Origin of the sequence: Siphonobacter sp. SORGH_AS_0500, assembly GCF_031453245.1 — a bacterium.
Taxonomy (GTDB): Bacteria; Bacteroidota; Bacteroidia; order Cytophagales; family Spirosomataceae; genus Siphonobacter.
Genome location: NZ_JAVIYT010000001.1, coordinates 2454362 through 2512032, shown reverse-complemented (window position 1 = coordinate 2512032; position 57671 = coordinate 2454362). Strand labels below are relative to the sequence as shown.

44 protein-coding genes (2 of these 44 running past the window's edge) are annotated in these 57671 nt (G+C 44.5%); 26 read left to right on the top strand and 18 right to left on the bottom strand.

Annotation, left to right across the window (positions count from 1 at the left end; all coding sequences use genetic code 11):
- Together QE357_RS10580 and QE357_RS10575 are read right to left on the bottom strand one after the other, a co-directional pair.
- On the bottom strand, nucleotides 1–2179 hold the 5' portion of the coding sequence (locus QE357_RS10580) for a DUF5686 and carboxypeptidase regulatory-like domain-containing protein (RefSeq protein WP_309707281.1). Its footprint begins 392 nt before the window's first position; 2179 of the gene's 2571 nt are visible here — the first part of the coding sequence; it begins with the start codon at nucleotides 2177–2179; the stop codon falls past the left edge of the window.
- A gap of 76 nt (nucleotides 2180–2255) precedes the next feature.
- Complete coding sequence (locus QE357_RS10575; protein ID WP_309707279.1) at nucleotides 2256–3053, bottom strand: alpha/beta hydrolase-fold protein; 798 nt, start codon at nucleotides 3051–3053, stop codon at nucleotides 2256–2258.
- 230 nt (nucleotides 3054–3283) lie between these two features.
- On the opposite strand from QE357_RS10575, the gene QE357_RS10570 reads away from it, so the two are divergent.
- The 6 genes from QE357_RS10570 (at nucleotide 3284) to QE357_RS10545 (ending at nucleotide 9568) form a co-directional block, all read left to right on the top strand.
- Entirely contained in the window at nucleotides 3284–3988 is a 705-nt protein-coding gene (locus QE357_RS10570) for an esterase family protein (protein ID WP_232793525.1), read from the top strand.
- Between the two features lie 23 nt (nucleotides 3989–4011).
- Complete coding sequence (locus QE357_RS10565; protein ID WP_106634817.1) at nucleotides 4012–5016, top strand: RimK family alpha-L-glutamate ligase; 1005 nt, start codon at nucleotides 4012–4014, stop codon at nucleotides 5014–5016.
- 15 nt (nucleotides 5017–5031) lie between these two features.
- A complete protein-coding gene (locus tag QE357_RS10560) occupies nucleotides 5032–6132 on the top strand; it encodes a carboxylate-amine ligase (RefSeq protein ID WP_106634818.1) in 1101 nt (366 codons plus the stop codon).
- Between the two features lie 94 nt (nucleotides 6133–6226).
- Nucleotides 6227–7039 carry a glutamine amidotransferase-related protein gene (locus tag QE357_RS10555; RefSeq protein WP_309707274.1) on the top strand — a complete coding sequence of 271 codons (813 nt, stop codon included), beginning with the start codon at nucleotides 6227–6229 and terminating at the stop codon, nucleotides 7037–7039.
- A 15-nt stretch (nucleotides 7040–7054) separates the two neighbouring features.
- Nucleotides 7055–8248: a hypothetical protein gene (locus QE357_RS10550; RefSeq protein WP_106634820.1), complete on the top strand. Its 1194-nt coding sequence runs from the start codon at nucleotides 7055–7057 to the stop codon at nucleotides 8246–8248.
- Nucleotides 8249–8359: 111 nt separating this feature from the next.
- Nucleotides 8360–9568 carry an aminotransferase class III-fold pyridoxal phosphate-dependent enzyme gene (locus QE357_RS10545; protein WP_309707271.1) on the top strand — a complete coding sequence of 403 codons (1209 nt, stop codon included), beginning with the start codon at nucleotides 8360–8362 and terminating at the stop codon, nucleotides 9566–9568.
- Between the two features lie 171 nt (nucleotides 9569–9739).
- Here QE357_RS10545 and trxA read toward each other — a convergent pair whose 3' ends face one another.
- Both trxA and QE357_RS10535 read right to left on the bottom strand, forming a co-directional pair.
- Nucleotides 9740–10063, bottom strand: coding sequence for a thioredoxin (gene trxA, locus QE357_RS10540; protein ID WP_106634822.1), 324 nt, complete (start codon nucleotides 10061–10063; stop codon nucleotides 9740–9742).
- Nucleotides 10064–10205: 142 nt separating this feature from the next.
- Nucleotides 10206–10886 (bottom strand): DUF2461 domain-containing protein, encoded by a 681-nt coding sequence (locus QE357_RS10535; RefSeq protein ID WP_307143001.1) that lies wholly within the window; start codon nucleotides 10884–10886, stop codon nucleotides 10206–10208.
- A gap of 107 nt (nucleotides 10887–10993) precedes the next feature.
- Between QE357_RS10535 and trpS the strand changes: the two genes are divergently transcribed.
- The 8 genes from trpS to QE357_RS10495 all read left to right on the top strand — a co-directional run bounded on the left by trpS (nucleotide 10994) and on the right by QE357_RS10495 (nucleotide 20049).
- Complete coding sequence (gene trpS / locus QE357_RS10530) at nucleotides 10994–11965, top strand: tryptophan--tRNA ligase (protein WP_307143000.1); 972 nt, start codon at nucleotides 10994–10996, stop codon at nucleotides 11963–11965.
- A gap of 57 nt (nucleotides 11966–12022) precedes the next feature.
- Nucleotides 12023–12577, top strand: a complete 555-nt coding sequence (locus QE357_RS10525) for a phosphatase PAP2 family protein (RefSeq protein WP_309707268.1) — start codon at nucleotides 12023–12025, stop codon at nucleotides 12575–12577.
- Nucleotides 12574–12993 (top strand): DUF2147 domain-containing protein, encoded by a 420-nt coding sequence (locus tag QE357_RS10520; protein WP_309707266.1) that lies wholly within the window; start codon nucleotides 12574–12576, stop codon nucleotides 12991–12993. The genes QE357_RS10525 and QE357_RS10520 overlap by 4 nt, the downstream gene beginning before the upstream one ends.
- 113 nt (nucleotides 12994–13106) lie before the next feature.
- Nucleotides 13107–14048, top strand: coding sequence for a ribose-phosphate pyrophosphokinase (locus QE357_RS10515; RefSeq protein WP_106634826.1), 942 nt, complete (start codon nucleotides 13107–13109; stop codon nucleotides 14046–14048).
- Nucleotides 14049–14092: 44 nt separating this feature from the next.
- Nucleotides 14093–14647, top strand: coding sequence for a 50S ribosomal protein L25/general stress protein Ctc (locus tag QE357_RS10510; RefSeq protein WP_106634827.1), 555 nt, complete (start codon nucleotides 14093–14095; stop codon nucleotides 14645–14647).
- Nucleotides 14648–14769: 122 nt separating this feature from the next.
- A complete protein-coding gene (locus QE357_RS10505; RefSeq protein ID WP_309707264.1) occupies nucleotides 14770–16641 on the top strand; it encodes a CocE/NonD family hydrolase in 1872 nt (623 codons plus the stop codon).
- A 469-nt stretch (nucleotides 16642–17110) separates the two neighbouring features.
- On the top strand, nucleotides 17111–18247 hold the full coding sequence (locus QE357_RS10500; protein WP_309707262.1) for an AraC family transcriptional regulator: 1137 nt from the start codon (nucleotides 17111–17113) through the stop codon (nucleotides 18245–18247).
- Between the two features lie 404 nt (nucleotides 18248–18651).
- Entirely contained in the window at nucleotides 18652–20049 is a 1398-nt protein-coding gene (locus tag QE357_RS10495) for a serine hydrolase (protein WP_309707260.1), read from the top strand.
- Between the two features lie 404 nt (nucleotides 20050–20453).
- On the opposite strand, the gene QE357_RS10490 is transcribed toward QE357_RS10495, so the two are convergent.
- Together QE357_RS10490 and QE357_RS10485 are read right to left on the bottom strand one after the other, a co-directional pair.
- On the bottom strand, nucleotides 20454–21110 hold the full coding sequence (locus tag QE357_RS10490; RefSeq protein WP_309707258.1) for a YceI family protein: 657 nt from the start codon (nucleotides 21108–21110) through the stop codon (nucleotides 20454–20456).
- Between the two features lie 54 nt (nucleotides 21111–21164).
- Nucleotides 21165–22205, bottom strand: a complete 1041-nt coding sequence (locus QE357_RS10485) for a two-component regulator propeller domain-containing protein (RefSeq protein WP_309707256.1) — start codon at nucleotides 22203–22205, stop codon at nucleotides 21165–21167.
- A gap of 150 nt (nucleotides 22206–22355) precedes the next feature.
- Between QE357_RS10485 and QE357_RS10480 the strand changes: the two genes are divergently transcribed.
- On the top strand, nucleotides 22356–23216 hold the full coding sequence (locus QE357_RS10480) for a winged helix-turn-helix domain-containing protein (protein WP_309707253.1): 861 nt from the start codon (nucleotides 22356–22358) through the stop codon (nucleotides 23214–23216).
- A 192-nt stretch (nucleotides 23217–23408) separates the two neighbouring features.
- Here the strand turns inward: QE357_RS10480 and QE357_RS10475 are convergent, their stop codons facing one another.
- Nucleotides 23409–23837, bottom strand: a complete 429-nt coding sequence (locus QE357_RS10475; RefSeq protein ID WP_309707251.1) for a helix-turn-helix domain-containing protein — start codon at nucleotides 23835–23837, stop codon at nucleotides 23409–23411.
- Between the two features lie 91 nt (nucleotides 23838–23928).
- On the opposite strand from QE357_RS10475, the gene QE357_RS10470 reads away from it, so the two are divergent.
- Nucleotides 23929–24672, top strand: coding sequence for an SDR family oxidoreductase (locus QE357_RS10470; protein ID WP_309707250.1), 744 nt, complete (start codon nucleotides 23929–23931; stop codon nucleotides 24670–24672).
- Between the two features lie 201 nt (nucleotides 24673–24873).
- On the opposite strand, the gene QE357_RS10465 is transcribed toward QE357_RS10470, so the two are convergent.
- The 3 genes from QE357_RS10465 to QE357_RS10455 form a co-directional block, all read right to left on the bottom strand.
- Entirely contained in the window at nucleotides 24874–26454 is a 1581-nt protein-coding gene (locus QE357_RS10465) for a RagB/SusD family nutrient uptake outer membrane protein (protein ID WP_307142988.1), read from the bottom strand.
- Between the two features lie 11 nt (nucleotides 26455–26465).
- Nucleotides 26466–29984 (bottom strand): SusC/RagA family TonB-linked outer membrane protein, encoded by a 3519-nt coding sequence (locus tag QE357_RS10460; RefSeq protein ID WP_309707248.1) that lies wholly within the window; start codon nucleotides 29982–29984, stop codon nucleotides 26466–26468.
- Between the two features lie 661 nt (nucleotides 29985–30645).
- Nucleotides 30646–30891 (bottom strand): hypothetical protein, encoded by a 246-nt coding sequence (locus tag QE357_RS10455; protein ID WP_106634835.1) that lies wholly within the window; start codon nucleotides 30889–30891, stop codon nucleotides 30646–30648.
- Nucleotides 30892–31098: 207 nt separating this feature from the next.
- Between QE357_RS10455 and QE357_RS10450 the strand changes: the two genes are divergently transcribed.
- Complete coding sequence (locus tag QE357_RS10450; protein ID WP_309707246.1) at nucleotides 31099–33582, top strand: PIG-L family deacetylase; 2484 nt, start codon at nucleotides 31099–31101, stop codon at nucleotides 33580–33582.
- Nucleotides 33583–33662: 80 nt separating this feature from the next.
- Here QE357_RS10450 and QE357_RS10445 read toward each other — a convergent pair whose 3' ends face one another.
- Nucleotides 33663–34490 (bottom strand): universal stress protein, encoded by an 828-nt coding sequence (locus tag QE357_RS10445; RefSeq protein ID WP_309707244.1) that lies wholly within the window; start codon nucleotides 34488–34490, stop codon nucleotides 33663–33665.
- Between the two features lie 338 nt (nucleotides 34491–34828).
- Nucleotides 34829–37096 carry an aconitate hydratase gene (locus QE357_RS10440; RefSeq protein WP_309707242.1) on the bottom strand — a complete coding sequence of 756 codons (2268 nt, stop codon included), beginning with the start codon at nucleotides 37094–37096 and terminating at the stop codon, nucleotides 34829–34831.
- A gap of 285 nt (nucleotides 37097–37381) precedes the next feature.
- On the opposite strand from QE357_RS10440, the gene topA reads away from it, so the two are divergent.
- From topA to QE357_RS10425, 3 genes are all read left to right on the top strand, one after another.
- The gene (gene topA / locus QE357_RS10435) at nucleotides 37382–39892 is read left to right on the top strand and encodes a type I DNA topoisomerase (RefSeq protein ID WP_309707240.1); all 2511 of its coding nucleotides are present in this window, start codon (nucleotides 37382–37384) and stop codon (nucleotides 39890–39892) included.
- A gap of 75 nt (nucleotides 39893–39967) precedes the next feature.
- On the top strand, nucleotides 39968–40651 hold the full coding sequence (locus tag QE357_RS10430; protein WP_309707238.1) for an NAD-dependent deacylase: 684 nt from the start codon (nucleotides 39968–39970) through the stop codon (nucleotides 40649–40651).
- A gap of 101 nt (nucleotides 40652–40752) precedes the next feature.
- A complete protein-coding gene (locus QE357_RS10425; RefSeq protein ID WP_309707236.1) occupies nucleotides 40753–42372 on the top strand; it encodes a S8 family peptidase in 1620 nt (539 codons plus the stop codon).
- A 257-nt stretch (nucleotides 42373–42629) separates the two neighbouring features.
- On the opposite strand, the gene QE357_RS10420 is transcribed toward QE357_RS10425, so the two are convergent.
- From QE357_RS10420 to QE357_RS10405, 4 genes are all read right to left on the bottom strand, one after another.
- The gene (locus QE357_RS10420) at nucleotides 42630–43214 is read right to left on the bottom strand and encodes a TetR/AcrR family transcriptional regulator (protein ID WP_106634842.1); all 585 of its coding nucleotides are present in this window, start codon (nucleotides 43212–43214) and stop codon (nucleotides 42630–42632) included.
- A 46-nt stretch (nucleotides 43215–43260) separates the two neighbouring features.
- Nucleotides 43261–44079, bottom strand: coding sequence for an N-acetylmuramoyl-L-alanine amidase-like domain-containing protein (locus tag QE357_RS10415; RefSeq protein ID WP_309707234.1), 819 nt, complete (start codon nucleotides 44077–44079; stop codon nucleotides 43261–43263).
- Nucleotides 44080–44147: 68 nt separating this feature from the next.
- The gene (locus QE357_RS10410) at nucleotides 44148–45482 is read right to left on the bottom strand and encodes an MFS transporter (RefSeq protein WP_309707232.1); all 1335 of its coding nucleotides are present in this window, start codon (nucleotides 45480–45482) and stop codon (nucleotides 44148–44150) included.
- Nucleotides 45483–45493: 11 nt separating this feature from the next.
- Nucleotides 45494–47218: an alpha-amylase family protein gene (locus tag QE357_RS10405; protein WP_309707230.1), complete on the bottom strand. Its 1725-nt coding sequence runs from the start codon at nucleotides 47216–47218 to the stop codon at nucleotides 45494–45496.
- Nucleotides 47219–47528: 310 nt separating this feature from the next.
- Between QE357_RS10405 and QE357_RS10400 the strand changes: the two genes are divergently transcribed.
- The 6 genes from QE357_RS10400 (at nucleotide 47529) to QE357_RS10375 (ending at nucleotide 55459) form a co-directional block, all read left to right on the top strand.
- A complete protein-coding gene (locus QE357_RS10400) occupies nucleotides 47529–49436 on the top strand; it encodes an alpha-amylase family glycosyl hydrolase (RefSeq protein WP_309707228.1) in 1908 nt (635 codons plus the stop codon).
- Nucleotides 49437–49452: 16 nt separating this feature from the next.
- Entirely contained in the window at nucleotides 49453–50118 is a 666-nt protein-coding gene (gene pgmB, locus QE357_RS10395; RefSeq protein ID WP_307142974.1) for a beta-phosphoglucomutase, read from the top strand.
- An 83-nt stretch (nucleotides 50119–50201) separates the two neighbouring features.
- Nucleotides 50202–52517 (top strand): family 65 glycosyl hydrolase domain-containing protein, encoded by a 2316-nt coding sequence (locus QE357_RS10390; protein ID WP_309707225.1) that lies wholly within the window; start codon nucleotides 50202–50204, stop codon nucleotides 52515–52517.
- 88 nt (nucleotides 52518–52605) lie between these two features.
- Nucleotides 52606–53178 (top strand): GNAT family N-acetyltransferase, encoded by a 573-nt coding sequence (locus tag QE357_RS10385; RefSeq protein ID WP_309707222.1) that lies wholly within the window; start codon nucleotides 52606–52608, stop codon nucleotides 53176–53178.
- Nucleotides 53175–54230 (top strand): AMP-binding protein, encoded by a 1056-nt coding sequence (locus tag QE357_RS10380; RefSeq protein WP_309707220.1) that lies wholly within the window; start codon nucleotides 53175–53177, stop codon nucleotides 54228–54230. Before QE357_RS10385 ends, QE357_RS10380 begins: the two co-directional genes overlap by 4 nt.
- Nucleotides 54231–54673: 443 nt before the next feature.
- A complete protein-coding gene (locus QE357_RS10375) occupies nucleotides 54674–55459 on the top strand; it encodes a hypothetical protein (protein WP_106634847.1) in 786 nt (261 codons plus the stop codon).
- A 567-nt stretch (nucleotides 55460–56026) separates the two neighbouring features.
- On the opposite strand, the gene QE357_RS10370 is transcribed toward QE357_RS10375, so the two are convergent.
- Nucleotides 56027–56833 (bottom strand): hypothetical protein, encoded by an 807-nt coding sequence (locus QE357_RS10370; RefSeq protein ID WP_309707217.1) that lies wholly within the window; start codon nucleotides 56831–56833, stop codon nucleotides 56027–56029.
- Nucleotides 56834–57234: 401 nt separating this feature from the next.
- Nucleotides 57235–57671: the final stretch of a helix-turn-helix transcriptional regulator gene (locus QE357_RS10365; protein WP_309707215.1), read on the bottom strand. It continues 529 nt past the right edge of the window; only the last 437 of its 966 coding nucleotides appear in the window; the start codon falls outside the window, past its right edge; the stop codon is at nucleotides 57235–57237.

Sequence of the window (57671 nt, the reverse complement as noted above, 5' to 3'; positions counted from 1 at the left end):
TGAAGGAATTCCGAAAGAGCGTTACTTCATCCCGAACCCCTAATTCTACCGAACTAAAAACCCGGCTGCCCGCAACTCCTAAGGTATAATTTCCGGTAAATTCCGGCGAACGATTATTGATTACATACCGGCGGCCATTCACTATGGCAGCTTTGGCAAAAGGCCGATACGATAGCCCAGCCCTAACAATAGCGGCACGGTTTGAGCCGAAATTGGCCTGATTAGGGAATTTAACATCATCAGGATTGTTGGGGGTAAACTCAACCTCCGGGCGGTTAATCCAGCCTTTGCTCACCCTATTTTGCAGCAAATAGCGATCCTCTAACGTCATACTAAACGATGCTCGCAGACGGTTTCCCAGTTGCTGCGTCACATTCCCTTCAACGTATGCTTTTTCGTATAATTTAATCAGGTTTCGTTCTCTAAATAGGGTATAATAGGTATTCAAGTTTTCAGGGATCGGATTGGCAGGATTGAACTGAAAAACATTCCGTCCAGCCTGAAGGGTCACGCTGGTTCGTTCCTTGGAAAATCCGGTAGTTAACCCACCATTCAGGCGGTTGCGGGCAAACGAATAACGTCCATCCAGAGCTATGTGCCAGCGAGCTGTTCTCGATAATCGCTCAGTGTAAGCCAATCGGGTTTTTAATACATAACCTTCCACGGAATTAAAGAAATCAAACTTGGTAAGGTTCATAATCGGTGATTCAAACGTCAACGATTGACGATACCACTCCCCTTCCTTCCGTTGGCCGTAATTATAAGTATGTCCGGCAATCAGATGCCCAAGTTTAAACGTCGGTAAGTTTCGGATCGAGTCTTTCCGAATTTTGGCCTCATTGGCTTTATACAAGCTATCGGCTCGCTGGTAACCCTGCGTTTCCAGGGCGGTTAAAGGCACCTGACGCTCGCCTTCCCAGAAAGTACTAGGCTGTTTTCGAGCCAGCGAATCCACCTGAAAGCTCCAATTGCGAGTAATGGTCACATCTTCTCCCTGTTTTTTACGTTCTTTCCGTTCCTCTTTCTCCATTTGATCCACCATTTTCCGCAATTGCTTCCGGGTGGCCTGAGCGGGAACGGTTTTGATGTCCGCAGGTTTACGGAGGGATGCCGCCAGTTCCTTATCTATTTTTTCATCCACTACTTCCGGCACCTGATGATATTTCGGATTCACCTTAAGCTGGTAATTGCGAACGGAGGTCACGTACCGGGTTTCGCCTTTGGCTCCGAAGATGCTGATTTTAGCATTCGTCTCCAGTTGTACGGGCATCCAGATATTCTCGAAAGGTGAAAACAACTGGCGTATACTGTATTGTATTCCGTTTTCATCCTGAAATGTAAAGGACAAGCTGTGGATGCTCCAGCTTCCTTCAATAAGGTTGATGGTACCATCCAGAACGTTAATACCCTTACTGCGAGGGGTTACCTTGATGCGATTCACCGTCAGACCGCGATCCGTGAAAAATCCGAGGTATTCGAATTTGTAGTAACCAAAAGATCGGGGCGATAAAGGCGAGACGATATCCCCGAGGTTGGGATTGTAAAAACTTAGCCGGGCGAAGTTGATAGAAGGATTAGCCCCCGGCGGCAGATTCGAACGAATCGATCTTACCTTCTCAGTTACCTGGTTGGGCTGTCGAAATTCGATGTCATTAATGGATTCCAGTACGTACATCGTACCGACCTGTAGGTTTGACTTTTTCAGAGCGTCTTCGAAAAGAAACGGGACTTTTTCAATTCTGAAATTTCCCTTTACATAAGTCCGGGCCGACCAGGTATCTACTTCCAACTGATGATAACGAGCCGTGGCGATGGCCTTTCGCATGATGGTATAAGCAGGGTCTTCCTTACTTTTGCCAACCCGAATTTCAGCGAGTCGAACGGCTACCTGCTCCAGAGCCACGTCCAGCGTCAGAAAGCCTTCCTTTACTTCAACCTGGCGAACTTCGGTCTGGTGATTCAGGTATTGAAACTGAAGCTCGTATGTTCCGGGTTGTAATTTAATTTCATAACGCCCCTCTTCATTGGTTATCGTTCCGGTCTGCGTTCCTTTTACCTGAATGGAGGCAAAGGGCAACACCTCGCCGCTTTTATTTTTGACGATTCCTTTTACGCCCTGAGCGAAAGAGAAAACCGGTTGAGTTAGTAGGAAAAGAAGGAAAAGAAAACGTGCGTTCACAGATACAGCGATTAGTTTCCCTAGTATATGCAGAAAAGTCCGGCGAAGTTGCACCGGACTTTGTTTTTAACCTTTTTTAAAAGGATGAGGCAAAAGCCCATTTCAAAAATACGGGCATGATGGCTCCCCAGGTTTCGGGATTATGTTGCCCCCCGGCTACTTCCTCATAGGTAAAATCAACATCGGGTTGATACCCTTTGGCTTTGAGTTCTTTCATTAAGTCGAGGGTATCGTCAATAGCGTCGATAATTCCGTTGTGATTACGGTCATCTTTTTCATCATCCGTACCCGCCTGTAACCAGAATTTCAGCTCCGGTCTATGAGCCGATTTACGGATTTGAACGTGCATAATCCGGTCATTTTCATCATCATATCCCTCTTCATACGCCCGACTTCGCCACCAGAGCGATCCCGAAAAGACTCCCACTTTCGAAAACACCTCCGAATGATTCCAGGCAATGTCCAAAGCAGATAAGCCCCCCAGCGAGAAGCCCGCTATGGCTCTTGCTTTCGCATCAGTTACTAAGCGAAAACGTTCTTCCAGATAAGGTATTAACTCCTGTAAAATGAATTTCGTATGGACCTCTGCCCGATTCCCCCGGCCTTTATAATCCGGTTGATGGGCGGTACCGTATTCGGATAAACGTAACTCGTTGGCGTGAACACCCACGATCATCAGCGATGGAATGGCTTCCTGCTGATACAATGCTTCGACTCTTTCGGAGAGGCGGAGGCGTTCAAAGTCCTGTCCATCATTCAAAATCAACAGCGGATAAGCCTCGGTTGATTCGTCGTAATTCGGTGGTAACAAAAAAGTTAACGAAACCTGACGTTCCAGAAACCGCGAATGAAGGGACACCGTCCGGTTCTGCATAATGTATTCAATTAGGTGATCACCACAATAACCCTAATCAGAAGGGTAAAATAAACCTGCAAAGTAAGCATGATATTTTCAGCAAATGGCACATCCCCATAAAACCAAATTAAATTTTTCTTAAAGTTAATAAATGGATGATAAATATTTATTTTCAATAAAAAATCAATAATTTATTTTGGATAATTTAAAAATGAAATGAATCTTGGGTAAAGAAATCCCTTCATCACGTGAACGAACAGTACCTAACTTATTACTCCCATCACCTGAACCGTAATGTCGAAATGTTAATTTTCGGTCATTGGGGTTACCCTGTTCTGGTTTTCCCAACCACTCTGGGACGCTATTATCAGGCTAAAGATCACCAGCTTGTAGCGGCTGCCCGACCTTTGATTGAACAGGGAAAAATCAAACTCTATTGTGTTGATTCCATTGATGCAGACTCCTGGTACGGCAAACACCTACACCCTTCAGCCCGCGTGCACAATGCCAATCAATATTACCTCTTTCTGCACGATGAATTAGTCCCCTGGGTGCAGCGACAGTGTAATGCCCCCCGGGTAGCTGTTTCAGGCTGTAGTTTCGGGGGATATCACGCGGCTAATTTTGCGTTTAGGTATCCCTATAAAGTGTCGCATTTATTTACGATGGGGGCCGCCTTTGACATTCGCATGTTCATGGATGGCTATTACGACAACAACGTGTATTTCAATAACCCACCCGATTATCTACCCCAATCCAACGATTCGAATTTGTGGAATATGGATATTGTATTAGGCACGTGTCAGGCTGATTTCTGCCGACCTGCCAATGAGCGGTTATCCAGTATCCTGTCTCATAAAAACATTCGTCACTGGCTCGATATTCGCGGGTACGGCACGCACGACTGGCCCGTTTGGCGAGACATGTTTCCACAGTATTTATCCAGAATCTAATCATCTGCAACTACTTCTATACGATGAAAAAAATTGGCATTCTTCACGGCATGGAAAACACCTTCCCAGCCGCTTTTGTCGAACGTATCAATCAAAAAGCCCCCGAGGGAATCATTGCCGAACCGGTAAGCATCAGCAAAGTAGTACAGGGCGAAGCAACCGATTACGCCGTTATCATTGACCGCATTTCTCAGGACGTTCCTTTTTACCGGGCTTATCTGAAGAACGCCGCTATCAACGGGACAATCGTCATTAATAACCCCTTCTGGTGGAGTGCGGATGAGAAATTTTTTAACAATGCCGTAGCCACAAAAGTAGGCGTTCCGGTTCCTAATACGGTTCTGTTACCTTCTAAAGCTCGTCCCGACGATACACAGGAAACGTCTTTCCGTAACCTGGCCATGATGCCCTGGGATGAAATCTATGAGTACATCGGCTTTCCCGCGTTCATGAAACCACATTCAGGAGGGGGCTGGAAGAGTGTCTACAAAGTGGATACCAAAGAAGAGCTTTTCAAAGCCTACGATGAAACGGGCCAATTGGTCATGTTACTTCAGGAAGCCGTTGATTTTCAATCGTATTACCGTTGTTACTGCATCGGTGGCAAGCACGTTCGGGTGATGCCTTATGAACCTCGGAATCCGCATCATTTACGTTACGTAGCAAGTTTTAACGATAGCCCTGAGTTAATCAAGCTCATGGAAGATTACGTACTGCGGCTTAATAAAGCTCTGGGTTATGACTTTAATACGGTAGAGTTCGCCGTTCGGGATGGTATTCCTCTCGCCATCGACTTTGGTAACCCCGCTCCTGACGCTGATTATAACTCCGTTGGTGCTGAAAATTTCGAATGGGTTGTAGAAACGGCGGCGAATTTCGCCATTGAAAAGGCCCGCGAATTTGAACCCGGCAAACTCAACCTGACCTGGGGCGATTTCGCTAAAACGGCCACTGCAAACGGTAACATCAGCGAATTGTTAGAGCAGTACGCTCCGGCCAAGCCAGTTAAAAAATCCCGGAAGAAATAACTGAACGTACGATCTATGCCCGTATTCACCCTTGGAATCGAAGAAGAATTTCAGACGATAGATCCCGAAACCCGGGAACTCCGCTCCCACATGAGTAAAATCGTGGATGGCGGTAAAATCATTTTACAGGAACGTGTAAAAGCCGAAATGCACCAGGCCGTGGTGGAAGTCGGCACTAACATTTGCACGAATATTCATGAAGCTCGCGAGGAGGTTACCTTCCTCCGCCGCGAAATCATGGAGCTGGCCGATAAGCAAAACCTGCGAATTGCCGCTGCCGGAACTCACCCCATTTCCGATTGGGTAGATCAGCTCATTACGCCCAACCCCCGCTATGATCAGCTCATTAGCGAAATGCGGGACGTGGCTCGTTCCAATCTCATCTTTGGTTTGCACGTACACGTGGGCATTCCAAGTCGGAACGAAGGGCTGGAGATCATGAACGCCGTGCGTTATTTTCTGCCCCATATTTATGCTCTAAGCACCAATTCGCCCTTCTGGTGCGGTCGGGATACGGGTTTCAAGAGTTATCGTTCGAAGGTTTTCGATAAATTCCCCCGAACCGGCATTCCTGAGTATTTCAATACGGCTAATGAATATGACGAGTACATAAAGCTGCTCGTTAAAACCAACTGTATTGACGACGGCAAGAAAATCTGGTGGGACATTCGGCTACATCCGCATTTTGATACCGTCGAATTTCGCATTTGTGACATTCCCATGCGGGTAGATGAAACCATCGCTCTGGCGGCCTTAATGCAGGCTTTGGTGGTGAAGATTTACAAGCTGATGAAGCAGAATCTCAACTTCCGCCTGTACCGCAAAGCCCTCATTAGTGAAAACAAATGGCGGGCGGCTCGTTACGGAATCTCGGGCAAATTGATTGACTTTGGTCGTCAGGAAGAAGTGGAATACAACGTTTTAGCTCAGGAGTTACTCGACTTTGTAGATGATGTTCTGGATGAATTAGGGAGCCGGAAAGAAGTAGAGTATATCCACCAAATTCTACAAATGGGAACCGGAGCAGATCGGCAATTAGCGGTATGGGAAGAAACGCAGGATCTGAAGAAAGTAGTAGATTATATCGTCGCAGAAACTAGCTACGGCATCCGATAATACCGATTTTATCAATAAAGATACCGATCTTTACTATTTATATTGGTGCGAAGGATTGCCCCGCCAAGACATTTACTTAATTAAATTGAGCAGAATGAATAGAATTCGGATTGCCATTCTTGATTTATATAATGGAGTGCCCAACGAAGGAATGCGTTGCATTAACCAGTTGATCCGCGAGTTTTCGGACGAAATTGGAGGTTGTGAAGTGAGTCATTTTGATGTTCGTCAGAAATTTGAATTTCCGAAGATTGCCGATTTTGATATTTTCATCTCAACGGGTGGTCCCGGTAACCCACTCGAAGCCGATGGCTGGGGGGCTGATTACTTTGCCCTCATCGATGAAATTTTTGAACATAATAAAACGCAGTCACCTAAGAAATACCTCTTACTGATTTGCCATTCCTTCCAGATGGTTTGTCATCATTTGGGCCTTGCCACAGTGAATCGCCGGAAGTCTACCAGCTTTGGAACCTTCCCCATTCATAAAACGGCCAATGGCTACGACGAACCTTATTTCGAGTTATTACCAGATCCTTTCTGGGCGGTTGATTCGCGGGATTATCAGATTATTAATGCCAATCTGGCTCAGATTGATGCGATGGGTGCAAAGGTATTGAGCCGCGAAAAGATTCGTCCGCATGTACCGCTGGAGCGGGCCATCATGGCCATCCGTTTTTCGAAGGAAGTATTTGGAACGCAATTTCACCCCGAAGCCGATGCCGAAGGGATGCTGCGTTACTTTGAGCAGCCCGAAAAGCAGAAGCAGATCATTGACGAGCATGGCTTCGACAAGTATCAGAGCATGGTTAGTCATTTGAATGATCCCGACAAAATACTCTTGACGGAATCGGTTATTATTCCGACCTTCCTGCGGGATGCTTATCACAAATTGTCTTCCAACTAAAGTAAAGAGGAACGTATGATTCCGTCAGTCCGAGCGAGTTATAACGCAGCTTTTTCCGAAGAAAAATACCAGCAATTGATCGATACCATCCACCGGGACTGGCCTGATCAACTGGAATTCCGAATTGCCGAATCGCCGGTTTTCATTCCGGTATCCCTGCGTGAAAAATTAACTACGGCTTGCGAATCATTCATCGATACGATAGCGGCACCCGATTTTAAATCTAAAACGGATGCCGCTATACCTCCGCATCAGCGAGTGCCCAACGAAAATGCACATACGCATTTTCTGGCCATTGATTTTGCCATTTGCCAGAACGAAGCGGGCGAATATGATCCTCAGCTCATTGAGTTACAGGGCTTTCCTTCCTTATTTGCTTTTCAGGGCTATTTACCGGAGTTATTCAAAAGTCAGTTCCCAATTCCAGAATCTTTTATCTGGAATTTTGGCAATTATTCGCTGGAAGAATACAAGCAAAAGCTTAAAGAAGTAATCCTGGCGGACGAAGAGCCTGCTCATTGCATTCTGCTGGAAATCTTTCCTGAAAAGCAGAAAACCCGGGTGGATTTTGCGGTTACCGAAGCCTTTCTCGGCATTCGTTCGGTTTGCTATACCCAAATCAAAAAAGAAGGTCGAACGCTATATTATGACTTGGATGGCGTTAAAACACCGATCAAACGCATTTACAACCGCCTGATTTTTGACGATTTAACGAGTTATCCCGACTTGCAGGCCGAGTTTAGTTTCATGGACGACCTGGATGTTACCTGGGTGGGACACCCCAACTGGTTTTTCCGAATTTCCAAGTATACCTTACCCCTACTTCAGTCTCCTTACGTTCCCGAAACGCATTACCTGAGTGAGTATCAAGGTAATTTTCCCGAAAATCTGGAGGCCTATGTTTTGAAACCGCTCTTCAGTTTTGCCGGAACGGGTGTTAATCTTTACCCGACCCGGGAGTTACTAGCGGAAATCACAGACCCCGAAAACTATATTTTACAGAAAAAAGTAAGCTATCAACCCGTCATTCAGGCTCCAGACGGCCTGGTCAAATGCGAAATTCGGATGCTCTATGTCTGGCCCGATCACGCGACAAGACCTGAGTTACTTACCAGTTTAAGTCGTCTGAGTCGGGGCGAGATGATTGGCGTTCGCTTTAATAAGGACTTTACCTGGGTTGGCGGAACGGCCTGTTTCTTCGAATCTTAACTAAGACTCTTTACGCTTATTACCCAAATCCTGTCTCGCCAACCCGAGACAAGCTGTACCTTTGCCGGACGTTTTATTAATGGCAAGCCTCATTCAGGCTTGCGTTTTGCCATGCATCAACGACAGCTTTTTTTAAATTATCTTGCTCAAACTTCTGATTTCCCACTAGCCCTGGAGATTGAAAAAGCCGAAGGGGTTTGGCTTTACAGTCCTGATGGTAAGGCTTATATGGATTTAATTGCGGGCATTGGCGTATCCAACGTGGGACATCGCCACCCGAATGTGGTTAACGCCATTAAAAATCAGGTGGATCATTACCTGCATACGCTGGTTTACGGCGAGTACGTGCAAGCTCCACAGGTTCAGTTAGCCGAAGCTCTGGTGCGAACGTTAGGTGCCTACCGCACACCGATGGGCTTTGCCCTCAACAATGTGTATCTGACCAACTCGGGAGCAGAAGCCGTGGAAGGAGCCATGAAACTGGCCAAACGATTTACGGGACGAACGGAACTTATCTCCTGCATCAATGCCTATCACGGTTCCACGCAGGGAGCTTTAAGTCTGGCGGGGGCTGATTTTTTTAAGCAACCCTTTCGCCCTTTGTTACCTGACATCCGTCATATTCATCACGGATGCATTACTGATTTAGAATACATTACTACTCGAACGGCTGCTGTTGTCATCGAAGTTATCTCCGCAGAATCGGGCATTCGGGTTCCCTCGCAGGAGTACCTGCAAGCATTACGAAACCGCTGCACCGAAACAGGTACCTTACTCATTTTTGATGAGATACAGACGGGGTTTGGCCGGACGGGTTCCTTCTGGGCATTCGAGCAGTTTGGTATTGTGCCTGACGTTCTCCTTTCGGCCAAAGGCATGGGTGGCGGTATGCCCATTGGTGCGTTTATAGCTCCGCAGGAATTAATGAAAGTTTTCAAGAATAACCCCATTCTGGGTCACATCACTACTTTCGGCGGTCATCCCGTGAGTGCCGCGGCTTCGCTGGCAACAGTCCAAACGATTCTGGAAGAAAAACTTTGTGAATCCGTACAAGCCAAAGCTGAGTTATTTCGGGAGTTGCTGGTCCATCCAGCCATTCGGGAAGTCAGGGGTCATGGTTTATTCATGGCCGTTGAATTTGCCGATTTTACTCAGCTAAAAGCCATTATCGATCACGGCATTGAAAATGGGGTCATTACCGATTGGTTCCTGTTTTGCGATAATTCCATGCGAATTGCACCGCCGTTAACCATCACCGAAGCAGAAATTCGTCAGGCTTGTGAAGTGATTTTGAACGCGGTTAAGGCGGTCGTTGACTAAATGTAACTAGTTGATCGTTTTTGTGGTCTGTTAATCGATTACTATTCTACCTTTTATCTCCCAGTAAATCATTACAAGAACTTAGGCTACATTAATTTTCCCGACAACTCAAAAAAAAAGAGGCTTGAGCTCAAACGCTCAAACCTCTTTTATCAAACACTCCAACTTAAATTATAACTGAGCAGCCAGTTTCTGAGCTAATACAGGCTTAGGTACTGCACCAACTACTTTATCAACCAATTCCCCGTTTTTGAAGATCATTAACGTAGGAATACTGCGAATTCCAAATTTAGAAGGAGTTGTGCTGTTCGCATCAACGTCCATTTTAGCTACTACGGCTTTACCCTCGTATTCGCCAGCCAGTTCTTCAACCAGTGGTCCGATCATCTTACAGGGTCCACACCATTCAGCCCAGAAATCTACGAGTACAGGTTTATCGGAATTAATCAGTTCTTCAAAATTGGAATCAGTTGCTTCAATTGCTTTGTGTGCCATTGTCTTGTTCTATTTGTAATGAGTAGGTATTTCGAAGGTAAAACGGATTCGCTTCATGAAAGTTCAAACTAGCTTCAGAATCTTACTTTCGTCTTATCTGTAGTAATAACAGCAGCAGAAAGTAATTAATTCATTTCGATTACTAGTTTTCTTCCTCGGCAGATTCCTCAAAAATCATATTCAAAAAATCCAGGTAAGGCTTCAGAAGCAGGCAGCTTTGCTCTACTTTCTCGGTAAAATCCGGCGAAGTTACTTCTTTATCCGTAAAGGAATGCGAGAAAAATAATTGCGTCCGACGAATCAGTTCAATATCGGGATGGTCTTTGGGATATCCTTTGGGAGCAGTTTTCAGCGAAGAACCTTCGGGGTTACCAAAGTGCTCCTTGAATTGCGGGGCATAGATAATAGCCTTGATCTCCTGGGGATTGTAATCCACTTCCTGACGAAATTTGGCCAGTTGAACCGGATTAGCATCCCACATTCCTCCGCCCAGAAACGAGCCGCCCGGCAAAATATGCAAATAGTAATCCATTTTGGGCGATTTACGGCCCCCTTCACCGAAACTAGCCGCCAGCCAGGTTTTGTAAGGCGACTTATCCGGCGAAAAACGCACGTCACGGGCAATGCGGTAGTTACAGTCCTGCACCCGAATTCCGGCCAGATTTTCGAACTTCCCGATTCGATTAATTAAATCCTGTACGGTTTCTTCAAAATTCGACTTTACCGATTCCCATTCTTTTTTGTGGCCCTGAAACCATTCGCGGGTATTATTTTGAGACAGGTCTTTTAAAAACTTTAAGGTTGATGCTGGAATTTGAGGCATAGTCTCGTCAGTATATTTTTGATTACGGTTTGCAGATTGCAGTTTTGCAGTAAAATTAGATCGCTCGCCTACAAGAGCGAAAAAACCAATTAACTATTTAAGTTCCGATGGCTCGTATTCTTACCGGCATTCAAAGTTCCGGCCTTCCTCACCTGGGAAATATTCTGGGGGCGATTCTCCCCTCCATTGAGTTATCAAAAGATCCCGCCAATGACTCATTCTTTTTCATTGCCGATCTCCACTCTCTGACGTCACTGAAAGACGGCGAAGCTCGTCGCCAATATACTTATGCCATTGCAGCCGCCTGGCTTGCCTGCGGCTTTGATACCGAGAAAAATGTGTTTTTCCGTCAGTCCCGCATTGTTGAACACACGGAATTAGCATGGTATCTGGAGTGCTTTACTCCCTACCCTATGCTGGCGAATGCTCACTCATTCAAAGATAAATCAGAGAACCTGAAGGACGTTAACTCTGGATTATTCGTGTATCCGGTTTTACAAACGGCAGATATCGTATTATACGACGCTGAGCTGGTTCCGGTGGGGAAAGATCAGAAACAGCACCTCGAAATCTCACGTGATATCGCCTCGGCGTTCAATAATAAATACCCAGAAACGCTGGTATTACCCGAAGCCCGTATCAGCGAAAGTGTCATGACAATTCCGGGAACGGATGGTCGTAAAATGTCGAAGTCGTACAATAACTACATCAACATTTTTCTACCCGAAAAGCAGTTACGCAAAGCGGTAATGAGCATTCTGACGGACTCGACTCCGCTGGAAGAACCAAAGAAAACCGAAGGTGACATTACCTTCACGCTTTACTCCTTACTGGCCTCGCCCGAGCAAACGGCTCAAATGAAGGCCAATTATGAAGGAGGTAACTACGGCTATGGTCATGCCAAACAGGCTTTGTACGAATTGATTTTGGAACGTTTCGCCACCGAACGCGAGCGTTTCAATTATTACATGGAAAATCCGCAGGAACTGGAAAAAACGTTAAGCATTGGCGAAGAGAAAGCGAAGGTCGTTGCCCAACAGACAATCAAACGCGTTCGCGATGTACTCGGATTTAGTTAGTATCTTTTTTAGCTTCCCGAACGTTAACCACTTTCGGGAAGTTTTTTCATCCCCTGTATGCTTAACGAATTAGATACGGAGCTATTTCTGGCCCTCAACGGAGCCCACGCCAGCTGGCTGGATCAGGCCATGTTCTGGATTTCCGACCGAAATTTCTGGTTTCCCTTTTACGCTCTGATTCTGTTGTTCTTAATCTGGCGTTACCGGATTAAAGCTGTAGGTATCATTCTTGCCTGCGTCCTGGCTATTCTCGTAGGCGACCAGATCACCAGCAGTATACTGAAGCCCTGGGCTGCCCGCCCCCGCCCCTGCCACGAGCCATCTATTGAAAACATGGTACACGTCGTTTGGGAATGCGGCGGGATGTACGGCTTTGCTTCCAGCCACGCGGCCAATACGTTTGGCTTTGTTACGGTGCTGGTATTATTAATCGGTAAAGAGTATCCCTGGCTGAAATGGTTATACGTCTGGGCAGCTTTGGTTTCTTACAGTCGCATTTACGTAGGAGCTCATTACCCCGGTGATGTGCTTGTGGGAGGGACGGTAGGTATACTGGGAGCTGTTCTGGTATCGTTTTTATACCGAAAACTACCATTAAACTATCAGATATGAGATTCCTATTAAGCTTCGTTTTTTTATTCACCACCGCTATTTCTTCTTGGGCTTCTGATATTCAGGGCACCTGGTTTAACGAAGAAAAAACATCCAAAATTCAGATCTATAAACAGGGAGATCGTTATTATGGTAAGATCGTCTGGGTAAAGGAAGTAAAAGCCAATCAACCCAAAACAGACGTGAATAATCCCGATGAAAAACTCAGAAATAAGCCGCTGATGGGTTTAGTCATCCTTTCTAACTTCAAGCAAAGCGACGATAAAGTATGGGAAGACGGCAAAATTTATGATCCCCGGAATGGGAAGACCTATTCCTGCAAAATCACGAAAGTTTCCGATCAGGAACTGGCCATTCGGGGGTACATTGGAACTCCGATGCTGGGCCGCACTTCCAAATTTACCAAAGCTGATTAAGTAAGCTTCTGATTATCCGAAGATCAACCATTATTTCCAAGCTTTTTTCAAAACCTTGAGCGTTTTTGTAGGTATTTTTTCATACCTTTGCGGCTCAATTTACAAGGAGACCGATGGCTTCCAATCCGGTAAAAATTTTCTCAGGCAGTTCTAGTCAGTATTTAGCCCAAAAAATTGCTCGTTTTTACGGCAAAGATTTGGGAACCGTTACCGTTCAGCGTTTTGCCGACGGTGAAATGTCACCCAGCTTTGATGAGTCCATCCGCGGCTGTGACGTGTTTCTTATCCAGAGCACGTTTACTCCAGCTGAAAACCTGATGGAATTATTATTGATGATTGACGCCGCTCGTCGGGCTTCGGCTCACTATGTGACGGTTGTGATTCCTTATTTCGGGTATTCCCGCCAGGATCGTAAAGATAAACCTCGCGTTTCTATCGGTTCCAAACTGGTAGCCAATCTGTTAACGGCAGCAGGTGCTGACCGCTTAATTACGATGGATTTACACGCAGGTCAGATTCAGGGTTTCTTTGATTTTCCAGTGGACCATCTGGAAGGAGCTTCAATTTTCGTTCCTTACATCCGCTCGAAAAATCTGGATAACCTGGTCTTTGCTTCTCCTGACGTTGGAGGCGTAGCCCGGACGCGGAAATTCGCGAGTTTCTTCCCCGGTTCCAACCTGGTAATCGTGGATAAATTCCGCAAGAAAGCAAATGAAATCGCCTCCATGCAATTGATTGGAGACGTAACCGATGCCAACGTTATTCTGGTCGATGACTTGCTGGATACGGGTGGTACCATTTGCAAAGCAGCCCAGTTGTTGCTTGATAAAGGAGCAAAATCAGTTCGAGCGATCTGTTCTCACCCCGTGATGTCCGGAAAAGCTCACGAAAATATTCTCAATTCCGCACTGGAAGAGTTGATCGTTTCTGATACCATTCCTCAGAAACAGGAAAATCCAAAAGTAACGGTATTGTCTGTAGCCGAGCTATTTGCAAAAGCTATTGGTCGCATTCGTGATTACGAATCAATCAGTTCCCTTTTTATTAATTACTAATCATGTTTTAAGTCTCTGACTTGAAACGCTTATTACCAAATCAAATGAAAAAACTCGAGATTGTAGGGTTTAAAAGAGCGAATCTCGGCAAGAAAGGATCTAAAGATCTTCGTGCCGAGGGTTACACTCCATCGGTAGTTTACGGCGGTGGCGAGCAATTACACTTCTATGCTCCTACCATTTTATTCCGTGATCTTCTGTTCACTCCAGAAGCTTACGAAGTAACGTTAAACATCGAAGGTGAGATCCGTAAAGCTATTCTTCAGGATACTCAATTTCACCCTGTAAACGATTCATTATTACACGCTGACTTTCTGGAAATCACAGATAAGCCTATTAAAGTGAACGTTCCCGTGAAATTCGTAGGTAACTCTCCTGGGGTTATCAAAGGGGGTAAACTGGTTCAGAAATTACGTAAAGTAACTTTACGTGGTTTAGCTGACAACATTCCTGATTTCGTAGAAGTTAGCATCGAAGGTCTGGATCTGGGTAAATCTGTTCGTGTAAGCGACATCAAAGTTGAGAACGTTGAAATCTTAAACGCTCTGAGCTTACCTGTTGGTACGATCGATATTCCACGTTCACTTCGTGGCAAATAGTTCTTGCTATTACGATAGAAAGCCTGGCCTTCCGGTCAGGCTTTTTTTGTGGCTATATTTCTATGTCGGATTTAGGTGTACCTTTACGAATCTTCTGTTTTTCCCGTAAACCTCCATCAATAATGAAAGAGATTCGTTACTTACTGCTTTTTTTAGTACCGCTTTTTACCCAGGCACAAAACGCTGACTCCACCTGGTTTCGAAACAATTACACCAAGCTAGAACAATACATTCCGATGCGGGATGGCACGAAGCTCTTCACTTCCATTTACCTACCCAAAGACAAATCAGAGAAACACCCCATTCTGATGACCCGGACGCCCTACTCCTGTGCTCCGTACGGATCAGATGTGTACCGTCCTTTTTACGTCAATCATTATAAGACCTATCTGAAGGAAGGTTACATCATGGTGATTCAGGACGTTCGCGGTCGCTGGATGAGTGAAGGTGTATTTGAAGATATTCGTCCGTATAACCCCGCAAAGAAGGGAAAATCGGACGTTGACGAAGCCAGTGACACCTACGATACCATTGACTGGATGGTGAAAAATCTGCCGGAAAACAATGGCAAGGTTGGCGTATTTGGTATCTCCTACCCCGGCTTTTATTCGACCATGGCAGCTCTTAGTAACCACCCTGCTCTGAAAGCGGCTAGTCCGCAAGCTCCGGTAACGGATTGGTTTCTGGGTGATGATTTTCACCACAACGGGGCATTCATGCTGATGGATGCCTTCAATTTCTACGTGGCTCGCGGATTTGGTGCTCCGCGTCCGAAACCTACTACGGTTGGCCCCAGAGGATTTGCCTTACCAACCAAAGACAGCTACGACTTTTTTCTGAGAACGGGAGCTCTGCCCAACTTCACAAAAATGGCGGGTGACAGCGTTCGTTTCTGGAATGACCTGATGACACATCCTAACATGACGAAGTGGTGGACAGATCGTAACGTACGGAATTTTGTAGGTAACATCTCGCCAAACATCGCGACGCTGGTAGTGGGTGGTTTATTTGATGCGGAAGACTGCTTCGGTGCCTGGACCACGTACAGTGCCATTGAAAGCAAGGCAAAAAATAATAATAAAATCATCATGGGTCCCTGGTTCCACGGTCAATGGGCGGGTCGTGGTAGCGATGGCTCTTCGCTGGGTAATGTACAGTTCGGCAGCCCCACAAGTACGTATTACGCTGAAAACGTAGAGATTCCTTTCTTTAACTATTACCTCAAAGGCAAGGGTTCGGTTGATAAACTGAACGAAGCAACGATCTTCTTTACGGGTGAAAATCAGTGGAAGACTTTCGAAACCTGGCCTCCTAAAGCCGTTACGGAAACGCCCCTTTACTTACAGTCGAATGGCGGCTTAAGCTTTAGCAAACCTCAGAGCACGAAAGAATTTACAGAGTATGTGAGTGATCCCGCAAAACCCGTTCCTTACGCCGAAGGGGTAAAAACGGCCCGTACACGTGAGTACATGACTGACGATCAGCGTTTTGCGGCCATTCGTCCCGATGTGCTAGTTTTTGAAACGGAAGTTCTCACCGACGATGTGACCCTCTCAGGAACCTTAACGGCTGATTTGCAGGTAAGTCTCAGCTCTACTGACGCCGATTTTGTAGTAAAATTGATTGACGTCTTCCCTGATGACTTTGAATACAGCGAGTCGGATTCATACATTATGAACGGCTATCAGATGCTGGTTCGGGGTGAGATCATGCGAGGCCGTTTCCGCAAGAGTTTCGAAAAGCCAGAAGCTTTCGTTCCGAACCAGGTAACGCAGGTGAAGTACGATCTGCCTGATGTGGCTCATACCTTCAAAAAAGGCCACAAAATTATGGTACAGATTCAAAGTAGCTGGTTCCCCTTAGCGGATCGTAATCCTCAGAAATTTGTAGATATTTATCAGGCGAAAGACTCTGATTTCCAAAAAGCGAATATCAAAGTATTCCATAATGCTTCAGCCGCCAGTAAAATTCTTTTACCCGTGTTGAAGAAGTAATTTACGCTCGGCTATGACAAATAAAAAGGCAGCCCTAATGGTCTGCCTTTTTATTTGGGTCAATTTATAATCAGTTAAGATGAACAGCAATCTGAGATTATAAATCCCTTACAGATGGCTTTCGGATTGCAAATCCGAAAAAGCGGAGCATTTACTTTCTTTGGATGCAGTCAGACATGATTGGTTTTCTCAAGCAACAGAGTATTCAAGGCATATTCTAATACCTTTCTTTTATACTTGTAACCTTTTACAAAAGCATTAAAAAAAATGCAACTTCGTTATCTAGAGCTAAAAGCAAATACTGTATTTATTTATTCGTTTTCATTAACCTGATGAGCAATGCACTAATCTATTTAAGGTTTTTCAGAGTATCTGAAAACCACGTATTTCATTTAAGAAAATTTATCACTAAAACTCGTTTTAAAATATTACCGTTTGATTTAATTGCTATTTTCCAATATAAAACAAAATGAACAAGTACAACTTTTTGCATCTAGTTTCCTCTATTGGGATTTTTATAGTACTTTTTCTTGCCCTATTTTTGTTAACTGTTAAAACAAAATATAAATTAGGCAATCGTCTTTTTGCTTTTTTTCTTGTTGGAAATGCCGTAGATGCATTAAAATTTTTAATGCGAGAGTTTCCAATTAATCATATCAATCTCGAGGCGTTTCGTTGGAGCATTGTCTATTTGGTTCCGGCATCTTTTTATCTTTATGTACTGTCCATTTGTTACTCCAATTTTCGTTTAAGACAGAAGCATTTATTACATACAATTCCGTTTATTGCATATAATTTGTATTTAATGTGGGGAATCTATTTTGTAGATAGATCCTCTAAAATACATTTTATTAAAGGCATGAATGAAATGCCTCTTATGCAATTTTTTCAATTTCTCTTCGAATTTTTATTTCAAGTGTATTTTATCGCTTCATTTCTGGTTATCAGAAAGTCTAAAACTGTCTACCTCGAGAATTACACGAACCCAACTATCTCTGTAATTAATGCACTTTACAAAATAACAATTCTCTATTACATCTTACATTTTTTAGTACTTCTAAGATGGCTGGCTACTTTTATCTTTGGTTGGGGAGAGGTCAGAGCCTGGATTGTAACCCTTGATGGGTGTGCCTTTTTATTTTGCACTTGCTGGTATCTATTGACTGCATTAAACAATCCTGATTTTTTTAGAGGCGTGAATTCCTATCTGAAACCTATTACAGAAAGTATTCCCAAACAAAAAACTAGTCTTCTGATAACTGAAGAAAAAAATAAGGAAATCCAATTCTTAAAAGATTTTATGATGGAAAAAGAACCTTACTTGGATTCTTCATTGACCATTCAGGGTTTATCTGAGCAAGTTAAAATACCCGTTAAAGATTTATCTACCTTGATTAACTTATACATGGATAAACACTTTTTCGATTTCGTAAATGAATACAGAATTGAAAAAGCCATGCAAATCCTTAAAGATCCTGCTCAAAAAGAACTAACTGTTTTGGAAATCCTATACCAAGTTGGTTTCAATTCCAAATCTTCGTTTAATACTTCTTTCAAAAAATATACAGGAAAAACACCAACGGATTACAGAAAACACGCTTTGTAAAGCATATTTTCCCAAAAATGAGTTCGATTTTTTTTAGTCGGTCGAATTCTGAACCTTTTTGAGGCATTTTTGCGTCAAAAATTCAGAATCGGTTATGAGAAATTTTATGTTTATTTTTTAAAAACCCGCATTGGATTTTTGGAATACACTTAATTCTATTGGCTATATTTTAATTAGGAACGGCAGATTAAATAAGTCAATAAAAGGATTTGAACTCAATGTGAAAGAAATCCAAATTCCGCAGATTCTTTCGATAGCATGGTGAAGATTATTTCATCGCTTGGAAATTCAAAATCTTAAAGAAACATTATTTAAAATCTTTAGAATTAAATCCGCAAAGTGATAATGCCAAAGAAATGCTTCTTAAAACTAATCAACATCTATCCATTAAAAACTAAGTCAAAATGAAAAATAGAATTACATTATTTCTTTTTCTTTTTTCGATAAATGCATTTTCTCAAAAAAGTGATAAAAGTATTCTATTTACTACTAATCAAATAGATTCTTTAATGGCGACATCCTATGAAAGAGGTTTATTCAATGGTAATGTCCTTATCTCTAAAAATGATAAAATTATATATCAAAAATCATTTGGCTTTACAGATCAGACGAAACAAACTGCTTTACATGATCAATCAATATTTAACATCGGTTCTATTGCGAAGGAATTCAATGCTGTTTCCATAATGATTTTAGTTGAACGTGGTCTTATTACTCTTGACGATAAGGTATCTAAATTTAATTTAGGATTACCAAAATGGTCAGATAAAGTTTCTATACGTCATCTAATTAATTATGCTAGTGGCATTCCTCCTATTGAACGATTAAAACCCGAAAATGATGCAGAGGCTTGGAATATTTTGAGAAGTAATGATAGTCTACTCTTCGAACCAGGCACTAATTACAGGTATGATAATAGTAATGTATTTTTACAAAGAAGAATAATTGAAAAGGTAACCGGAATATCATTTGAGGAGTTCGTTATTAAAAATATCGTTAAGCCATTGAAAATGACCAATTCGGTATTTGAACCAAAATTGGGTTATAAGAATCGAACCTCTTGTTATGATATGGATTATGTCCAATGCCCAGAATTGAAATTTATTAGCGGATGGCTTTGGGTAGATATCAATGATCTCTATAAATGGATTGAAGCTATGAACTCTAATCGTTTAATATCCAAGGCTTCTTTTCAAACTTTATTAAAAAACCCCTATGCAGTTGACGAAGGTGGATCCCTGGGTAGATATTTTGAAAAAGAAGAACTACAAAGACACAATGGAGTATCATATAAATTTGAATCCATCTTTTTAAACGATTTCAAAAATAATATTACGATAATAATATTGTCTAATAATCTAAATAGAGTTTGGGATTTAGGGCATATTATTCATGATTTGATGTTAGGAAAAGATTACAAAATTCCTAAAAAATCTATTTATCAAGCTATTAGAAAAGAATCTTTTATTGACATAAATAAAGCCATAGGGACTTACTATTCGCTGAAGAAAATTTCCGAAAAAGAATATAGCTTTGACAATCCAAGCGAACTTAATAAATTAGGATATGAACTATTAAGAAGCGGAAAGATAGATTCAGCTATTAAAATTTTCAGTCTTAATGTTTCTGAGTTTCCTGGTTCAGCTAACACTTATGACAGTCGTGGCGAAGCTTATTTCAATAAAAAAGAATATCAATTATCAATAAACGATTATCAAAAATCATTAGAGCTAGACCCTACCAATCACAATGCGGAGGAAATGATTTTGAAAATCAACCAAATTCTATCTTCGAAAAATTAATTAAAATAAAACTGATTTTTACTATTAATAACTAATTTAGTTACATAGTTTATTACTAGCAAATGATTAAATAATTCTTTATTACTCTTTCTAAAAAAATATTTTTAATAAAAATACTATAATTTAGTTCGTGTAACTTTTTTTAGATTAAGATTCAGAATGAGTATTTCATGGCTTAATACTAAAACAATTATTGGTCTTGTGTTTCCTGGAAGTTACTTTCGGATTGCAAATCCGAAAAAGTGGAGTAATAAAAAGGGCAGGTAGTCCAAAAGGGCTGCCTGCACTTTTTATTACTCCGTCATCCCATCGTGGTTTAATACGAATAGTCCTGATCTGGACGGCTCAGACGACAAACCGGGAAATGGTTGAATTTCGTTAACAATCATCTTCCATAGATTCAGTTATTTATTTTTTGCTACGATATTAATATGAAATTCAATGGAATCCGACATGGTTTGATTAGCTAGAAGAGTATAGAACTTTGCTGATTTATAACGAACATCCCATTGAGTTCGATCAATCATGAGTTTGCCGTTTGCTTTGACAATTCCATCCTTCATTTCCAGTTTAGCTGGAAAAGTAACGGGGTGTGTGATACCTTTGATCGTCAGGTTCCCTGTTATTTGCTTATCCTCACTAGTCATTGATTTTATCTTAGTAATGGACATAATAGAAAATGGGAATTTTTCAACTTCAAAGAAATCAGGATCTTTCAAGTGATTAACAAGTTTATTATCACTCTCATGGCGTTTATCTTCAATTGTATTCATGTCGATTTCAACGGTACCACCCATAAGTTGACCGTTTTCAATCATCAATTCTCCTTTTGATGGATAGACATACCCTGTTTGGCTATTCAAACCATTTAAGCTAGAACCTTTCCAGGTTATCACACTCTGTTTCGTATCTACCCTGACATATTTTTCATTGTCCGTATGCAGGGATACGGAGCTTGTGGTTGCATTGGTCTTGTTTTCTCCTTTTATAGGCCCACGGCAATTGAAGAATAAAGGAGCGATAATTAAAATGAAGTACGTGAGTAATGTTTTGTTGTTCATGGTACATGAAATAATATTGATTAACAATGGTTTTAAAATCAGTGGCACATTTTATTACTGACCCTTTTTGCTTTTAAAGTCTATGATATTCTTTCCGTCATAACGATACACTCCGTTGATTGACCCGAACCAGATACTGCCATCATGGGCTTCCAAAACTTCGCAAAGCATTTTATCGATTGATATGATCTCCGTTGCAACAGGCTTTTTACCGGATAATGACTTTTGATCATAACGAAGAAGTTTCCAGGCCCCAACTCCATTAGGGTTGACGGAACCGGTCGTCCAGATGTTTCCTTTTTTATCCTCGAGTATTGAAGAAGTTCCTCTCTGATTCATTTGGGTAAAAATGCTGCCGTCATAACACCACAGCCCCGCTCTAACAATTAGGCTATCGCCTTTTCTGTCCATGATTGTCGTTGCCCCAAACCAGATATTCCCCCTTTTATCTTCGGCGAAACCTCTGACGTTGCTAAAGGCTTTCCCCTCTTTATTTCTAAAAATGGTAAACGTTTTCCCGTCATAAAAGCAAGCCTCACTAGTGGTACCAATCCATAATTTCCCGCTTCTGTCTTCCATGATCGTCGTAACAGCGTTGGCAGGAAGTCCATCTTTGGTTGTAAAATTTCGAAACGATTTCCCGTCAAAACGGCTGAGTCCTCCGCCAGTAGCGAACCAGATCGTACCGGTTTTATCCTCATAAATAGACGAACCCTGATTGCTAGCCAGCCCCTCGCTGACTATAAATTGTTGCAACAAATTGCCATTGTAATAATAGACGTCAGAATCTCTGTTAGCGAACCAAAGATTTCCTTTTCGACCTTCCAGCACATCCCAAAAGCTAGGTGAAGGTATCTTACTTGTGAGATTAACAAACGATTTTCCATCGTATCTAAATACTCCCTTATAGGAAGCAATCAGGATGTTCCTATTTCTATCTTGCTTCACGTTCCGAACCATACTGTTAGGCACTTGGGAGGTGATGGAGTCCTTAGACTTTGTAGTATCTTTTTGTACTTCTTTTTGATTTTGTCTACAGGACGTGCAAAAAACAAGCATTAAGAACCAAGCAAATACAGGTACACCGTTCATCATTTTCTTTTTTAGTAGCAAAGAAGTTCATTCATCACAAAGCCGACTCAAACCTATCTCCTGACTATGTTAAGAGGGTTAATCACTTGTAAAAAAGTGTTAACGAAATGTAAAACGTAAAATTTATCCTTCTTCGAAGCCTATTTTTGGTCGATGAGAAATGTAATCCTTACCGCACTGCTCCTGCTATTTCCTAACCTGCCTGGCTATTGCGATGAAGGAAAGCTATTGGTGACCCTGCGAAAAATCGGTCATGAGGTATTGCTGGCCTCAGGCGATTCCACTTCCTGGGTAATGCCGATTGAACAGGTGGATGCCCGCACCTTTCTAATCCGGTTTCAGCGTCCTTTTGCTTTTAAACCAGCCTCACTAGTAGAGATTATTCACCATCTTTTGCAGGAAAATCACGGGTCTCTGGATTATCGGGTGGAAGTTGGGCAGGGAAAGTTGAACCCAGTAGCTTACAGTTATGAGGTCCGGCAACCGTTAAATCGGAGCACGATTGCCTGTTTAACCAGAACTCCGCCCCAGGGGGCTTACAGCATCAAAATCCAATTTGCTCAACCGCCCGTTCAGACAACCTCAACCAGCAGTGCAGTGCTATGGACTTGGCTTCTTGTACCTGCTCTATTGATCGGAATTGGTTGGCATGTATTTAACCGCAAAACGCCTACTACTATCGAAAATCGGGTACCCCTTACTTTAATTAATCTGGGTCCGTTTACTTTTTGCCTGGAAAAACAGATTCTAAGATTGGGAGAAGAACGCATTGAGCTATCGGCCAAAGAGGCCAAATTACTGAAGGTATTCGCTAGTGCTCCCAATGAGATTATTGATCGGGATCAACTCATGAAGCAAGTATGGGAAGATGAAGGCATTTTTGTGGGCCGAAGCCTGGATGTGTTTGTTTCCCGACTGCGGAAAAAGCTGCAACCCGCACCTTTAGTAAGAATCGTTAATATACACGGAAGGGGGTATAAGCTTGAAATCGATTCGCCATTAAACTGTTCCTGATAACGATACTTGAAACAGCACAGAGATTACAAATCCTTTACAGATTACTTTCGGATTGCAAATTAGAAAGAGCAGAGTTTACAGGTGACGTGCAAAACATGGCTAATACCATGTTACCTGTCTATTCCTGAGACCCAAGTGAAACATTACCTTATTACTCTTACCGACCTTTACTTGATAAGATGCTTCATTTCACATTAACTCATGCGAACGCCGGTCCTCTCTTAATTTATCCTGAAGCTCCATAATCGCCTTTTTTTTATTTTGCCTGATCCGTTCAAGCCAAGCCTTGGGACCCCCGTCGGGGTTATATCTGGAACCCCAATCTAGAAACTCTACCATGGCTGGCACCAGCTCAATGCCTTTTTCCGTGATCAGATACAGGAATTTGGACGCATTTTTGGGCGACGTTACTTTGGAAACAATCCCTTCTTCCAATAATAGGTTCAACTTCTCGGTAAGGACAGCTGAAGATATTTTCTCGTCCGAAGCCCGAAACTCCAGAAACGAATTCTTCCCGTTGAACATAATGTCCCTCAAGATCAGAAACATCCATTTATCACCAAAAATTTCAACCGAATAATTGATGGGACAAGTTGATCTTCTCTCGCTAGTTTTCATTCTATTTTTATTAAAAGTAGTTTATTTTTCAAACTACTTTAGCTAGATTTGTAGTTCGGAAAACAAACTGCTAATATAGCTAAAATTAACTATGGACTTTACAGGTAAGAACGTCATTATTACTGGTGGTACTACGGGTATTGGATTTGCCACGGCAAAAGCATTCATCGAATCAGGGGCCAACGTGTGGATCACTGGGAGAAATGCTGAAAATCTCCAAAAAGCGAGTAACCAAATACAAAGCCCAAAACTGACCACTGTCGTGTCGGACACTTCCCAACTTGCAGGTATTACGGAGTTGGAACAAGCGTTCGCAAAGACTGGAAACAAGCTGGATGTTCTCTTTTTGAATGCAGGAATCGGAGTTTTTGAACCCATTATAGAAGTTACCGAAGCAAATTTTGACTCTCAGTTCAACACAAATGTGAAAGGGCATTTTTTCACATTGCAACAATTCATTCCTCACTTGGTAGATGGTGCGTCCGTACTATTCACTTCTTCAACCGCAGCTACTGCTGCCAACCTCGGAACCAGCATCTATTCCGCAACGAAGGGAGCACTGAATAAAATTGCTCAAATCGCAGCTAATGAACTGGCTGATAGAAAAATACGCGTTAACATCATCAGCCCGGGGCCCATTACCACACCAGGTCTGGCTACTGTCATCCCTTCGGAAGCACAAGGTATGCTGGCGGGTGCTACCGCCCTGCAAAGGCTTGGAGACCCCGATGAAATTGCTAAAACAGTCCTGTTCCTGGCATCTGATGCAGCCAGCTTTATCACCGGAGCTGAGATTGTAGCGGATGGTGGTTATCTTACTTATGCATTAAAATAAACTGACATGTATTTTTCATGTCAGTCGAAGAAAGTGATTGTATCTAAAAGGAGAAGGCAGATCCGATGGTCTGCCTTCTCCTTTTAACTATGATTGATTTAAGTCAGCTCAGATTACAAATCCCTTACAGATGGCTTTCGGATTGCAAATCCGAAAGAGCGGAGTTTCATATGTTTTACTGCCCAAATCAAAGTCCCCTCACTACCAACCACTATTCTGCGTCAAATTCGGATTTGCGTCCCGCTGAGACTGAGGCACGGGGTATATTTCAAATTTAGCATCGTAAGGTGGTAAGGTGCTATTAATGATCTGCTCGGGTTTAATGGCCGCCATTTCCTCTTTCAAAGTGCCCCAGCGACGAATGTCGTAAACGGTGGTTAACTCTCCGGTTAACTCCAGACGCCGCTCCCGACGAATGGCCTGTCGTAAATCAGCTACCGAGCTAGCCCGCACTGTCGAAGCTTTCGCCCTGGTTCGTACGCGGTTCAGCAAGGGCAAAGCCTGAGCCGTCTGATTCGTTTCGTTTAAAGCTTCGGCTAGTAAGAGTAACACATCCGAAAATCGTAACTCGATCAAATCGGAGCTATACCCCTGAGCCGCCGCTCCCGAAGGCCGGGCTACGCGAGCCAGTTTTCCATAGGCCAGTCCACATTCAAAATTACTTTGCAGGAAGATTTCTCCCGTTCGTTTCACGTAATAATGCCGCGTTGTGGGGTTGTACACAATGCTGTCTCCCGGTTCAGCACCGCCGTTTGCCACGCCCTTAAATACATACCGATCTACGAGGGTGAAATCCCGACGCGTATCGGTGCGTTCGTAAAGGCGGTACAAATCGTACGTTAATCCGTAACTCGTCTGTTCATCTCCATTCACTAACCCACGCGGGAAAAGATTAAAGGGAAAGATGTTACCGTTTGGATTCGAAGAGTTAATGAAGTAGCCAAAGGATAACACCAGCTCTTTATTCCGTTCATTATCCAGCGAAAAGATCGATTCAAAGTCATCCATAAGTCCAAAGTTATACTTGGCCTCATTAGCTGTTCCAACCACTTCCTGCAACTTGGCCGCCGCCCGCTGGTAATATTCCGATTGATTTAAGGGTTGACCGGCCATCTGCATATATACTTTCCCTAACATGGCCTTCACCGTTCCAGCCGAAACCCGACCTAGATTTTCTCCCGTCCACTGATTGGGTAGATTCGCTTCGGCAAACGTTAAATCTTCAATAATAGCGGCATACACTTCTTCCACCGATGCCCGGGGAGCATAAATTAAGTCCCGATCATTTAAAGAAGTAATTTCACGCAAAATCAGAGGAACGCCGCCAAAATCCCGCACGAGATTGAAGTAAGCGTATCCACGCAGAAAACGAGCTTCGGCGATGTAAGGAGCTGCTGTCGAGTCCTGATCAACTGCCGACCGAGCGTTATCAATGACAATATTCGCCCGATAAATCACCCGATACATTCGCGTCCAGACGGCATCGAAAGCCCCCGCCGAAGGTAAGTGCCCAAACCGATAGTAAGGGTCAGCTCCGGGGCCGAGGATGCCCCCCGTGGAATAGCGATGTCCTGATTCACTTAATAGAAAACGGCTCCAGACGTCACTAAAATTCGGTGCCGACCAGATCTGGTACACCCCTAACGTTGCCTTATTTAGTCCGTCTTCATTACTGAAAACCTGTTCTTTAGAAATGGACGAGAACGGTTCTTCATCCAGGGCATTTCGACAGGAAGAAAGTCCGATTAGTAAGGTAAATCCTAAAAGCAGTCTATTTTTCATGGATTGGCTCATTAAAAGTTGCAGGAAAGACCAAACGTATACGAACGCTGGGCCGGATAAGCTCCGTAGTCAATTCCCTGCTGTAATAAGGACTGATTGAATGAACTTACTTCAGGATCGAATCCTGTATAGTTGGTAATGGTCAACAAGTTGGTTCCCGTTACAAAAAGGCGGAGGTTTTTAACGGGTCCCAACGTAGGAAAACCGTAGGAAAGCGTCAGCATTTTCAATCGGGCGAAGCTACCATCTTCCAGCATGACCGAGTTGATATCGCTCGATCCAATGCCTCGTTGGGTACTTGGATAACGAGGGTTATTATGAGGATTGGAAGGAGTCCAGCGATTAGTATACCAATCCTGGGTCTGGTTGAAAATAACTCCCGCGTAATCTACCAGCCCATTATTGAGGTAAAAACGAGTGAGATTTAGTACGTCATTCCCCACGGACCCCGTGAAAAATGCGGTTAATCCGAAGTTTTTCCAAGTAAAGTCAGTGTTCCAGCCAAATGTAAAATCAGGATTGGATTTGCCCAGAACCTGCCGGTCATCAGCCGTAATTTTTCCGTCTCCGTTCAAATCCTGATACTTCCAGGTTCCCGGAATCTGATCGCTTAAGATTCCGTAAGGATAATTGGGCGTTCCTTCTGAATCAAAATCGCCGGGCTGGGCCAGACCCACAATTCGGTTTCCAAAAAACAAGCCCACTTCCCGACCCGGAATCAGAATACCCGAGGTTCCGCCCAGCAGGTTTCCACTGATGTTCACGTAATCTGGCGTGGTTCGTTCGCCCAGATCCAGCAGCGTCGTTACGTTATGGGAAACGTTCAGTCGAGTCGATAGAGTCAAGCTTTTCTTTTGAATAATAGTTGCCTGAATGCTAACTTCTACCCCCCGGTTTCGCATGGAACCATAATTATCCAGAATAGAACTCACACCCGATTGTGAAGGCAGGGTACGGGGTTGCAACAATCCCAGTGTTCGTTTTTCGTAATAGTCAACGCTGAAATTCAGTCGCTCATTAGCTGAACTAAAGTCAATCCCCGCGTTTAGTTGTCGCGTCCGTTCCCAGGAAAGATTCGGGTTACCAATGGTTGTGGAATACAAACTGGTCGCAATGTTACCTTCCTGCCCCATCTGGTAAAACCCGCTGTAGAACTGCGTTAGTGAAGAATACGCCCCAATAGCCTGGCTACCCGTTTCCCCGAACGAACCCCGAAGTTTGGCGTTCGAAACAAAGCGAACGTTTTTCATGAAGTTCTCTTCATTGAGATTCCAGGCCACCCCTACCGATGGGAAAAATCCATACTTTTTGTTAGTCGCAAAGGGCGAAGCTCCATCCAGACGTAACGAAGTATTCAGCACATACTTACCGTTGAACGTATAGTTAACCCGAGCGAAAGCCGATTGGATGGTTCGGTTTTCCTTGAATGACCCAATATTCTGATTCTGAGCACTACCAATGTTATCTACTCCGAACTCAGGAATTGCGTAACCCGTAGAATTGGTGTTGAGTAACTCTACAATCTGCTGGTTATATTCTACCCCAAGCGTTGTGTTGAGGTAATGTTTATTAGCAAAATTGTTTTCATACAGGAAATAGGAATTCAGGTTATAGCTATACGTATTCGCCAGGGTATTGCTGCCGCTCCCGTTCGAGGCATATCCCTCCGCCGTGGTGGGGGGCAGAAAAACTTTCCGACGCGTCAGGTTCTGATTCGTACCTACGCTTACCACCAATTGCAGCCCTTTCACAATTTTGAACCAGTTTTCCAGGTTCAGAATGGAGTAATCATTGAGCGAAACATCCGTTTTGGACATCAACTCATTGTAAGGATTGGCGAAGTAATAACCCGAATAATTGGGAATTCCGGCACTGTTGAAGCCCAGGTAATCTAGACCAAGCGTCGGTGGTGCTTTCAATCCATCCAGTAACCCACCCGAACTCGGCCAGGCTTTAGAAGACGTAATGGCCCGGTTGGATTGCTGACGGACCAGCGAAAGCTGAGCTTTCACGGTGTACCAATCAGTAATATCGCTGTTAATATTAGCCCGAAAACTACCCCGATTGTTATTGGAATTAATGATCGTTCCGCGTTCGTGGAGGTAATTGGTGGAAAGGTAAAAGGATGTTTTAGGTCCTCCACCCGAAACGCCTACCGTAATATCCTGCCGAAAACTAGGTTGGGTAATCGCCTTTACCCAATCGGTGCTGGGCATAGTAGCGTTGATGTCCGTGAAGGCCGGAGGTCGGTTTGTCAAGGCGTAGGATTCGTTAATGACTTCCGCATACTGCCGACTGTTCATCATCTGGATCGGATTGGCGATTTGTCCAAACGACGTTCGATTGACTAATTCTACCCGTCCTTCGCCCCGCTTGCCACTTTTGGTTGTAATCAGAATCACCCCGTTAGCCCCCCGTGAACCATAAATCGCCGTCGCTGAAGCATCTTTCAATACTTCCATGCTTTCAATATCGTTCGGGTTAATGCCGTACAACCCGTTCTGAGCGTAAGCTCCCGTAAAATTGGCGGAAGCTTCGCGGTAAGGCGGCATTGGAAATCCATCGACGACATAAAGCGGCTCGTTATTGCCGCTCAGAGAGTTATTACCCCGAATCCGAACGACGGTAGAAGCACCCGGTTCCCCCGACGATTCCGTTACCTGCACGCCCGTCGTCCGTCCCTGCAAGGCCTGATCAATGGTATTAACCACCGCCGTTTTTATCTCCGTTGCAGATACCCGGGAAGTGGCACTGGCAAGGTCCCGTTTGTTTTGCGTACCGTACCCTACCACCACGACTTCTTTCAACGCTTTTACATCCGGCCTCATCGAAACATTAATCGTACTTAGATTTCGAACGGGCTGTTCCTGGGGTTGATATCCAGTAAAACTGAAGACTAAAATGGATTGAGCGTTCGGCACTTTAACCTGATACGTCCCATCAACCGCCGTAATGGTCTGAATCTTCGTGTTTTTTACGGTAATTCCAACACCGGGTAAGCCTCCCGCTTTTTCATCCGAAACTTTTCCTTTGACTACTTTCCCACCCGGTAGGCTATCCGTAGCAGCATTTTGAAGCGATGGTGGTGTAGACAATGAATCTGCTTTGGCTGGTATTTGAGTAGGTTTGGGAACCGTATCCTGCTTGACCGCCGGGATGGGTACCGAATCTTGCTGAAGTACACTCCTTCGGGGAGCGGTAGTATCTGGTTTAGCGGCTGGTCTGACGGGAGGCCGGTTAACGGAGTCAGGCTTGCTCATCGGAACCGACGTTGTATCGGGCTTTGTTTTGGGTTTAACTAGCGTGTCTGGTTTTACCCCAGGTCGGGCCGGAACCGGAATGGTATCTGACGTAATAATCGGAACGGAAGTAGTATCAACCCTAGGTCTGCTAAGGGTGTCTAGCGGTGTTTGCTGAGCCTGGCTTTCCGTATAACTCATCACACACAAGGCCAGTATACTCATTCGTTTACAGTAATAACTCACTCCGGTAGCGTGCAGAGTAAGCCATAAAGGTTGACGCTTTTTCATACGTTAATAATAGAGACTGAATATTCCCTGATCCTTTTATTAAGCGAACCTGTTGTGGTCTGTATACTGACACAACGGCATTATTTCAGTCTTTATAAAAGGCTGATGTGTACTTGTTCAAAGAGAATTGAATTCGGTGTAGGGCCTTGATTAATATTCAGAAATTCTAAATATTATCGTTACTCGAAAGAAAATGATACTAGTACTTAGATAGATTTTTAAAGGCTTATTTCATCTTAAAAAAAGTATTCCAGTTACGTATCAATAGCTTTATTTCGATTTAATAAAAAGTTTTATTATTATATATTTTCAATAAAATTACCATTTAACTATCTGTCATACAGTAAATTGTATCTATATATACAATGATTTAATTTCAAAAATCCATTTATAGCTTATTTTACTATCGCGTTTATTTAGCTTAACTAATCTTGTATTAAAAAGTGCAATACATGGAAATTGACTAGAAATGAGATTTTTCTTTCTTATTTCAATCCCTAACAATTTCTGGAGCGAGATTCTACTCCATTCCTACTCTACCTGCTATTACACGTTATATAATCTCCTGATAAAATAAAAAAAGAGGAAGCGATTGGTATCGCTTCCTCTGCTATTGAGATTAAGTAGGTATCTTCTAATTCTTCTATCCTTATAAGTTCACTTACCTCCGATTACGTAAGGCCACGGCTACACGTTGCTGAACGCCCGTTTGGTGGTGCATAATTTTAGAAGCCGTTGAGCGGGCAATTTTGCGTTCACGAATAAACACGTGTACAGCAGCCAGAATACTTAATGCAATTATGATCGACGCCGCCATTCTGATTGGGGTTACTTTTTCATTCGTAGTGGATTGATGAAATACTGCGTAAATGAGCAATCCCAGGATGGCAATACAGACGAAGATCATACAATTTGACGGTTAGTGTTTTGGTATTTTCAAAGTTAAACAGATTTCCGACAATCCAAAGATATAATTCAATTTATTGTTAGTTAAATACATATTAATTAACAGTTATTAATTTGTAATCGGCTTTCGTCGCAACAACGGGCTTAGTTTGCCCATACTTTGGTACATTTAAGCTCCCTTATCTACTAATAACCTGAGCAATTTTCAATGAGGCTTCGTTTTTCACTCTTCGCTCTAATCCTGTTTGTTTATACTGTCGGGTATGCTCAAATACCCAAACCGCTCCCTCCGGGGGAAATTCTTCTCAATCTCAAAAAACTCAATGTACTGGGGTCTGTGCTCTACGTAGCCGCTCACCCAGACGACGAGAACACCGTTATGCTGTCCTGGCTGGCTAAAGAACGGCTGGCCCGAACGGGTTACCTGTCGCTCACTCGCGGCGATGGGGGCCAAAACCTGATTGGCAGCGAACAGGCCGACTTAATGGGTTTGATTCGTACGTATGAGTTATTGGGAGCTCGTGCCATTGATGGTCCTGAGCAATACTTCAGTCGGGCCAACGACTTTGGTTTTTCCAAGAATACCGAAGAAACATTGGACGTCTGGGGAAAGAATGCCGTGCTGGCCGACATCGTCTGGCGAATTCGTAACTTCCGTCCCGATGTCATGATCTGCCGCTTCCCCCCCGATCCGAGAGCAGGCCACGGGAATCACTCGGCTTCGGCTTATCTGGCCGAGGAAGCCTTCAAAATGGCAGGTGATCCTACCCAATTCCCCGAACAACTCAAGTTTGTAAAGCCCTGGCAGCCCAAACGGATCCTATGGAATACGTTTGCGTTCGGTATAAACCCGGCCCAGCGACCCAGCGAAGGTAGTTGGATTTCGGTTGAAATTGGTGGGTATAATCCATTGTTAGGTATCTCTTATCCCGAACTGGCGGCAGAAAGTCGTTCCCAACATAAATCCCAAGGATTCGGCGTTGCCAAATCGCGTGGACTGAAAATTGAGTACCTCGTTCATAAAAACGGAGATAAAGCAACGAAAGATCTGTTTGATGGGGTGGAGACAAGCTGGAAACGCGTGAAGGGCGGCGAAGCTGTGCAACGCGTTATTACCCAGGCAATTCAGGAGTTCAAACCCGAACAGCCTTCGGCTATTGTCCCCCTGCTGGTTCAGGCCTATCAATTGGTTGATAAGCTAGATAATGCCTACTGGAAAGAGCAAAAGAAGAAAGAGTTATCACAGCTCATTGTGGCTTGTGCCGGACTTTACTACGAAAGTAATCCTTCGAAATTTGCTGTAGCCGGAGGAGAAGGCATTACCCTCACCACAACGATTATCAAACGCTCAGACATACCCGTCACTTTAAAATCGGTGCGTTTCAAAGGTTTTCAGAAAGATACAACGCTTCATCTTTCGCTGCCTGATAATGAATTACAACGCCTCAGTAACAGCTTTACCATTCCTCTCAATCAGCCCATTACACAGCCGTATTGGCTACTACAGCCCAAAATGAGCAAAGGTATGTATCGGGTGGATGAGTTAGCCATCAATGGCTTACCCGAAAAACCTGCTGATTTCCAGACGGAGTTTTCGGTGGACATTAATGGTCTTCCCCTGACGCTTCAGGTTCCGGTTACCTACAAATACACCGACGCCGTTCGCGGTGAGTTATACCGTCCCTTTGAGGTTCGTCCGGTCATTACGGCAACCCCTTCTGATAAAGTGCTGGTTTTCCCGGACGGTCAGCCCAAAAGTTATAGTGTGATGCTCAAGGCTTCCAAGGCGAATGTATCGGGTCAGGTTAGTCTGGAGTTACCGAAAGGATGGAGGTCTGAACCGACTCAGATTCCCGTTGATTTTACTACCAAGTTTCAGGAACAGACGGTTACCTTCCAGCTAATTCCTCCGAAAGAAGCTTCAGACGCTAGCGTAAAAGTGGTCGTGAAAACAAAGGATGAAGTTTCTTCGCGGGGGCTTTACGAAATTGGCTATGAGCACATTCCTCCGCTGGCGGTTTTTCCCGCCGCCGAAACCAAACTGGTGCGGTTAGCCATTCAGAATAAGGCTAAAACCATTGGGTATATTCCCGGAGCAGGTGATGAAATTCCGGCAGCTTTACGTCAGATGGGATGTTCCGTAACCCTCCTGGGAGAAAAAGAATTAACCGGATCATTAGCAGCATACGACGCCATTGTGGTGGGGGTTCGGGCCTACAACGTGAACCCTCGCATGAACTATTACCAGCCGCGTTTGATGGAATACGTAAAGAATGGCGGTACCCTGATCGTTCAGTATCAGGTTAACTCAGGCATTCAGCCCCTGGAAAAAGGCATGGGCCCCTATTCTTTCCATTTATCCAAAGATCGGGTAACGGTAGAAGAAGCGGAGATGCGTTTGCTTCAACCCAACCATCCGATTGTCAATACACCTAATAAAATAACTGATGCCGACTTTAAAGGCTGGGTTCAGGAACGTGGCTTGTACTTCGCCGATGAGTGGGCTCCAGAGTATCAAACCATTTTCAGCAGTAACGATCCCAATGAACAGCCTCTGAACGGTGGGATGCTGGCCACACAGTACGGCAAAGGCTGGTATGTTTTTACAGGTTATGCTTTTTTCCGGCAGTTACCCGCCGGTGTTCCCGGGGCGTACCGATTGTTTGCTAACCTGATTTCTTTAGGGAAGTAATCCTTATTGATAGATCCCCGTTAATGAAAAAGACGTGACCGAACAGTCACGTCTTTTTTGATTATACACGAGCAATTGAACTACTGCTGCACCAGTGTTAATACGGGCACTTCGGAATGGTTAACCACCTTTTCGGCAATGCTGCCATGAAACCAGTGACTCAGTCCCGTGCGGCCATGCGTGTACAAAGCGATTAAATCGGCATTGATTTCTTCGGCATAACGGATAATTCCGGCTTCTTCACTTACGGCGTCAATAATCGCGTAGGAATACGATTCCAATTTCAAATCAACGGCCAGCTCGGTCATGTCTTCTTCGAGGTCATCAAAACTACGATCCAGGTAACCCGTATTTACCGTCAGGAAGTGTGGATGGGCTTTTCGAACATCCGCAAAGGCAAAGAAGGCATGCAAGGCTTTGGTATTCGTAAAATCCGTTGGAAACAGTACTTTCTGATAAGAAATCGGTTCTGCATTCTTGATAATCAAAACCGGGCATTTGGCATACCTTACCACCCGCTCGGCATTGGAACCTGTAGTTTTCTCCTTCCAGCCCGTAGCTCCTTCCGAGGCCATTACAATCAAATCGGCTTTACTGGAAGCAATGGTTTCGCCGATGGTGCTCATTTGCCGGTTCACAATGGCTGATATGGGCACCTGATGATACTTGGGCTGGTCTAACAGGCAACGTAGTCGATTTTCGATAGATTCTACGCGTTCCTCAAAGGCATCATCCATGTCCTGATCCCAGCTTCCCTCAGCATGAGCGTCCATTAATATAGGTTCGGGATATTTCACAACTCCCAACAATAAAATGGAAGCCTGAGCGGGAATAGCCAGTTCAACAGCCCGATCAAGGGCTTTCAGGGAAAGGGGACTAAAGTCTGTAGGAACCAATATCGTTTTCATTTCATCAGGCGTTTATATCTACTTCAAAACAACAAGGTTAGCCTGATTATGCGAATGCGATTTACTACCTTCGGCAGGTAATAAATGTCATTTTTTAGTTGATGTTTTTTGTAGATTATACACTACCAAAGCCTTTGTAATGCTACCAGCGGATCAGCCAAAGTATCTAGCATCACTAACCCGCCTCCCGCTACCAGCTTTTCTGCTGGTAGCAACCACCTTAGGACCAAGAAAGTAGGCAGATATCAAAGTGTTGTTGCCAGCGGATTCACAGGGTTACCACGAAAAAGACCCCGACCAAGGCCGGGGTCTTTTTACTATTCATACGTCAAGTACAATTAAGCTCCTACGCCACGACGGATGATATTGAGAGCCCCACCAGCCTTGAACCACTCGATTTGAGCCGCGTTATAAGTGTGATTCACTGGGAATGTCTCCGTAGAACCATCAGCGTGATTCAGCACGATTGTTAATTGCTTGTCGGGAGCAAATTCCGTCAATCCTACGATGTCGATGGTGTCGTCTTCAAGGATTTTATCGTAATCGGCAGGATCTGCAAAAGTCAGGGCTAACATGCCTTGTTTCTTCAGGTTAGTTTCATGGATACGGGCGAAAGATTTCACCAGAATCGCACGAACGCCTAAGTGACGAGGCTCCATGGCCGCGTGCTCGCGGGAAGAACCTTCACCGTAGTTCTCATCTCCTACCACGATCGATCCAATACCGGCTGCTTTGTACCCACGTTGAACACCGGGAACCGTTCCCACTTCGCCCGTGAGCTGGCTCTTCACTTCGTTCGCCTTATCGTTGAAGAAGTTGGTAGCACCAATCAAGAGGTTGTTGGAAATATTATCCAGGTGACCACGGAATTTTAACCAGGGACCCGCCATGGAGATATGATCCGTTGTACATTTCCCTTTAGCTTTGATTAACAGCTTCAGGCCCGTAATGTCCGTTCCTTCCCAAGGCGTGAAAGGCTCCAGTAATTGCAGACGATCTGAAGTAGGAGAAACAATAACCTGAACCGTAGATCCATCTTCAGCCGGAGCCTGGTAACCTGCGTCTTCTACCGCAAAACCACGGGGAGGTAATTGTAGTCCCTGCGGTTCATCGAATTTCACTGCCTGGCCTTCCTCGTTTACTAACGTATCCGTCATGGGATTAAACGTAAGGTCACCTGCGATGGCGAAGGCCGTTACGATCTCTGGAGAGGCTACGAAAGCGTGCGTGTTGGGGTTACCATCATTACGTGATTTGAAGTTCCGATTAAACGACGTAATGATCGAATTTTTTCTGGTAGGGTCCTGCGTGTGACGAGCCCACTGACCGATACAAGGTCCACAGGCATTGGCCATTACTACAGCACCCATCGTATCAAAAATGCCGATGAAGCCGTCCCGTTCGATGGTAAAACGAACTAACTCTGAACCGGGAGTAATCGTATATTCAGCTTTTGCCTTCAGCTTCTTGTCAACTGCCTGTTGAGCTACGCTAGCCGCACGGCTGATGTCTTCGTAAGACGAGTTGGTACAGGAACCGATCAAACCTACTTCTAATTCAGCAGGCCAGTTGTTTTCTTTCACTGCCTGAGCAAATTTAGAAAGGGGCCACGCTAAATCCGGCGTGAATGGACCGTTGATATGTGGTTCCAGCGTATCCAGATTCAGTTCCAGTAGCTGATCATAGTATTTTGCAGGATCAGCGTATACTTCATCATCCGAACGGAGGTATTCAGCCACGTCGTCAGCCAGTTCAGCTACGTCCGCCCGGCTGGTACCTCTCAGGTATTCCGACATTTTAGGGTCATAAGCGAAGATGGAAGTCGTTGCTCCGATTTCAGCACCCATGTTACAAATCGTTGCTTTACCCGTAGCGGAAAGGCTTTCTGCCCCTTCACCGAAGTATTCAACGATGGCACCCGTACCCCCTTTTACTGTTAACTGACCCGCTACCCAAAGGATCACGTCCTTAGCAGAGGCCCAGCCACTCAGCTTACCTGTCAGTTTTACCCCAATCAATTTAGGTTGTTTCAATTCCCAGGCCAAACCTGCCATTACGTCACAGGCATCTGCACCACCTACCCCAATCGCAACCATACCCAGACCACCAGCGTTAGGAGTGTGAGAATCCGTACCGATCATCATACCACCCGGGAACGCGTAGTTTTCCAACACTACCTGGTGAATAATACCAGCTCCGGGTTTCCAGAAACCTACTCCATATTTATTTGATACCGAAGAAAGGAAATCAAATACTTCCTTCGATTGTTGCACTGCATTTGAAAGGTCTTCTTTTGCTCCTACTTTTGCCTGAATCAGGTGGTCACAATGCACCGTTGAAGGAACCGCAACCTGAGGACGTCCGGCTTGCATAAACTGCAATAAAGCCATCTGAGCCGTCGCATCCTGCATAGCTACGCGGTCAGGAGCGAAATCAACGTAGTCTTTACCACGCAGATATTCTCTTTCCAGAGGATTTTCCCACAAGTGGGTATATAAAATTTTCTCTGAAAGAGTTAGCGGACGACCTAGTACTTGCCGAGCGGCGGCCACTCGTTCTGGCATCCGGGCGTACACGGCCTTAATCATTTCAATATCAAAAGCCATCGTTTTATATAGTAAGCGTTAAAATAAATTAAGGAACAGTTTCAGCCCCAAAAATACGGGCCAAGTAGGGCTGATTCTTGGCTAATAGCAAGAAAATCGTGGTCAAATATTATACTTTTCACGATTTTTAAGCTATTAAAAACTCGTTCACTGGCATGAGTTTTATATATTTTCAACTATTATAACGGACAATAAGTTTATTATTCCTTAAGATCTAATTGCATCTGTTTAAAATTTTGTCCTTTACTTTGGCACACGCTTCCCATACACCTATAACCGAAACATATGGCTAAGAAGAACCTCGTCATCGTAGAGTCTCCGGCGAAGGCAAAGACCATTGAGGGTTACTTGGGGGCTGATTTTCAGGTAAAATCGAGCTTTGGACACGTCCGCGATTTACCTGATAAAGGCCTTGCAATTGACATCAAAAATGGCTTTTTACCGACGTACGAAGTCTCTCCCGAAAAAATAAAAGTGGTCAACGAACTGCGTCAACTGGCAAAATCTTCGCAAGAAGTTTGGCTGGCAACTGACGATGACCGCGAAGGAGAAGCCATTTCCTGGCACCTGAAAGAAACCTTAGGATTACCCGACACTACGAAGCGAATTGTGTTTCGGGAAATTACTAAAACTGCCATACAAAAAGCGATTCAAAGCCCCAGAACGATCAACATTGATCTGGTGAATGCCCAACAGGCTCGCCGGGTGCTAGACCGTCTGATTGGGTTTGAGTTATCGCCGGTTCTGTGGGAAAAAGTAAAGCGTGGCCTTTCAGCCGGTCGTGTACAATCGGTGGCGGTTCGCCTCGTTGTCGAGCGTGAGCGTAGCATCGACCAGTTCCAAACCAAATCCAGCTTTAAAGTAACCGCCCAATTTTTACTCGAAGGCGGAAAAGTATTAAACGCGGAGTTACCCAAGAATTTCGAAACGGAAGATCAGGCCCGGGCATTTCTCGAAAAATGTAACGGAGCTACGTTCACCATTCGGAATATGGAAACCAAACCGGCTAAAAAATCGCCGGCTCCTCCGTTTACGACTTCTACTCTTCAGCAGGAAGCCAGCCGCAAGCTGGGTTATTCGGTGGCCTCAACCATGCAGATCGCCCAGAAACTGTACGAAGCAGGGAAGATCAGTTATATGCGTACGGATTCGACCAACCTGAGTGAGGAAGCTCTGGCGAAATCCAAAACCTCAATTACCGATCAATTTGGTGAAAAATACTCGCAACAGCGACGCTACAAAACCAAAAACGACTCGGCCCAGGAAGCTCACGAAGCCATCCGTCCGACTGATTTTTCAGTTCCATCTGCCGGCGAAACCCGTCAGGAACAACGCCTTTATGAATTAATCTGGAAACGGGGAATCGCCTCACAAATGGCCGATGCCCAACTAGAGCGTACCACTGCAACTATTGGCATTTCTACTACTTCAGAAGAATTAGTCGCTCAGGGCGAGGTCATTAAATTTGACGGTTTCCTAAAGGTTTATCTAGAGTCGAAGGATGATGAGGATGAAGAAAGCAAAGGAATGCTTCCTCCTTTAACCATCGGTCAAATGCTGAATCTGGATACGCTGAAAGCCACCGAACGCTTTACGCGGCCACCGGCTCGGTTCACGGAAGCAAGTTTGGTGAAGGAACTGGAGGAACGCGGCATTGGTCGTCCTTCTACCTACGCTCCGACCATTTCCACGATTATCAAACGCGAATACGTCGTTAAGGAAGATCGTCCCGGCAAGGAGCGTAATTTTCAGGAGCTGACGCTAAAAGACCAGAAGATTACCGTCAAGACCAATAAAGAAAATTACGGCACGGAAAAAGCCAAGTTATTCCCAACGACCATCGGTATGATTGTGAATGACTTTCTGGTGGATAATTTCGATAATGTCGTTGACTTTAAATTCACGGCAGAGGTTGAAGAAGAATTTGACAAGATTGCCGACGGCCAGATTCAGTGGCAAAGCATGATTGACAACTTCTATAAATCTTTCCATCAAACCATTGAGCAAAGTTCAAGTGCTGAACGCAGTTCCGTAAAATCGGCCCGTGAGTTAGGCGTTGACCCTAAATCTGGAAAAACCGTCTCAGTGCGGCTGGGTAAATACGGTCCTTTTGCTCAGTTGGGCGATTCCAAAGAAGATCAGAAACCTCAATACGCCCCTCTTCCCAAGGATAAGTTACTCGAAAGTATTACCCTGGAAGAAGCCATCGAGTTATTCAAGTTACCCCGCGTAGTGGGTGAATTGGAAGGTAAAGAGCTACTTGTTAACATTGGGAAACTTGGTCCTTACATCAAATTTGATGAGAAGTACTATAACCTCAGCGAAGGCGACGATCCTTATACCATTGACGAAGAACGAGCCATCGCAGTCATTCAGGAACGCCGGGCGGCGGAAGCTTCCGATGCCATTGGCGAATTTGAGGGTCAGCCCGTTACCAAAGGCAAAGGTCGTTTTGGTCCTTACGTAAAGCACGGTGGTAAATTCTATTCCCTCACCCGTGGCATCAGTCTGGAAACGGTAACGCTGGAAGAAGCCATTACGATTATCCAGAATAAGCGAACGGCGGAAGCGAACAAGGTTATTAAGGAATTCCCTGAAAACGCAACGGTGAAGGTACTGAATGGTCAGTATGGCCCTTACATTCAGATTGGAAAACGGAACGTTAAAATTCCAAAAGGTACTGACCCGGCTACGTTAACCCTTGAGCAATGCCTGGAACTGGGTGGCGAAACCGCCGCTCCAGCAGCCGAGAAAAAGCCTGCTACGCGTAAGAAGGCGTCTACGGCTAAGAAGTAACTTTATGATTTACCATTCCTGCTGCCAGCTCCTATGTGCTGGCAGCAGTGGTTATAAGCAATAAGCTCTGATCCTATGAAGAAGCTGGTCGTTTTAAGTGGTGCCGGAATTTCGGCGGAGAGCGGTATCAAAACCTTCCGGGATTCGGACGGACTTTGGGAAAATTACCGGATTGAAGACGTCGCCACACCAGAGGCCTGGCTTCGAAATCCTGAACTTGTACTGGATTTTTATAACCAGCGAAGAAAACAGGCCCTCACGGCAGAGCCCAACGAAGCCCACCGGATTCTGGCGGATCTACAGGAACATTTTGACGTACAAATCATTACTCAAAACGTCGATAACCTGCATGAACGAGCGGGCAGTAAAAAGGTGTTGCATCTGCATGGAGAGCTTTTCAAAGTTCGGTCCACCCGCAACCCTGAGTTAATTTATGAGCTGGATGGTTGGGAACTGAAGACGGGAGATTTGTGCGAAGCAGGCAGTCAGTTACGTCCGCACATTGTCTGGTTTGGGGAGGAGGTTCCAGCTATGATGGAAGCGATTCCCATGTGCGAAGAAGCGGATATTTTTGTAGTCGTAGGGACATCTCTGCAAGTGTATCCGGCGGCTGGTTTAGTGGATTATGTTTTCTCAAGTGTACCTGTTTTCGTAATTGATCCGCAATCACCAAAAGTTTCTCGCCGAAAAAACGTTACTTTCATTCAGGAAACCGCAAGTTTAGGAATGCAGATGCTTAGAAGCCAATTAATCCAATAGCTTAACCTTTTACTTTTAACACTATTTAGGAAGTATCCCCTGGATTTTTCTGGATCTGAATGGGGTTCTATTGATCGAACATTTTATCAACACGAATACATATGCGTAAATGGTTCATTCCGGTAGCCATTCTGGCTGCTCACCTGGCAACGGCTCAATCTCAGGCCCCCGTTACGGAACCCGTACAACTGAAAGCTCCCGCCAACTGGTTTAATTTAGATTATGACGCGGATAAAGTTCGTGGAGTTAGTACGGAGAAAGCCTATGAGTTACTGAAAAAACGGAAGTCTAGCCCCGTGATTGTCGGAGTTATTGACTCGGGTATTGATGTCAATCATGAAGACTTAAAGTCTAAAATCTGGACTAATCCCAAGGAAGTTGCGGGGAACGGAAAAGATGACGATCATAATGGCTACGTGGATGATGTAAATGGCTGGAGCTTTCTGGGTAATAAAAACGGACAAAACATTGATAAGGAAAGTCTGGAATTAACCCGGGAATACGGAAAGTATAAAAAGCTATTTGGCGATAAAACCGAAGCCGACATTCCGGCTGACCAGAAGGAGGCTTTTACGTATTATCAGGAATTAAAAATTGCCTATAACGAAAAAGCTCAGGAATCACGGATGATGCTTCCGATGATCGACAACCTGCTGAAGACATATAAAGATGCGGGTAACGTTCTCAAAGGCTATTTAAAGAAGGATAACTTTACGGCTGATGACATTGCCAAGATCGATAAATCAACGGTAGACAGTGCAGTGAAGAAAGCCATTGCGGCTTATGAACGCGGCTATCAGATGGGTTATAGCGAAAAAGACCTTCAGGAAGCGTATGACCATTACAAAACAGAAGCCGAGGTTCAGTTAAACCCCGATTTCAACGAACGGCAGACGATCATTGGCGATAACCCCGAAGATACCAAAGATCATAACTACGGTAATAACGACGTAATCGGACCTGACGCTCGCCACGGTACGCACGTAGCGGGTATCATTGGAGCCGACCGTTCCAATAACCTAGGTATGAAAGGGGTAGCTGATAACGTAAAAATCATGGTCGTGCGGGCGGTTCCTGATGGAGACGAACGTGACAAAGACGTAGCTAACGCCATTCGTTACGCCGTAGATAACGGTGCTCAGATTATCAATATGTCTTTCGGAAAAGCGTATTCTCCTCAAAAAGAGGCCGTTGATGAGGCGGTTAAGTATGCAGAATCGAAGAATGTTCTGTTAGTTCACGCAGCAGGTAACGAATCGCTAAATACGGACGTAGAACCCAACTACCCCAACCGTAAGCTGAAAGCAGGCGGTGAACCAGCGAACTGGCTGGAAGTAGGTGCCATCAGCCACGAAGCTAATAAGGTAGCCAGCTTCTCGAACTACGGCAAAAAAGGCGTGGACCTCTTCTCTCCCGGTGTTGCGATTTACTCGACAGTCCCCGGTTCAAAATACGAAGAGCTGGACGGTACCTCGATGGCCTCTCCCGTAGCAGCAGGCGTGGCAGCTTTAGTGAAATCTTATTTCCCTAAAATTTCGGCGGCTCAGTTAAAACAATTATTGGTGGAATCAGCGACTAAATTTCCTACCCAACAGGTAAACTTACCCGGCGGTGAAGGTCAGGTACCTTTCGGAGATTTGTCTAACTCTGGTGGCGAAGTAAATGCCTATAATGCAGTCAAACTGGCTTTGGAATGGGAAAAAGCAGGTAAGATCAAGTAATCTTATTGTGTTAGTATAAAAAGGATGCAGGGCTCGCCAACTGGTGAGCCCTGCATCCTTTTTATACGTATTAATTATAGTAGTTATAGGCCCACCTGTCATTCAGAGCGAAGCAAAGAACCTTACTGGATTGACTAGTAACTTCATTACTAGCAAGTGATGTTTCTTAAGGATAACGCTGGTGCGAGGTTCCATCTTGTTCCTAGCTTAATACTCTTAACCTTCCCAACAACCCCTAACTAACAACTAAAAACAAATTACTTCTTCAACCCATCCCAAACCGTGTTCACCGCCGTATTAAGAAGCATGATGTTCACCGATAAATCGCCAGAGAGTTTCATTTTCACTACGGCGGTTATGTTGCCGTACACCATCCAGGCCATCAGTTTTGAAGAGATATCTTTGAGTTGGCCCGTATGGATTCCTCTTCTTAAAAACTCCCAAAGGGGTGTATAAAAGTTGAATACATCCTCCTTGGAATCTTTAGTCATGATGGGAGAATTGGCGTAATGCTCAATGAATAAAAATTGATCGGGATTAGTGACGTAATATTCATACAAGCCTAGAAAAACGCCTCGGAAACGATCTTTATACGGCTTCTGAGCATCATCCGACTCCGCAATGACCAGGGCAATTTTCTCCCGGTACATCGCAAAAAGTTCGTCGATGAGCTGTTCTTTACTCTCAAAATAATGGTAAATCGTTCCGGCGGCTACATTGGCGTGTTTTGCCACCATACTCATGGGCGTGGCATGAAATCCGTTTTTAGAAATCAGATCCAGCGTGGCTTCCAGAATCGCCGTTCGCTTGTCCTGCGGTCTTCCTGACTGTTTATTCATCATGTAAGCTTGAGTGTATAGGTCTACCCGGAGGATGAGGTTCTGTCAATCAGTAATTTAATCGGGCTACAATAATACCTGTCTGGTCTCGATGGCGAGCGAGATAATCCGCCAGTGGTTCCGAAGAAACAACCACTTTCTTTTGATCCGTCGAAGCATGTAATAAATGAATGCGTCCATTTCTCCGGTAAGCAAAACCTTCGTGAGACACATCCAGTCCAGCTTTAGCCGTCGTAATGCCAATGACATCACCCGTCTGCATTTTGGACTCAAGGACAGCGATCTTATTTTTCGGAATATAATAGTTGTTCACTGCATTTAACTCATTTTCAATTTTTTCTACGAGTTTAAATGCCTTTTCATCCGCCAACTGCACGTACAAATTGCGATGCTGGGTCATGAAATGAATAGGTTTATGATACGCTTCTCCGCCCCATTCTTCGGCCATCAACTTCGCTTCACCGTAGGTTTGGAGTTGTTGTAGAAACGAAGAAAAATAGTGTAACCGACTTCCGTACCCATTCACCTGCCCCTGGTAATACCGATAGTGGGCCAGGTTTTTCTGGAACTGTTCTATAGTTAGGCTATCCGTTTGAACCGAACGTGTGAAAGCCAGCACGTTTTCTACGAAAGTAGTGCAATCCAGTTCATGAAGATTGATAACTAGCTTCTCCTCTCCCGGCAGTTCCAGCGTTCGAGCTACGTAAGGAGTATTCTGAAAACTCAGAGCGATGCGGCTAGCGGTTTCTCCTGCCGTTACTCCTTTAGGAATATGGAGTTTCTGGGTAATGAGTTCTTCATCTTTCGAAAAAGAATTCAACGTCAGCACCAGTAAGCCCAGGACAGCAGTTTTCCAGAATGTAATCATGTGATGATTTAGATGTAAGCAGGTTCAAGAAGCCAGAAAGCTTTCTGAAAGTTCCGTTCTTAAAGAACTTACGACGGAAGATTTGGTTTCAGATTTTCTTCATCACTAATTCTCAGCGATAACAAACCCGCTATCATCAGTAAAACGCCACCCATAACGATTACCTGAATGGGTTGCAAACCCAGAAAACGGGCCAGAGCGGCTAAACCTAAACTGGCGACCACCTGTGGTAATACAATGAAAAAATTGAAGACTCCCATAAAGAACCCCATCCGATCGGCGGGTAAGCTTCCCGCCAGCATCGCGTAAGGAATGGAGAGAATACTCGTCCAGGCAATGCCAACGCCCGTCATAGACAGCAGAACCAGATTAGGGTCTTCTATAAAGTAAATCGAAATCAAGCCTAAGCCTCCTGCCGACAAACACAGCAGGTGCGTAACTTTTCGGCCCAGCTTACTCGCCATGTAGGGTAAGAATAAGGCAAATAAAGCCGCAACACCGTTATACATGGCCATTGCAATACCCACAAAATCAGCCCCTTCGTTATAGAGTTTGGATTGGGGATCGGTTGTTCCGTATAGGTGCTGAGTAACCGCGTTCGTCATGAAAATCCACATGCAGAACAGGCCGAACCAGGTAAAAAACTGCACGGCTGCCAGTTGTTTCATCACCTTCGGCATTTGAAATAATCCTGAATACGCTTCTCTGAAAACGTCGGATAATCGAACGCGGGCGTGTTCCCGACGAAAGGCTTCCAAATCTTCCGGCGGATATTCTCTGGAAGTTAATACCGTATATAAAACACAAATAAAAAAGACCGCCGCCCCGATGTAGTAAGACCATCGCACGGCATCCGGGATTTTGCCAACATCGGCGGTATTACTAACACCAAAGGCCGAGAGAATGGCTGGTAAAGCCGAGGCTATGACGGCTCCAACCCCAATAAAAAAGCTTTGCATGGCAAACCCCGCCGTGCGTTGTTCGGAAGGTAACAAGTCGCCCACAAAGGCCCGAAAGGGTTCCATAGAAATATTAATGGAGGCGTCCATGAGCCACAGCACAGTTCCTGCCATCCACAACTCCGAGGAATTGGGCATCAGAATCAGAGCAAGCGAAGCCAATACCGAACCCAGAAAGAAAAAAGGTCGCCGACGACCCCAGGTCGTATGCCAAGTGCGATCACTCAGGTAACCAATCACGGGTTGCACGAGCATTCCCGTGATTGGTGCCGCAATCCAGAGGATGGGAATTTCATCGGCATTCGCTCCCAGCGTGGAAAAAATACGGCTGGTATTGGCATTCTGCAACCCCAGGCCAAACTGTATGCCCATAAATCCAAAGCTCATGTTCCAGATTTGCCAGAACGATAATCGGGGTCGGTTCACAACGGAAGTATGGGTCATACCGCAGGTTTTTATTGGGGGGTAATTTCGAAAACGAACACACCATTGGCCGGAATTTGTATTGAAATGCTTTCCGTAGCCCGGAATGATCCCTTTACTTTTTTCGCCAGCAGTAGGTCTTTGTATTGATAATTCCCTTCCGGGTTCAGCCCGACTAATGTCCAGAAGTGTTGGGGAATGCGAACTTCCGCCGTCCGGGATTCTTCCCGATGGAAGTTGGTTACGAACAAGAGAATCTGATTTTCCGTGTAACGGAGGTAACTGTACATATGCACGTCATCATAACCCGGCGATTGCCCCCAGTTATTGACGTATTGTAAATCATAAAAATGACCCGTCTGAACGGCTTCCGATTTTTGACAGAGCTTATTAACGGCCGCGTAGAAATCATACAACTGCTTTTCTTCGGCGTTTAATTGGCCTCCATCAAATTTGCCTTCGTTCATCAACTTTTGCCATTGAGGAACGGCCCACCAGTCAAAAATCGTCGTTCTTCCGTCTTTCGTCTGAAAGCCCTCCGCGTCCGCCGCGGGCTCGCCTACTTCCTGGCCGAAGAACAACATCAGTGGCCCCCGTCCCATCGTAGCACTTACCACCCAGGCCGGAATCGCGTAGTTGGGGTTTCGAGCAAAAAACTCACTGGCAATACGTTGTTCGTCGTGGTTTTCCAGAAACCGTAACATGTGCTGATCGATATCCCCCGATTCCTGTTGCCAGATTCTGGTAATATCCGCCACATTTCCCCGGCCTTCCATCAACGCTCTCAAGGTATCGTAAAGTCCTACTTTGTCGTAGAGGTAATCAAATTTTCCGTTGAAGATGTAGTTATGATACTGAGCCGGATTATAGATTTCGGCGATGAAATCAACGGTATATTTGGCCTTCACTTGCGGAATACACCAGCCCCAGAACTCCACCGGAACCATTTCGGCCATATCGCAACGGAAGCCATCGACGCCCTTGCTGGCCCAAAACAGCAGAATATCCCGCATCTTGAACCAGGTGTTGGGAATAGGATCAAAATGCGTAGCCCGGTTTTTCAGGTAATCCACGCCATAATTCAGCTTCGTGGTTTCGTACCAGTGATTAATGTTCGGACGGGAAGAAAATACGTCATCACCCGTCGCTTTGGCGGGGTACTCATGGTAAGGCTGTACTGATTCAACGGGTACGTGTACGCCTTCGGGAATGATAAATTCCTCGCCGGGCAGGTAATAAAAATTGTTTTCGGGAGAAAAAGCTACGCCCGATAAATCGCCTTCGCCCAAATCCAGAACGCCCGTAGGTTTCACGTCAGAATGATACTGACGAGCAACGTGATTGGGCACGAAATCAATGATTAATTTCAGCTTCTGCTTATGAACCCGTTCGACCATTGCCTCAAATTCGGCCATGCGATGGGTTGGGTTCTCAGCTAAAAAAGGGTTTACGTCGTAATAATCTTTAATGGCATAAGGCGAACCCGCCCGACCCTTGATCACCGCTGGATGATCTTTCGGAATGCCCAGCTCTGAGAAATCCTCCATGGTGGCGTGTTCAATAACGCCCATAGTCCAGACGTGGGTAATGCCAAATTTCTTGAGGCTTTTTAAAGCCGTTTCGTTTACGTCACTAAAGGTTCCGGTGCCGTTTTCCTTCAGGGAGCCCCAGGGCTTTACCTGCTTATTTTTATTACCGAATAAACGAATGGTCAATTGGTAAATAAGTAACTTATGATTGGGTGAGGTGCTAGACATGTGGTTATCAGGGAAGTTTAAAGGGTACTGGCAGGAAAAACTAACGCAAACTTCTGAACAGTCCGTGTTTTTCCGATTGATTCGTTAAGTATCGTAAAATTCATTAACAATGCAGAATCTACTGTGTTTTAAAATCCTGTAATTAAATGCGGCTTTAGACTTATATTTCGGTAGCATTCTTGAAAATATCAATCTTTAACACTGATTTTCGCCTTAAAAATATATTATATCTAATTAAATTAATATTTATTCGCTAAAGAATTACCTTACGTATACCTTACATTTACCCCCAAGCTTAGCACTATCTTACATGCACCGACTTGCCCATCGATGGATCGTACTGACCTGCCTTCTCTTCTGCCTGGCTTATTTTGCAGAAGCTCAGGGACTTAAAGTAGATCATATTAACCCTACTAACTGGTTTGTGGGGATGAAAAATCAGCAGTTACAATTGCTGATGCACGGTCCTAATCTGAAAGGAACGAAGGTAAAGGTTAATTATCCCGGTGTCTTTGTCGAGCGGGTACAAACCGTTGATAATCCCAATTATATACTGGTTGATTTAACCATTGCTGCCGCTGCCAAACCCGGCACGGTTCAGTTACAATGCACTAAAATTTTTCCCCTTACCGAAAAAAGACAAAACGCAACGGTAATCAATGGCGGTCGGGAAATAACCATTACCATTCCTTACGAACTGAAAGCCCGAACCGCGAAACCGCAGACGGTAAGTTCCAAAGACTTTGTCTATCTCCTGCTCCCCGACCGCTTCGCAAACGGCGATCCGACGAATGATCGTTTTTCGGATATGGCAGATACGCAATCCGACCGCACTAGTCCTTTTCTGAGGCACGGCGGGGATTTACAGGGCATTACCAAACACCTCGATTACTTCAGGGACTTAGGCGTAACCACGCTTTGGCTCAATCCCGTTATTGAAAACGATCAGGCGTTAACGGATGAAGGCGGCACGAAGCGTTCCGCGTACCACGGCTATGCATTTACCGATCATTATAACGTGGACAAACGCCTGGGCGGGAATGAAGCTTACCTGAAACTAATTCAGTCCGCTCATGCCAAAGGCTTGAAAATCATGCAGGATGCGGTGTATAATCACGTTGGGAATCGACATTGGATTGTTCGGGATTTGCCCGCTAAAGACTGGCTTAATCAATGGCCCCAGTACCAGAATACGACGTACAAAGATCAGCCCGTTGCTGATCCCTATGCCTCTGAACAGGATCGAAAAATCAGTCAGGATGGCTGGTTTACCTCCTTCCTGCCCGACTGGAATCATAAAAACCCATTCGTTGCTAATTTTCTGATTCAGCATGCGTTGTGGACGGTTGAATATTTTGGCATTGACGCCTGGCGGGTAGATACCTATTTCTACAATAACCTGGAATTCATGAATACGCTCAACCAGCGTCTGCTAAACGAGCATCCCAATTTGTACATCTGCGGAGAAAGCTGGGTGAATAATGTGCCCAATCAGGCTTATTTTGCAAAAAATAAACTGAACGTTCCCTGGAAGAGTAATCTGCCCGGAGCCATTGATTTTCAGTTGTATTTTGCCACCAATGAATCCCTCAATCAGTCGAATAACCGTTGGTACGAGATTCTGGGGCAGGATATCCTCTATGACGACGCTTTTCGTAACCTTATCTTTCTGGATAACCACGATTTAGATCGGTATTTTTCGGTGATTGGGGAAGATTTGAACAAGTATAAAATGGGCATAACTTTTTTGCTCACCACGCGAGGCATCCCACAACTTTACTACGGCACCGAGATTCTTATGAAGAATTTCAAAAATCCATCTGACGCGGAAGTTCGTAAGGATTTTCCGGGGGGCTTTCCCAATGACCCCTCGAGTAAATTCACGGCTGAAGGTCGAACGTCAACTGAGAATGAAGCATATTCCTTCGTTCGAACCCTTGCCCGTTACCGGCAGCAATCCACAGCCCTGCAAACCGGAAAATTGACTCACTTTTTGCCACAGGACGGAATCTATGCTTATTTTAGGCACGATTCTCAAGGGAAAGTAATGGTTTTACTGAACCCTACCAAAGATGCCAGAACCGTTCAAACGGATCGTTTCAGCGAACTGCTAAACGGGGTAACCTCTGCTAGAAATGTAATGACAGGAGCCTCGCTTCCTTCATTCAAACAAATACAATTATCACCCTGGTCTTCGCTGGTGCTGGAATTACACTAATCTGAAAACCAAAATTTTGACTACTTTGAAAGCTTGCCTTTTTGATCTGGACGGAGTGATTGTCGATACGGCCATTTACCATTACAAAGCCTGGAGACGCATGGCCAATGAACTGGGTTTTGATTTTACTGAACATCAAAACGAACAACTCAAAGGCGTTTCCCGCATGGAATCGCTGGAATTAATTTTGGGTTGGGGCGGCGTTACCTTATCGGACGAAGAAAAAAATAAATGGGCGACTCAAAAGAATGAATGGTATCTCGAATACATTCATCAAATGACTCCCGACGAAATATTACCCGGAGTGAAAGACTTTCTGGAATCACTTCGCAAGGCCGACATTGGCATTGGTTTGGGTTCGGCCAGTAAAAACGCCCGACTCATTCTGGAACAAATCGGTATGATTGACTCCTTCGACGTCATTATCGACGGTACGCACATCACCAAAAGCAAGCCTGATCCCGAAGTGTTCTTACTGGGAGCCAAAGCTTTCAACCTGCCTCCTGCCGACTGTGTCGTCTTTGAAGACGCAGTAGCGGGCATTGAAGCGGCCCATCGCGGAGGCATGAAAGCCGTGGGGGTGGGTTCAGCGGAGGTACTTACCGAAGCCGATATTGTGATTTCGTCCTTTACGGAAACTAGTTTATCCAAACTCAGCGATGAACTATTAGGCTGGCAATAAGCTCGCCTCTCTTGCTAGATTGACTTTATGACCATTAAACATACAAAATCAGTCGCTTAAGGCTGATTTATGAAAAAACTCGGATGAAAAATTATCTAACACACGACGAATGGTGCATCATTGAAGAGGGCTTTCATCCCGAATACAATGAAATCACCGAATCCATCATGTCGCTTGGCAATGGGCGAATGGGCCAACGGGGTAATTTCGAAGAAGGATACTCGGGAAAAACGCTCCAGGGTAACTACGTTGCCGGCGTTTATTTTCCCGATAAAACTCGCGTAGGCTGGTGGAAAAACGGGTACCCTAATTACTTCGCCAAGGTAATCAATGCTGCCAACTGGCTCGGCGTTCAGATTGAACTGGAAGACGAAAAGCTGGATTTGGCGAACTGCCAGGTGCATCATTTTCAGCGAACCCTGAACATGAAAGAAGGCTGGCTCAGTCGTTCTTTTGTGGCCATGTTACCTTCCGGCAAACAGGTTGGGGTTACGGCAAAACGCTTCTGCTCGCTTACGTATGACGAGGGGGCCGTTATTCGTTACTGCATCAAGCCGCTTAACTTCGATGGAAAACTTACGATCATTCCTTACATCGACGGTACAATTTCCAACCGGGATTCGAATTATGATCAGAAATTCTGGCAGGAAATTCATCGCGAAACGGGTTTTGCGGAAGGGTATCTGCATTTAACCACGATTCCTAACCCTTATAACGTTCCTCAGTTTGAAGTCGTTACGGGTCAGAAATTTGATCTATACCGCGACGGAGCTCCTTTCCATTTCAAGGCATTACCCGTCAAGCAGGATCGTTACGTGAGTAGCCGCATTCAGTTAGACGTGATTGCTGGCGAAGAAATTGCCCTGGTAAAATACGCTTGTAACATCAGCGACCAGAATCATAGCCGCGAAGAGTTATTATCCATAGCCAAGAATTACCTGCAGAAAATGTCTGATAAAGGGTATGAAGCTTTGCTGAAAGAGCAAATTCAGGCCTGGGATCAGAAATGGCAGCACATGGATATTGTGATTGAAGGCGATGTAGCAGCCCAGCAGGCCATCCGTTTCAATCTCTTCCAGTTAAGTCAGACGTACACGGGCGAAGACGATCGTTTAAACATCGGTCCGAAAGGCTTTACTGGCGAAAAATACGGCGGAGTAACCTATTGGGATACCGAAGCCTATTGCATTCCTTTTTATCTTTCTACGGCTGAGCCCAAAGTAGCTCGTAACTTGTTGATTTACCGTTGGAAGCAACTGGGCAAAGCAATTGAGAATGCCGAGAAACTTGGATTTAAGGACGGAGCTGCTCTTTACCCGATGGTTACCATGAATGGGGAAGAGTGCCATAACGAATGGGAAATTACGTTCGAGGAAATTCACCGGAACGGAGCCATCGCCTACGCTATCCACGATTACGTGCGTTACACGGGTGATCGGGCTTATCTGGGCGAGTATGGCTTTGAAGTCCTACTGGGCATTGCCCGTTTCTGGTCGCAACGCATTACCTGGTCGGAAGAGCGGCAGAAGTTTGTCATGCTGGGTGTTACGGGACCAAATGAATACGAAAACAACGTTAATAACAACTGGTACACGAACTACATCGCTTGCTGGTGTCTTCGCTATGTGCTGGAGGTAGCGGAAGAGTTGAAGTCAACCGATGGCGAACGTTACCAAGCCCTGGTTCAGCAACTTCACCTTGCCGAAGAAACAGAGTTCGCTCGTTTCCAGCAAATTATCGATCAAATGCATTACCCAGCCTCGGAAGAGTTGGGTATTTTCCTCCAGCAGGACAATTACCTGGACAAGGAAAACATTCTCGTCAGCGATTTACGTCCAGAAGATCGACCGCTGAACCAGAAATGGTCCTGGGACCGGATTTTGCGTTCGCCTTTCATTAAGCAGGCGGATGTCTTACAGGGGCTTTACTTTTTCGAGGAAGAATTTTCAGAAGAGGTGATTCGCCGGAATTACGATTATTACGAACCCCGCACCGTTCATGAATCATCGTTATCCCCCTGCGTTCACGGCATTCTGGCTTCGGGTTTAAACAGACCCGAGAAAGCGTACGAGATGTATCTCCGCACCAGCCGTCTCGATCTGGACGATTACAATAACGATACCGAAGACGGGCTGCACATTACCTCTATGGCCGGAACCTGGATGAGTATTGTGAAAGGTTTTGGTGGTTTACGGATCAAAGACGGGCAGTTGCATTTGTCGCCCACGTGTCCGCAGCAATGGCAGGGATATTCCTTCAACATTCGCTTCCGGGATAACTTACTGGATATTAAGGTAAGTGCCGATGGAGGAGTTATCGTTGAAAACCGTGAAGGCGATGCTCTAAACGTCTGGGTCAATGGCGAAGAACGGGCTATTGCGGCAGTTGAAAAGGCTTAATTGGTTCTTTTTCCCAGTAAATTCACTCCTATTAACGTCACAAGGAACGGCTCAGAGGTATCTTTGAGTCGTTCTTCTTTTTAATCCTATGCCCTACTCATTCGATCCTTTCCCCGTATTAACCACTGACCGATTAGTCTTACGACAGCTCACGCCTGACGATACGGAAGATATGTTTTCGCTCCGATCTAATCCTGAGTTGATGAAATACATTCCACGGCCCCTTGCTCTATCGAGCAACGATGCTCTGGTTCTGATTGAGCAAATGAATCAGCGTACACAAGAGCAGAAATCCATCATTTGGGGAATTTCTCTTCGAGAGAACCCGGCTCTGCTCGGATTCATCGGATTCGTGAATCTGTATCCTGAGCATTTCAGGGCTGAAGTGGGCTATATGCTTCACGGCAATTTCCATCGGAAAGGCATCATTCGGGAAGCATTAAACCAAGTAATTCGATACGGATTTGAAACGATGCATCTACACACGATTGAGGCCATTACTGATCCTGAAAACATAGCCTCCGCCGCAGTGCTTACGCAATACGGATTTCAGCAGGAAGGTTATTTCCGGGAGAATCGTTTTTTCAATGGAAAATTCATTAGTCAAATTAACTGGACGTTATTCCGCTCTGCATTTCTCAAAACTACGAATCAGGAATGATAGTCATTCATCGGGATCAGCCGCTGCCCGTTCCTCACACGTCATACGAAGAAAAAGTCATTGGTTTTTGTGAACAATGGCTCGCCGGACAATCCACGTTTACCATCCATACGTCCGGGTCGACGGGTATTCCCAAAGCCATCGAATTAACGCGAAGCCAGATGCAAGCGTCGGCCCAACTGACCGCCGATACGTTTCAGCTTCAAAAAGGCGACCGGGCTTTGTGTTGCCTAAATGTGGAGTACATCGCCGGAATGATGATGTTGGTTCGTGCCCTCGAGATTGGTCTGGAATTGGAGGTAATCGAGCCTACGTCTGCGTTATCGCCGTATCTGAACGGCATTGATTTCGTGGCACTCGTTCCGCTTCAGCTACAGAAGCTGCTCGAAAATCCCGAACACCATTTGCCCGCTTTGCAGAAAATGAAAGCGATTATTTTGGGTGGAGCTGCCGTATCATCAAGCTTACAGGAAAAACTGGACGCGTTATCCTCACCCGTATATGCGACCTATGGCATGACCGAGACGGTTTCGCACATTGCGGTTAAACGGTTAAACGGGCCGGAAAAAACGGATTATTTTCAGGCTCTCCCCGGCGTGGAATTAGGGCTGGACGAGCGGGGCTGTCTGCACATTACCGCAGCCGCATCCAATCACGAACGCATCCAAACGAACGACGTGGCGGAGATGCTGGGAGAAAGCCGTTTTCGAATTCTGGGCCGAGCCGATAATATTATTAACTCTGGGGGCGTCAAGATTCAACTGGAAGAAGTAGATCGTTTGCTGGAACCGATCATGCACGAACATTTTCCAGGTAAGCGGTATTTTACCTGGGGATTTCCCAATGAGACATTAGGCCAGCAGTTAGCGTTAGTCATTGAAGGCGAAACCCAGGTTTCTGATCAGATCAATAGGTTTTTAGAACACCTGAAAAGCTTCTTGCCTACTTATAAAAATCCTCGCAGCATTCATTTTATTTCTCAGTTTATGCATACGCCCAGCAATAAAATTGATAAAAAAACCAGCGTCGCTCAACTGAACCGGAGTGTTTAGAGCTTTCGTTTCCATCATCTCGGACGAAGCGATGTTTAGCGTTACTAAGACTAACGGCCCTAACAAACGCATTTGCCAGTAATGAAGTCACCTGTCATTCCAGTAAAGTTCTTCGCTTCGCTCTGAATGACAAATGGGGTGTTGTGGCACGCCTGTGCATCCACGCTAGTGCGGCTTTTCTTTTTACTATTACCCACCTGTCCTCTCAAAGGAAGGGAGAAACCTTATACTTGCTTTGCTAAGTGTCCATGAAAAGCAAGTAAGTTCTTATAATGATTTAATAATAGATCGTTCGACCCTAAAACGTTGACTATCAATTAACCAGCTATCCATTAGAAACGATCAACTACTTGTATTTGATTCGGCTTTTATTAGCTAAAAGCACACCATAAAGGGTATAAACTGAAAACTATTCATTATTTTTCCCCTTTAGAAATGCGTTTATGGAAACTCCTTTACGATCCATCGAGATTAATTACCAGACAGCCGAACTCATTCCGGCTCCTTATTCCCACAAATACTCCATCCGGGCGACTATCAATCGGGCTGATGAATTGCAAGTCAACTTTCAGATTGAGTATATCGATCGGGAAGATTTGACAGAAGATGAAATCTGGGGAGAAGGATTTACCGGAAGCGACGATTTCGCCTGGGAAGGCACCCTTCTGCCCGTCTGGACCAATGAAATTCGCTCGCTTGGAGCAAAAACAGAGTTCTATAAAAGTAATCGCCTAGCCAACGAAGCAGAAAATCAGTTCTGGCTTAGTCTGGAATATAAAGATCAGGAGCCGGTGCTGGGGAAGCCTAAAAACCGGGAAGCCTGGGAGTATTTGTCGCAGGAGTTAATTCAGGCAATTTATGAAACCGCTAAACTCGAAGCTCCACTTAAACTGATCTACCTGAAAAAGCTAAAAGATAAATCCATTCAGGTTGAAATGAATGTCTTTTTCTCGAAGCGAACGGTAAAGATGAATCTTCAGATTGATAATACCGAAAAGTCTAATGAGGTTCGTTGGGATACGTTAAATCCGGTTTTAAAGCTCATTTACGCGGGCGAATTTCTCGCAGAAAAAGCCACGCAAAAAACCCCGGAACGCCCCGGTAATTACATTAATGTGGGCGATGGCCTCTGGTATGAATTCGGAACTTCATTGGTTAACCCCAGTGGTAATAATCGCTTTTTAAACGATATTGAAAAGTCACTGGACGAAATTTCAGGACTTTCTTAACAAAGACAAAAGCCGGACTTAGAATCCGGCTTTTGTTTTTCAGGGGTCATGCTCTTCCGAGTGTCTGTATAATTAAAGGCCTCTCATTTCTTATTACTTTTAAAAGCACAAGCGGGATTACTTTACTCTCCTTTTTATTTTCACAGGCTGTCATTCAGAGCGAAGCGAAGAACCTTATGATGATGGGGTATAGTTTCTAATGGAGAGTTCATTAGCCTTGCTTTACGCTCGTCCCATTCTCACAGAAGTTCTTTCTCACTTTTGTCTTTATTCCATCAATTTTTCTGACGTCCGTAATGATGAAACTTGCATTTGAGTTATTCTTTTTTGCAAGTTCTATCATATTAGGGAGAAATGGTAATTCCAACACATCAAAGTCGGGTCTTTTTGATAAGAGATATTTTTTAATATTTCCCAGTCCACAGTCAATTTCTAAAATTCTGGCTTTGTCTTTTATAATTGTATTGTAGATGTAATTATACATTTTTTTTGTATAAGTCTAAATCCACAAACTTGTCTTAATAAAGTCCAGCTACTTTGTTCTAGGTTTCAAAGGTTACTTTGTATCTATCCACGGTCTACTTTTTTATTTGTTAATAATGCAATTCCTAGCCAGTATGCCGGAGCAAGAGCGATGGCAGGTACCATGAACGGGAAATAAAAATTTTCGAAATTGTCAAGCAAGCAAAGTATACAGAATATTATTCCAATTATACAAAAAGCGGATAAGCTAATCAATTGCCATTTTTTGATTTCAAGTTGTTTTAAGAGTATAAATGTCAGTATAATTTCAGTTAGGTAAAGGCCAATTCTGGCCAGTGTCCGCCAAGTAATCTGAAAGTTGAATTGTACGGAAAAATCATTTGGACTTTTACCCTCAGCCACCCAGTTTTTCATTTCGGAACTAAGCATAAAAGAACTGTAATTGTCCCATAAGTTGAAGAGTATAGTAACGATTAATATTGCGAAAAACGTCTTGGGTTGTACGCCTCTAATTGGAGTTAATACGTTAAGACCTCCGAAGAATAATAACAGCGTAGCAAGTAAAAGCAAGCCGTATCTGAACTGTTCAATGATGGCAAATGTCAATAAACTTCCGTCCATTCTTGGCGGGCCTAAGTGTAACGGGAAAATAGCGGTCATACCTATCGCAAAAAAAAGCCATCCTGAAATAGGATTGGATTTTTTAAGAGTAAAAATAAGTCCTGTTCCAATTGCGACAATTCCTATGCAGATAGCAACATAGGTTCCAAAAGTCTGGTTGTCTACTTGTTCTTCGGGTGGGAAGAAGTTTTCCGTTATCGGAAAAAATGGCAAAACTAGAAGCACAATGATTCCTATTGTCCTAAATATAATTATTAAAATTTTATTCATATTATTTTAGTATTATAGGTGTCACTCTCGTGCAAGATGCCATCTCGTTCCTAATAAAAGCTTTGGTAACACTGAGCGTTGCATACGCTTTTCTCAGGCATCCGCGACTGAGTCGCGGACGAACGGTGGGCAATTCATTAGCCTTACTTTCGTCCCATTCCCACAGAAGTTTTCTCCCTACGGTCGAGATGGCAGGCCGGGAGTGTATGTACTCCCTTTCTCCCTGTCATCCAGAGCGGAGCGAAGGACCTTACTGACCTTTGCGAACGTATTAGGTCATAAACAAACTTTACTAACCCTAACCCATTCCTACAGAAGTTCTCTCTCCAGGTTTGAGAGGGGACAGGTAGAGGTACTTATTGTATACCCTGGGTCATCCAAAGTGAAGCAAAACCTTCCATTTACTTTACCCGATCCAGTTCCATTTTCAGTTCTTCAACCAAAGCTTTCATTCGGTCCAGCGACAAGGGCGGCTCGGGTAGCTGGGTGCTGTAAAATCCCTTTACTGCCCAGACTTCAATAATATCTTTAGAAGACACTTCCAGCGTTTGAATGGCTGGGTTATCGGAACTTAATAACAGCGTACTTTTGATCTTCAACTGATTATATACCCGTCGATACATAATACCCTGCGGTCGGGCCACAATGATGTAATGCTTGGAGTCTTCCAGTTTATACCAGTCATTTACCTGCTCAGCAATGATGATTGAGCCGGGAATGGAAAAGTCTTCACCTACCTCAAAAGCCCGGACAACGCCCGATTGCGTTCGCGGGCCCTGGAAGGGCGGCAATTGCTGAATGTATTCGCCCTGTCTTGATTTAGTAAGATACTCACTTG

What these genes read in the sequence shown, in the direction of transcription:
- QE357_RS10480 (WP_309707253.1), top strand. Translation starts at nt 22,356, where the DNA reads ATGAGAAATGTAATCCTTACCGCACTGCTCCTGCTATTTCCTAACCTG.
- QE357_RS10465 (WP_307142988.1), bottom strand. Translation starts at nt 26,454, where the DNA reads ATGAAAAATAGACTGCTTTTAGGATTTACCTTACTAATCGGACTTTCT.
- QE357_RS10575 (WP_309707279.1), bottom strand. Translation starts at nt 3,053, where the DNA reads ATGCAGAACCGGACGGTGTCCCTTCATTCGCGGTTTCTGGAACGTCAG.
- QE357_RS10545 (WP_309707271.1), top strand. Translation starts at nt 8,360, where the DNA reads ATGCATCAACGACAGCTTTTTTTAAATTATCTTGCTCAAACTTCTGAT.
- QE357_RS10520 (WP_309707266.1), top strand. Translation starts at nt 12,574, where the DNA reads ATGAGATTCCTATTAAGCTTCGTTTTTTTATTCACCACCGCTATTTCT.
- QE357_RS10495 (WP_309707260.1), top strand. Translation starts at nt 18,652, where the DNA reads ATGAAAAATAGAATTACATTATTTCTTTTTCTTTTTTCGATAAATGCA.
- QE357_RS10455 (WP_106634835.1), bottom strand. Translation starts at nt 30,891, where the DNA reads ATGATCTTCGTCTGTATTGCCATCCTGGGATTGCTCATTTACGCAGTA.
- QE357_RS10390 (WP_309707225.1), top strand. Translation starts at nt 50,202, where the DNA reads ATGAAAAATTATCTAACACACGACGAATGGTGCATCATTGAAGAGGGC.
- QE357_RS10460 (WP_309707248.1), bottom strand. Translation starts at nt 29,984, where the DNA reads ATGAAAAAGCGTCAACCTTTATGGCTTACTCTGCACGCTACCGGAGTG.
- QE357_RS10485 (WP_309707256.1), bottom strand. Translation starts at nt 22,205, where the DNA reads ATGATGAACGGTGTACCTGTATTTGCTTGGTTCTTAATGCTTGTTTTT.
- QE357_RS10565 (WP_106634817.1), top strand. Translation starts at nt 4,012, where the DNA reads ATGAAAAAAATTGGCATTCTTCACGGCATGGAAAACACCTTCCCAGCC.
- QE357_RS10510 (WP_106634827.1), top strand. Translation starts at nt 14,093, where the DNA reads ATGAAAAAACTCGAGATTGTAGGGTTTAAAAGAGCGAATCTCGGCAAG.
- QE357_RS10445 (WP_309707244.1), bottom strand. Translation starts at nt 34,490, where the DNA reads ATGAAAACGATATTGGTTCCTACAGACTTTAGTCCCCTTTCCCTGAAA.
- QE357_RS10555 (WP_309707274.1), top strand. Translation starts at nt 6,227, where the DNA reads ATGAATAGAATTCGGATTGCCATTCTTGATTTATATAATGGAGTGCCC.
- QE357_RS10400 (WP_309707228.1), top strand. Translation starts at nt 47,529, where the DNA reads ATGCACCGACTTGCCCATCGATGGATCGTACTGACCTGCCTTCTCTTC.
- QE357_RS10405 (WP_309707230.1), bottom strand. Translation starts at nt 47,218, where the DNA reads ATGTCTAGCACCTCACCCAATCATAAGTTACTTATTTACCAATTGACC.
- QE357_RS10380 (WP_309707220.1), top strand. Translation starts at nt 53,175, where the DNA reads ATGATAGTCATTCATCGGGATCAGCCGCTGCCCGTTCCTCACACGTCA.
- QE357_RS10425 (WP_309707236.1), top strand. Translation starts at nt 40,753, where the DNA reads ATGCGTAAATGGTTCATTCCGGTAGCCATTCTGGCTGCTCACCTGGCA.
- trpS (WP_307143000.1), top strand. Translation starts at nt 10,994, where the DNA reads ATGGCTCGTATTCTTACCGGCATTCAAAGTTCCGGCCTTCCTCACCTG.
- QE357_RS10385 (WP_309707222.1), top strand. Translation starts at nt 52,606, where the DNA reads ATGCCCTACTCATTCGATCCTTTCCCCGTATTAACCACTGACCGATTA.
- QE357_RS10535 (WP_307143001.1), bottom strand. Translation starts at nt 10,886, where the DNA reads ATGCCTCAAATTCCAGCATCAACCTTAAAGTTTTTAAAAGACCTGTCT.
- QE357_RS10375 (WP_106634847.1), top strand. Translation starts at nt 54,674, where the DNA reads ATGGAAACTCCTTTACGATCCATCGAGATTAATTACCAGACAGCCGAA.
- QE357_RS10450 (WP_309707246.1), top strand. Translation starts at nt 31,099, where the DNA reads ATGAGGCTTCGTTTTTCACTCTTCGCTCTAATCCTGTTTGTTTATACT.
- topA (WP_309707240.1), top strand. Translation starts at nt 37,382, where the DNA reads ATGGCTAAGAAGAACCTCGTCATCGTAGAGTCTCCGGCGAAGGCAAAG.
- QE357_RS10420 (WP_106634842.1), bottom strand. Translation starts at nt 43,214, where the DNA reads ATGATGAATAAACAGTCAGGAAGACCGCAGGACAAGCGAACGGCGATT.
- QE357_RS10410 (WP_309707232.1), bottom strand. Translation starts at nt 45,482, where the DNA reads ATGACCCATACTTCCGTTGTGAACCGACCCCGATTATCGTTCTGGCAA.
- QE357_RS10430 (WP_309707238.1), top strand. Translation starts at nt 39,968, where the DNA reads ATGAAGAAGCTGGTCGTTTTAAGTGGTGCCGGAATTTCGGCGGAGAGC.
- QE357_RS10500 (WP_309707262.1), top strand. Translation starts at nt 17,111, where the DNA reads ATGAACAAGTACAACTTTTTGCATCTAGTTTCCTCTATTGGGATTTTT.
- QE357_RS10490 (WP_309707258.1), bottom strand. Translation starts at nt 21,110, where the DNA reads ATGAACAACAAAACATTACTCACGTACTTCATTTTAATTATCGCTCCT.
- QE357_RS10470 (WP_309707250.1), top strand. Translation starts at nt 23,929, where the DNA reads ATGGACTTTACAGGTAAGAACGTCATTATTACTGGTGGTACTACGGGT.
- QE357_RS10475 (WP_309707251.1), bottom strand. Translation starts at nt 23,837, where the DNA reads ATGAAAACTAGCGAGAGAAGATCAACTTGTCCCATCAATTATTCGGTT.
- QE357_RS10440 (WP_309707242.1), bottom strand. Translation starts at nt 37,096, where the DNA reads ATGGCTTTTGATATTGAAATGATTAAGGCCGTGTACGCCCGGATGCCA.
- QE357_RS10525 (WP_309707268.1), top strand. Translation starts at nt 12,023, where the DNA reads ATGCTTAACGAATTAGATACGGAGCTATTTCTGGCCCTCAACGGAGCC.
- trxA (WP_106634822.1), bottom strand. Translation starts at nt 10,063, where the DNA reads ATGGCACACAAAGCAATTGAAGCAACTGATTCCAATTTTGAAGAACTG.
- QE357_RS10560 (WP_106634818.1), top strand. Translation starts at nt 5,032, where the DNA reads ATGCCCGTATTCACCCTTGGAATCGAAGAAGAATTTCAGACGATAGAT.
- QE357_RS10370 (WP_309707217.1), bottom strand. Translation starts at nt 56,833, where the DNA reads ATGAATAAAATTTTAATAATTATATTTAGGACAATAGGAATCATTGTG.
- QE357_RS10505 (WP_309707264.1), top strand. Translation starts at nt 14,770, where the DNA reads ATGAAAGAGATTCGTTACTTACTGCTTTTTTTAGTACCGCTTTTTACC.
- QE357_RS10415 (WP_309707234.1), bottom strand. Translation starts at nt 44,079, where the DNA reads ATGATTACATTCTGGAAAACTGCTGTCCTGGGCTTACTGGTGCTGACG.
- QE357_RS10515 (WP_106634826.1), top strand. Translation starts at nt 13,107, where the DNA reads ATGGCTTCCAATCCGGTAAAAATTTTCTCAGGCAGTTCTAGTCAGTAT.
- QE357_RS10550 (WP_106634820.1), top strand. Translation starts at nt 7,055, where the DNA reads ATGATTCCGTCAGTCCGAGCGAGTTATAACGCAGCTTTTTCCGAAGAA.